This window comes from Halorubrum distributum JCM 13561 (assembly GCF_000337395.1).
Taxonomy (GTDB): Archaea; Halobacteriota; Halobacteria; order Halobacteriales; family Haloferacaceae; genus Halorubrum; species Halorubrum distributum.
The window spans coordinates 56160-97088 of record NZ_AOJF01000055.1 but is presented as its reverse complement, the minus strand read 5'-3'; the positions used below and the strand labels follow the sequence as shown (position 1 = coordinate 97088).

General features: G+C 70.7%; 45 protein-coding genes and 1 tRNA gene (1 of these 46 cut by a window edge). 23 read left to right on the top strand and 23 right to left on the bottom strand.

The window, feature by feature from the left end:
• Together gcvPA and gcvPB are read left to right on the top strand one after the other, a co-directional pair.
• Positions 1–1154 (top strand): aminomethyl-transferring glycine dehydrogenase subunit GcvPA (gene gcvPA, locus C470_RS13195; protein WP_008367829.1); only part of this gene is annotated, 1154 nt, incomplete at its 5' end.
• 1 nt (position 1155) lies between these two features.
• Positions 1156–2586: an aminomethyl-transferring glycine dehydrogenase subunit GcvPB gene (gene gcvPB, locus C470_RS13190; protein ID WP_004595292.1), complete on the top strand. Its 1431-nt coding sequence runs from the start codon at positions 1156–1158 to the stop codon at positions 2584–2586.
• A gap of 32 nt (positions 2587–2618) precedes the next feature.
• Here the strand turns inward: gcvPB and C470_RS13185 are convergent, their stop codons facing one another.
• Positions 2619–3482, bottom strand: coding sequence for a helix-turn-helix domain-containing protein (locus C470_RS13185; protein ID WP_008367828.1), 864 nt, complete (start codon positions 3480–3482; stop codon positions 2619–2621).
• A 165-nt stretch (positions 3483–3647) separates the two neighbouring features.
• Here C470_RS13185 and C470_RS13180 point away from each other — a divergent pair, with 165 nt between their 5' ends.
• The 5 genes from C470_RS13180 to C470_RS13160 all read left to right on the top strand — a co-directional run bounded on the left by C470_RS13180 (position 3648) and on the right by C470_RS13160 (position 8752).
• Entirely contained in the window at positions 3648–4874 is a 1227-nt protein-coding gene (locus C470_RS13180) for a threonine synthase (protein ID WP_008367827.1), read from the top strand.
• Between the two features lie 79 nt (positions 4875–4953).
• Positions 4954–5856: a phosphogluconate dehydrogenase (NAD(+)-dependent, decarboxylating) gene (gnd, locus tag C470_RS13175; protein WP_008367826.1), complete on the top strand. Its 903-nt coding sequence runs from the start codon at positions 4954–4956 to the stop codon at positions 5854–5856.
• 131 nt (positions 5857–5987) lie between these two features.
• Positions 5988–6776 (top strand): MarR family transcriptional regulator, encoded by a 789-nt coding sequence (locus C470_RS13170; protein WP_008367825.1) that lies wholly within the window; start codon positions 5988–5990, stop codon positions 6774–6776.
• Positions 6777–6858: 82 nt separating this feature from the next.
• Positions 6859–7203, top strand: a complete 345-nt coding sequence (locus tag C470_RS13165; RefSeq protein ID WP_008367824.1) for a DUF5802 family protein — start codon at positions 6859–6861, stop codon at positions 7201–7203.
• Between the two features lie 640 nt (positions 7204–7843).
• Positions 7844–8752 carry a Vms1/Ankzf1 family peptidyl-tRNA hydrolase gene (locus C470_RS13160; protein ID WP_008367823.1) on the top strand — a complete coding sequence of 303 codons (909 nt, stop codon included), beginning with the start codon at positions 7844–7846 and terminating at the stop codon, positions 8750–8752.
• A gap of 25 nt (positions 8753–8777) precedes the next feature.
• Here the strand turns inward: C470_RS13160 and C470_RS13155 are convergent, their stop codons facing one another.
• From C470_RS13155 to C470_RS13135, 5 genes are all read right to left on the bottom strand, one after another.
• Positions 8778–9191: a rhodanese-like domain-containing protein gene (locus C470_RS13155; protein WP_007345089.1), complete on the bottom strand. Its 414-nt coding sequence runs from the start codon at positions 9189–9191 to the stop codon at positions 8778–8780.
• Positions 9191–9517 carry a cupin domain-containing protein gene (locus C470_RS13150; protein WP_004595303.1) on the bottom strand — a complete coding sequence of 109 codons (327 nt, stop codon included), beginning with the start codon at positions 9515–9517 and terminating at the stop codon, positions 9191–9193. The genes C470_RS13155 and C470_RS13150 overlap by 1 nt, the downstream gene beginning before the upstream one ends.
• 77 nt (positions 9518–9594) lie before the next feature.
• Positions 9595–10128, bottom strand: coding sequence for a cob(I)yrinic acid a,c-diamide adenosyltransferase (locus C470_RS13145; protein WP_004595304.1), 534 nt, complete (start codon positions 10126–10128; stop codon positions 9595–9597).
• Positions 10125–10364, bottom strand: coding sequence for a glutaredoxin family protein (locus C470_RS13140; RefSeq protein WP_008367822.1), 240 nt, complete (start codon positions 10362–10364; stop codon positions 10125–10127). Before C470_RS13140 ends, C470_RS13145 begins: the two co-directional genes overlap by 4 nt.
• Before the next feature lie 87 nt (positions 10365–10451).
• Positions 10452–10850: an acyl-CoA thioesterase gene (locus C470_RS13135; protein WP_007345090.1), complete on the bottom strand. Its 399-nt coding sequence runs from the start codon at positions 10848–10850 to the stop codon at positions 10452–10454.
• 117 nt (positions 10851–10967) lie between these two features.
• On the opposite strand from C470_RS13135, the gene C470_RS13130 reads away from it, so the two are divergent.
• Entirely contained in the window at positions 10968–11447 is a 480-nt protein-coding gene (locus C470_RS13130) for an Lrp/AsnC family transcriptional regulator (RefSeq protein ID WP_007345091.1), read from the top strand.
• A gap of 27 nt (positions 11448–11474) precedes the next feature.
• On the opposite strand, the gene C470_RS13125 is transcribed toward C470_RS13130, so the two are convergent.
• Positions 11475–12491 carry an amidohydrolase family protein gene (locus C470_RS13125; RefSeq protein ID WP_008367821.1) on the bottom strand — a complete coding sequence of 339 codons (1017 nt, stop codon included), beginning with the start codon at positions 12489–12491 and terminating at the stop codon, positions 11475–11477.
• A gap of 265 nt (positions 12492–12756) precedes the next feature.
• On the opposite strand from C470_RS13125, the gene C470_RS13120 reads away from it, so the two are divergent.
• From C470_RS13120 to C470_RS13110, 3 genes are all read left to right on the top strand, one after another.
• Positions 12757–14244, top strand: a complete 1488-nt coding sequence (locus C470_RS13120; protein WP_008367820.1) for a proton-conducting transporter transmembrane domain-containing protein — start codon at positions 12757–12759, stop codon at positions 14242–14244.
• Positions 14234–16741, top strand: a complete 2508-nt coding sequence (locus C470_RS13115) for a DUF2309 domain-containing protein (RefSeq protein ID WP_008367819.1) — start codon at positions 14234–14236, stop codon at positions 16739–16741. The genes C470_RS13120 and C470_RS13115 overlap by 11 nt, the downstream gene beginning before the upstream one ends.
• A 285-nt stretch (positions 16742–17026) precedes the next feature.
• A complete protein-coding gene (locus tag C470_RS13110) occupies positions 17027–17800 on the top strand; it encodes a zinc transporter (RefSeq protein WP_008367818.1) in 774 nt (257 codons plus the stop codon).
• Positions 17801–17837: 37 nt separating this feature from the next.
• On the opposite strand, the gene C470_RS13105 is transcribed toward C470_RS13110, so the two are convergent.
• Together C470_RS13105 and phoU are read right to left on the bottom strand one after the other, a co-directional pair.
• Positions 17838–18182 carry a hypothetical protein gene (locus C470_RS13105; protein WP_008367817.1) on the bottom strand — a complete coding sequence of 115 codons (345 nt, stop codon included), beginning with the start codon at positions 18180–18182 and terminating at the stop codon, positions 17838–17840.
• Positions 18183–18302: 120 nt separating this feature from the next.
• Positions 18303–18977, bottom strand: a complete 675-nt coding sequence (gene phoU / locus C470_RS13100; RefSeq protein ID WP_008367816.1) for a phosphate signaling complex protein PhoU — start codon at positions 18975–18977, stop codon at positions 18303–18305.
• Positions 18978–19117: 140 nt separating this feature from the next.
• Between phoU and C470_RS13095 the strand changes: the two genes are divergently transcribed.
• The 4 genes from C470_RS13095 (at position 19118) to C470_RS13085 (ending at position 23220) form a co-directional block, all read left to right on the top strand.
• Positions 19118–20788 (top strand): ABC transporter substrate-binding protein, encoded by a 1671-nt coding sequence (locus C470_RS13095; RefSeq protein ID WP_008367815.1) that lies wholly within the window; start codon positions 19118–19120, stop codon positions 20786–20788.
• A gap of 69 nt (positions 20789–20857) precedes the next feature.
• Complete coding sequence (locus C470_RS16405; protein ID WP_004595316.1) at positions 20858–20992, top strand: hypothetical protein; 135 nt, start codon at positions 20858–20860, stop codon at positions 20990–20992.
• Positions 20993–21108: 116 nt separating this feature from the next.
• Positions 21109–21852 (top strand): carbonic anhydrase, encoded by a 744-nt coding sequence (locus C470_RS13090; RefSeq protein ID WP_004595317.1) that lies wholly within the window; start codon positions 21109–21111, stop codon positions 21850–21852.
• Positions 21853–21939: 87 nt separating this feature from the next.
• Positions 21940–23220 (top strand): outer membrane protein assembly factor BamB family protein, encoded by a 1281-nt coding sequence (locus C470_RS13085; RefSeq protein ID WP_008367814.1) that lies wholly within the window; start codon positions 21940–21942, stop codon positions 23218–23220.
• A 167-nt stretch (positions 23221–23387) separates the two neighbouring features.
• On the opposite strand, the gene ndk is transcribed toward C470_RS13085, so the two are convergent.
• From ndk to rpl7ae, 4 genes are read right to left on the bottom strand one after another with little or no spacing between them, the layout of a single operon-like run.
• A complete protein-coding gene (ndk, locus tag C470_RS13080; RefSeq protein WP_004595319.1) occupies positions 23388–23867 on the bottom strand; it encodes a nucleoside-diphosphate kinase in 480 nt (159 codons plus the stop codon).
• Entirely contained in the window at positions 23864–24058 is a 195-nt protein-coding gene (locus tag C470_RS13075; protein WP_004595320.1) for a 50S ribosomal protein L24e, read from the bottom strand. Before C470_RS13075 ends, ndk begins: the two co-directional genes overlap by 4 nt.
• A gap of 3 nt (positions 24059–24061) precedes the next feature.
• Positions 24062–24286 (bottom strand): 30S ribosomal protein S28e, encoded by a 225-nt coding sequence (locus C470_RS13070; RefSeq protein ID WP_004595321.1) that lies wholly within the window; start codon positions 24284–24286, stop codon positions 24062–24064.
• A gap of 6 nt (positions 24287–24292) precedes the next feature.
• A complete protein-coding gene (gene rpl7ae, locus C470_RS13065) occupies positions 24293–24655 on the bottom strand; it encodes a 50S ribosomal protein L7Ae (RefSeq protein WP_004595322.1) in 363 nt (120 codons plus the stop codon).
• A gap of 240 nt (positions 24656–24895) precedes the next feature.
• Here rpl7ae and C470_RS13060 point away from each other — a divergent pair, with 240 nt between their 5' ends.
• Complete coding sequence (locus C470_RS13060; protein WP_008367813.1) at positions 24896–26344, top strand: bifunctional metallophosphatase/5'-nucleotidase; 1449 nt, start codon at positions 24896–24898, stop codon at positions 26342–26344.
• A 526-nt stretch (positions 26345–26870) separates the two neighbouring features.
• On the opposite strand, the gene C470_RS13055 is transcribed toward C470_RS13060, so the two are convergent.
• The 5 genes from C470_RS13055 to C470_RS16170 all read right to left on the bottom strand — a co-directional run bounded on the left by C470_RS13055 (position 26871) and on the right by C470_RS16170 (position 30700).
• Positions 26871–27764 carry a bifunctional methylenetetrahydrofolate dehydrogenase/methenyltetrahydrofolate cyclohydrolase gene (locus C470_RS13055; RefSeq protein WP_008367812.1) on the bottom strand — a complete coding sequence of 298 codons (894 nt, stop codon included), beginning with the start codon at positions 27762–27764 and terminating at the stop codon, positions 26871–26873.
• A gap of 93 nt (positions 27765–27857) precedes the next feature.
• The gene (locus tag C470_RS13050) at positions 27858–28652 is read right to left on the bottom strand and encodes an aldo/keto reductase (RefSeq protein WP_008367811.1); all 795 of its coding nucleotides are present in this window, start codon (positions 28650–28652) and stop codon (positions 27858–27860) included.
• 295 nt (positions 28653–28947) lie between these two features.
• Entirely contained in the window at positions 28948–29706 is a 759-nt protein-coding gene (locus C470_RS13045) for a hypothetical protein (RefSeq protein ID WP_008367810.1), read from the bottom strand.
• Positions 29707–29776: 70 nt separating this feature from the next.
• Positions 29777–30460, bottom strand: coding sequence for an HAD family hydrolase (locus C470_RS13040; protein WP_007996904.1), 684 nt, complete (start codon positions 30458–30460; stop codon positions 29777–29779).
• Positions 30461–30559: 99 nt separating this feature from the next.
• On the bottom strand, positions 30560–30700 hold the full coding sequence (locus tag C470_RS16170) for a hypothetical protein (RefSeq protein WP_159368571.1): 141 nt from the start codon (positions 30698–30700) through the stop codon (positions 30560–30562).
• A gap of 126 nt (positions 30701–30826) precedes the next feature.
• Here C470_RS16170 and C470_RS13035 point away from each other — a divergent pair, with 126 nt between their 5' ends.
• Positions 30827–31966: a CBS domain-containing protein gene (locus tag C470_RS13035; RefSeq protein WP_007345104.1), complete on the top strand. Its 1140-nt coding sequence runs from the start codon at positions 30827–30829 to the stop codon at positions 31964–31966.
• Between the two features lie 149 nt (positions 31967–32115).
• On the opposite strand, the gene radB is transcribed toward C470_RS13035, so the two are convergent.
• On the bottom strand, positions 32116–32823 hold the full coding sequence (gene radB, locus C470_RS13030) for a DNA repair and recombination protein RadB (RefSeq protein WP_004595329.1): 708 nt from the start codon (positions 32821–32823) through the stop codon (positions 32116–32118).
• Between the two features lie 177 nt (positions 32824–33000).
• Entirely contained in the window at positions 33001–33207 is a 207-nt protein-coding gene (locus tag C470_RS13025; protein ID WP_004595330.1) for a cold-shock protein, read from the bottom strand.
• A gap of 209 nt (positions 33208–33416) precedes the next feature.
• Here C470_RS13025 and C470_RS13020 point away from each other — a divergent pair, with 209 nt between their 5' ends.
• The 4 genes from C470_RS13020 to C470_RS13005 all read left to right on the top strand — a co-directional run bounded on the left by C470_RS13020 (position 33417) and on the right by C470_RS13005 (position 36130).
• Positions 33417–34112: an SCO family protein gene (locus C470_RS13020; protein ID WP_008367809.1), complete on the top strand. Its 696-nt coding sequence runs from the start codon at positions 33417–33419 to the stop codon at positions 34110–34112.
• Positions 34109–34663, top strand: a complete 555-nt coding sequence (locus C470_RS13015) for a TlpA family protein disulfide reductase (RefSeq protein WP_008367808.1) — start codon at positions 34109–34111, stop codon at positions 34661–34663. Before C470_RS13020 ends, C470_RS13015 begins: the two co-directional genes overlap by 4 nt.
• Positions 34664–34706: 43 nt before the next feature.
• Positions 34707–35372 carry a cytochrome c biogenesis protein CcdA gene (locus C470_RS13010; RefSeq protein ID WP_008367807.1) on the top strand — a complete coding sequence of 222 codons (666 nt, stop codon included), beginning with the start codon at positions 34707–34709 and terminating at the stop codon, positions 35370–35372.
• Positions 35373–35473: 101 nt separating this feature from the next.
• A complete protein-coding gene (locus C470_RS13005) occupies positions 35474–36130 on the top strand; it encodes an AIM24 family protein (protein WP_007345108.1) in 657 nt (218 codons plus the stop codon).
• Between the two features lie 34 nt (positions 36131–36164).
• Here C470_RS13005 and C470_RS13000 read toward each other — a convergent pair whose 3' ends face one another.
• Positions 36165–37520, bottom strand: coding sequence for a sodium-dependent transporter (locus tag C470_RS13000; protein ID WP_049908300.1), 1356 nt, complete (start codon positions 37518–37520; stop codon positions 36165–36167).
• 216 nt (positions 37521–37736) lie between these two features.
• Here C470_RS13000 and C470_RS12995 point away from each other — a divergent pair, with 216 nt between their 5' ends.
• Positions 37737–39125 (top strand): NAD(P)/FAD-dependent oxidoreductase, encoded by a 1389-nt coding sequence (locus C470_RS12995; protein ID WP_008367804.1) that lies wholly within the window; start codon positions 37737–37739, stop codon positions 39123–39125.
• 48 nt (positions 39126–39173) lie between these two features.
• On the opposite strand, the gene C470_RS12990 is transcribed toward C470_RS12995, so the two are convergent.
• A complete protein-coding gene (locus tag C470_RS12990) occupies positions 39174–40328 on the bottom strand; it encodes a M24 family metallopeptidase (RefSeq protein WP_008367803.1) in 1155 nt (384 codons plus the stop codon).
• 173 nt (positions 40329–40501) lie between these two features.
• Between C470_RS12990 and C470_RS12985 the strand changes: the two genes are divergently transcribed.
• Positions 40502–40576, top strand: a tRNA-Val gene (locus tag C470_RS12985).
• Positions 40577–40848: 272 nt separating this feature from the next.
• Here C470_RS12985 and C470_RS12980 read toward each other — a convergent pair.
• Positions 40849–40929, bottom strand: the 3' portion of a protein-coding gene (locus tag C470_RS12980; RefSeq protein ID WP_239638587.1) for a hypothetical protein. It continues 621 nt past the right edge of the window; 81 of the gene's 702 nt are visible here — the last part of the coding sequence; its start codon lies beyond the right edge, outside the window — the gene reads right to left on this strand; its stop codon occupies positions 40849–40851.

Here is a 40929-nt window from a genome sequence, read left to right as displayed (position 1 = left end):
GCGCCCGGGTCTTCGCGCGCAACGACGACCTCACGGAGTTCCTCGGCCGGGGCCACTACGGCCACTACGTGCCGAGCGTCGTCGACCACCTCGCGGACCGCGCGGAGTTCCTCACGAGCTACACCCAGTACCAGCCGGAGGTCTCGCAGGGGTTCCTCCAAGCGCTGTTCGAGTACCAGTCGATGCTGGTCGAGCTCACCGGGCTCGACGTCGCGAACTGCTCGATGTACGACGCCGCGACCGCGCTGGGCGAGGCCGCGACGCTCGCGGACCGCGTCCGGTCGACCTCGGGCGACACCGTCCTCGTCCCGGAACAGCTCCGTGAGGGGAAGCGCGCCGTCCTTGAGAACTACTGCGACGGCGCCGACCTGACCGTCGAGGCGTACCCGATGGCCGACGGGACCGCCGACGTCGACGCCCTCGCCGAGCGCGCGGGCGACGACGTCGTCATGCTGTACGCCGAGAGCCCGACCGTCCGCGGCTGTATCGAGGAGCGGCTCGCGGCGATCGGCGACCTCGCCGACGAGACGGACGCGCTGTTCGCGCTCGGCTCGGACGTCGTCGCGCTGTCGGTGCTCGAATCGCCCGCGGACGCCGGCGCCGACGTCGTCGTCGGCGAGGCCGGCTCGCTCGGCCTGCCGACCGCCTACGGGATGGGACTCGGGCTCTTCGCCTGTAGCGACGAGTTCCTGCGGCAGGTCCCCGGTCGCCTCGTCGGCGCGAGCGAGGACGCGAACGGCGACCGCGCGTACACGCTGACGCTCCAGACGCGCGAGCAGCACATCCGCAAGGAGCGCGCCACCTCGAACATCTGTACGAACCAGGCGTGGGTCGCGCTCCGCGCGGCGATCCACGCCGCGACGCTCGGCCCCGACGGCCTCGTCGACCTCGCGAACGACTCCGTCCGGGAGGCCGAGGCGCTGGCGGCGCGGATCAACGAGCTGTCCGGCGCGGCCGCCCCGGTCCACGACCGCCACCACTTCCGCGAGTTCGCGGTGCGGGTCGACCAGCCCGCGCCGGCCGTCGCCGAGGACTTGGAGGCCGAAGGATTCGCGGTCCACGCGATCGGCGAGCACCTGCTTCAGGTGTGCGTCACCGACCTCAACGCGGGAGAGACGGACGGGCTCGTCGCCGCCTTCGAGGAGGTGCTCTGAGATGATCCACGACCAGGCCAACTACGAGCGAGAGGGAGAGGACGTCCGCGAGCCGCTGCTCTCGGAGAAGGGGCAGGAGACCGTCGACGTTCGCGAGGACTCCCCGCTGCCCGACGACCTGACCCGCGAGGAGCTGACGCTGCCGAACCCCTCGGAGCCGGAGACGGCGCGCCACTACACCCGGCTCTCGCAGATGAACTGGGCGATCGACTCGGGGCCGTACCCGCTGGGGAGCTGCACGATGAAGTACAACCCCAAGTTCACCGAGGACGTGGCGGCGGACCCGAACGCGGCGATCCACCCCGACCGCTCCGCGCGCTCGGCGCAGGGGAACCTCGAGCTCCAGTACCGGCTCCAAGAGGTCCTCGCGGACATCGGCGGGATGGACGCGGTCACGCTCCAGCCGCCCGCGGGCGCCGCCGGCGAACTGACGGGGATCCTCGTCGCGAAGGCGTACCACGAACACCACGGCAACGACCGCTCGGAGGTCGTGATCCCGGCGTCGGCCCACGGGACGAACTTCGCGACCGCCGCGACCGCCGGCTACGACGTCGTCGAGCTCCCTTCGGGCGAGGACGGCCGCGTCGACCTCGAGGCGTTGGAGGCGGCCGTCGGCGACGACACCGCCGCCCTCATGCTCACGAACCCGAACACGGTCGGGCTCTTCGAGCGCGACATCACGGAGATCGCCGACATCGTCCACGACGCCGGCGGCCTGCTCTACTACGACGGCGCGAACCTCAACGCGCTGCTCGGCCGCGGGCGCCCCGGCGACATGGGGTTCGACGTGATGCACTACAACGTCCACAAGACGTTCGCGACGCCTCACGGCGGCGGCGGTCCCGGCGCCGGCCCGGTCGGCGTCGTCGACGAGCTGGCGCCGTTCCTCCCGACGCCCCGCGTCCGCGAGGCGGCGGAGGGGTCGGGGTACGAGCGGTTCGAGCCGGCCCACACGATCGGAAAGGTCCACGGGTTCGCCGGCAACTGGCACGTGTCGATCAAGGCGTACGCCTACATCGCCCGCCTCGGCGACGAGGGGCTGTCGGACGCGGCCGCGAAGGCCGTCCTCAACGCGAACTACCTCGCCGAGCGGATCGACCTGGACGTGCCCTTCGGCCCGTTCCACCACGAGTTCGCCGCGACCGCGGGCGACCGCGACGCGGCCGACGTCGCCAAGCGCATGCTCGACTTCGGCGTCCACCCGCCGACGACGAAGTGGCCGGAGATGGTGCCGGAGGCGATGCTGACCGAGCCGACCGAGATCGAGGGGCAGTCCTCGCTCGACGACCTCGCGGAGGCGTTTAACCTCGCGTACGCCGACACCGACGAGGCGCTCGACGCGGCCCCGAACCGGACGGCCGCGGGCCGGATCGACCAGGTCGGCGCCGCGCGGAACCCGCGGCTCTCGTGGCAGGCGCTCGACGAGGCGTAGCCGCTCGGGCGCGGGAAGGGAGATCGACCGCGTCAGGGCTCGGTCGCCGCCGACCGCACCGGCTCCTCGCGGTCGCGGGCTTCGAGCTCGTCCGCGTCGCGGTCGTCGCTGAACTCTTTGTCCTCGCTGTCGTCCGCGTCGCGGTCGTCACCGTCGAACTCCTCGCCGTCGAACGCCGCCGTCCGGGGGGACTCGGCCTCGCCGGCCGCGGCCCCCTCGGCGTTCGACTCCGAAGCGAACGGGCCCTCACCGTCGACGAACCGGCGCATCACCCGTCCCTCGGCGCGGTGGAGCGTCTCGCTACACGTCGACTTCGCGATCCCGTTCGCCTCGGCCAACTCCGTGAGCGTACACCGGCGGGGGGTGTCGTAGTACCCCGCCCTGACCGCCTCGAAGACGAGGTCGCGCTGGGCCTCGGTGAGCGTCCGGTCCGGGTCGTCACCACCCGTAGCGGCGACGCCGACCGTCATCCCGTCGCCCGCGAGCCGGCGGCCGAACGCCTCGATCCGGCCCCGGTCGCCGACGACGGTCACCGCCGCGCGGCCGTCGACGACCTCGACCGTCGACTCGATCGGGAGGCCCACCGCGCGCGCCGCGGGGAGGTACGCGGGGGCCCGTCCGACCACTCGGAGCGTGCGGACGTCCCCGCGGCGCTCGACCGCAGTCGCGCGCGAGACGTGCTCGTGGTCGCGGAGCGCCGCCTCGACGCGGTCCCTGTCGGTGCCGCCGACGCGGACGGTCGCGGCCACCGCCGGGTCCCCGTCGGTCGGCTGCCGGTCGTCGCCGTCGACCGCGATCGTCTCCGCGACCCGGAGCGTCGCCGCGGGGACGCGCCGGGAGACGTCCCCGAGCCACGATCCGGTCGGGAGGTCCAACCGCAGGTCGGTTCGGCTCATCGGTCCCACCTCGGTTCCCCCGGCGGATCGGGCGCGGTCGCTGATGTGGGCATCTCGTATGCGGATACGACGGCGGGCTCCCTCGGCGTACCCCTTCATACGTTTCGACCCTAAGTACCCGCCGCGACCACAGCACCGAAGTTTCCGGCACGCGAGCGCGGACCCATGGAGACCACAGAGGCGTTCATCGGCCTGACCTGCGTCGACTGCGGGGAGACGTTCGACGCCGAGGCGGCGACCCACCGCTGTCCCGACTGCGACGGGATCCTCGACCCCGACTACGACTACGACCGGATCGACCTGACGCCGGAGACGCTCGACGCGCGCCCGGACGGGTCGATGTGGCGGTACGCCGAACTCCTCCCGTTCCCGGCCGAGACGGCGGTGTCACTCGGCGAGGGCGCCACGCCGCTCGTCGAGTGCCCGTCGCTGGCGGACGCGATGGGCGTCGGCCGCGTCCTCCTGAAAGACGAGGGGGCGAACCCCACGGGGACGTTCAAGGACCGCGGGCAGTCGGCCGCGATGACGGCCGCGCGCGAGCACGGCGCGAGCGAGGTCGCGCTGAACAGCGCCGGCAACGCGGGGCAGGCGGCCGCGGCGTACGCGGCCCGCGCGGACCTCGACGCGCACGTGTTCCTCCCCTCGCGGGCCGGATTCACCCAGAAGGCGATGACGGAGGTCCACGGCGCGGACCTCACCGTCACCGACCCGATCGACGGGAACTCCCAGATCGGCGACGCGGGGAAGGCGTACGCCGAGGCGATAGAGGAGCATCCGGAGTGGTACTCGACGAAGACGTTCGTCACGCCGTACCGCCACGAGGGGAAGAAGACGATGGCGCTGGAGCTGTTGGCCCAGCTCGACTGGGAGGCGCCCGACGGCGTCGTCTACCCGACCGGCGGGGGCGTCGGGCTGGTGGGGATGCACAAGGCGGCCCGGGAGGCCCGTGACCTGGGGTGGACCGACGAGCTGGTCCCGATGTACGCCGCGCAGGCCGCGGGCTGCGCCCCGGTCGTCGACGCCTACGAGTCGGGCGCCGACCGGCACGAGCCGCTCGACGACGACGAGGTCGACACGGCCTGTAACGGGATCGCGATCCCGGACCCGGGGGCGAGCCACCTCATCCTGAATGCGGTCCGCGAGTCCGGCGGCGGGGCGGTGGCGACGACCGACCGGGAGATCCTCGACGCCGCGATCGATGTCGCGCGGCGCGAGGGGCTGGAGGTCGGTGCCACCTGCGCGGCCGCCGTCTCGGGGGCGTTCGCGCTCGCGGAGTCGGGAGAGTTCGGCCCCGACGACACGGTCGTCCTGTTGAACACCGGCGCGGGCAACAAGGACGTCGACGCGCTGCGCGCGCACCTCGGCGAGCGGGAGGCAGAGGCGGGCGAGTAAGGGAGAGGCAGACGTCCCTCTCCACGGGCCGAGGCGTCGAACCGGAACCACTACGGCGGGGGGTCGCCACCCCTCGCGCATGGAACTCGGCGTCATCGGACTCGGGCGGATGGGGCAGATCGTCGCGAACCGGTCGCTGGAGGCGGGCCACGACGTGGTCGCGTTCGACCTCTCGGCGGAGGCGACCGCGGAAGCGGCGGCGGCGGGCGCGGAGCCGGCCGATTCGGTGGCCGACCTGTGTGACCGGTTGGGAAGCGACAAGCGCATCTGGCTGATGGTGCCCGCGGGCGACGCGGTCGACGCCACGCTCGCGGACCTGGAGCCGCACCTCGACGGCGAGGACGTCGTCGTCGACGGCGGTAACTCCCACTTCGAGGAGTCGGTGCGCCGCGCCGAGGGGACGGACGCCGCGTACCTCGACTGCGGCACCTCCGGCGGGCCCGCGAGCGCGGAGGCGGGCTTCTCGCTGATGATCGGCGGCCCGGCGTGGGCCTACGAGGAGTTCGTGCCGGTGTTCGACGCGGTGGCGACCGGCCCGGACGGCCACGACCGCATGGGCGAGTCGGGCTCGGGCCACTACGTGAAGATGGTCCACAACGGCGTTGAGTACGCGCTGATGCAGGCGTACGGCGAGGGGTTCGAGCTGCTCGCCGACGGGCGCTACGACCTCGACATGGAGTCGGTGGCGCGCACTTGGAACAACGGCGCCGTGATCCGGTCGTGGCTGCTGGAGCTCTGCGAGGAGGCGTTCCGCGAGGAGGGGTCGGACCTCGGCGACGTGGCGGACCACGTCGCGGGCGGCTCGACGGGCACGTGGACGGTTCAGGAGGCGCTCGAACAGGAGGTTCCCGTCCCCATCATTTATCAGGCGCTCGCGGAGCGGTTCGACTCGCGCAACGAGGGGCGCTTCTCGCGCCGGCTCGCGAACCGGCTCCGGTACGGGTTCGGGCGCCACGAGGTCGCGCGGCGCGACGACGCGTAGCCGTCCCGGCGCGCGCGGCATCGGCGTGTAGCCGTCCCGACGCGCGCGGCATCGGCGCGACGGTCCCCGCACGCGGCGTGACGTCCTCTTCAAGCGACACGTATTACTGAAGGCTGTCCGACAGTTCACACGTGCTCGACCTCGCCTTCAGTCGTCGGCAGTACCTCGTCCACCTCGCAGACGGTCCCGCGCGGATCCGGGACCTCGTCGACGCGTTCGAGCACTCCAGGTCGACGGTCAACCGAGCGGTCCGGGCCCTCGAAGCGGACGGGCTCGTCGAGCGCGGCGCGGACGGCTACGAGGCGACGTACGCCGGCCGGATCCTGTTGGACACCGTCGACGAGGCGGTCGCGGTCGCGGAGGCGGTCGAGACCGCGAACGGCGTCCTCAACGAGCTCCCGTCGTCGCCGCGGAACCACCGGTTCTTCGCGGACGCCGAGGTGGTGACGATAGCCGAGACGCCGCCGGCGACGGTGCTGTCCCGGCTTCAGCGCGTCGCCGAAGCCGCCGACCGGCTCCGGGGCGCGTCGATCGCCGCCAACGACGAGCAGTTCGTTTCGACGCTGTACCGCCGCACCGTCGTCGAGGGGTCGCTGGAGCTGTCGTACGTCCTGACGGAGTCGGTCGCGGACTACCTGGCCGCGGAGAGCCCGGAGCGGGCGCGCTCCATCGTCGAGGCCGAGGTTGAGGTGAGCGTCGTCACCGACCTCCCGTTCGCGTGGTACCTGAGCACCGTCGACGGCCGGACGACGGCGTACCTCGCGATCCACGGCGACAAGGGCAACTTCCTCGGGTACGCCGCGAACGACGACTCGGACGCCGTGGCGTGGCTCGCCGACCTGTTCGAGGCCGAGCGCGAGCGCGGCACGCCGCTGGCGGCGTACTACCGGGCGAACGACGGCGACGCGCTCGCTCCGTAGCGGACGTCCCGGCCGAATCTCAGCGCGCGCGAGCCGCGGGAAACGCTTATATACAGTCATGGCAGAGAGTAACACCCATAGAATGTTCGAGCGATTCTCGAGCGGCTACTACCTGGGGGAACTGTACGTGGAACCCCGCGACGGCGAGCGCGCCGTCATCCAGCGGGCGGACCACGAGCACGTCAACGAGCAGCTGTACGCGGACGGCGAGGGGGTCGAGCGACTCGACGCCCCCCTCGTCATGAAAGTCGACGGGGGCCACATTCCGGTCGCCGGCGACGACGACGTCCCGAGCGGGACGCTCGCGATTCCGCGGGAGCTCGCCGACGAGACGCTCCCGGACCGCCGGAACGTGCTGTTGGCGGACGCGGACCGCGCCGAGAAGCTGCTGCGCTGGGAGGGGTGGGAGCCGTTCGTGAACGCGTGATACGCGGAAAGTGACTCCGTTTTTCGGGGGAACAATAGTGTCTATTTATAAATGCGCAGCTGGACTCCAGCGGCGACCTCCTCCGAATCCTCAGCCGTTTGTTTATAAATAGTTGCTACCACACTGACGGACCACACCGCCAAAGCCCCAACCGCTCGGCGATACACAGCCACTGTTGCGACGAACACCGCCAAAGCCCCAGCCGCTCGGCGATACACAGCCACTGTTGCGACGAACACCNGCCACTGTTGCGACGAACACCGCCAAAGCCCCAGCCGCTCGGCGATACACAGCCACTGTTGCGACGAACACCGCCAAAGCCCCAGCCGCGAGGACTCGCACGACTCGCTGCGCTCCTCGGTCGCTCACTTCGTTCGCTCCCTGCGGTGCTTACGTCGTCGGGCTTCGTCCTCGCGGCTGCCCCTTTGAGTCCCGCCCCGCACCGCACGGCACCGCGCCTCACGCCTCCCCAGCCTCGTCGCGGCCGCTTAAAAGCGGCCGCGACTCCCTCGCGCGTGCGGTTCGCGCCCTCCGGGCGCTCACCGGCACGCGCCACCGCACGGCATTCATTTATAAGTGAGTTCGACCACGTCGCCGCCGCAGACGCACCTTTTAGGTCGCAGGGGGTCGCGGATTCGGTATGATCGACAGGCTGCTCGGGCGCGCCGAGCTGAAGGAACGCATCGAGGAGCTGGAGGAGGAGAAGCGCCACCTCGAACGCCGCGCCGAGGCCGAGGAGGAGCGGCGCTCCGACGCGGTCGCCGACCGCCAGCGCGCCGAGGAGCGCGTCAACGAACTCGAACACCGGATCGAGTCGCTCGAAGAGCGGTTGGAGCGCGCCGAGGGGACCGAGGCGTCCGTCGAGTTCCGGCGCGTGAGCGACCGCAGCGGCTCGCGGCTGGCCGACGTGCTCGACCGCTTTCGGAGCGTCGAGAGCGACGACCCCGAGGGGCTACTTGCGGCGTACGTCCCGGACGCCGACTCGGTTCCGGCGACCGTCTCGGACTGGTTCGGCGACCGCACGGAACTGGTCCGGCGCGCCGCGCCCGCGGTCGTCCTCGCCGACGACACCGGCGCCGTGAGCGCGGCGCTGACCCCGCCGATCGAACCGGAACCGTTCGACCGCTGGGGCGATGAATTTCGGCTCGACGACGCGTGGTTCCGCCCGACCGGCCGATTCGCGTTCGCGCTGGTCCGTTCCGACGTGTTCGCCGTCGGCACCTACGAGGGCGACGAGCGGGTCGCCTTCGAGGGGTTCACCAGCGACGTGAAGGAGGCGCACTCGAAGGGCGGCTTCTCGCAGGGGCGCTTCGAGCGCCGCCGCGAGGGACAGATCGACGACCACCTGAAGAAGGCGAACGAGGCGCTCGCCGATGTCGCCGATGGGGACGACGTCGACCGCGTGATCGCCGTCGGCGAGCGCAGCGTCCTCGGCCGGGTGCGAGACCGCGCCGATGTGACGGACGTCTCCGACGCCACCGGGAAGCCGGAGGCGGCGCTCGACGACGCGTTCCGCGACTTCTGGCGAGTCCGCGTCCGCGCGATCTGAGCCATTTAAAAGGGGCCGCCGCGCGTCAGAAGGGCGATTCGGGACCTTCGTCCGGGTCGGCGTCGGGGTTCTCCGATTCGGTCAGCTCACCGATCTCCCGTTCCCACGCCTCGATGCCGCCGCGGAGGCTCTCGACGCGCGCGTCCTGCGTGCCCTCGTAGCTGCCGATCAGCTGGGCCGCCTGCTGGCTGGCGACGCCGTGCGGACAGACGGTGACGATCCGCTCTGCTCCCTCGAGCTCCGCGATCCGACTCGTCAGCTCCGGGAACGGGATGCACTCGCTGTCGGGGAGGTGGCCGCGGTCGAACGCGCGCTGGTCGCGGATGTCGACGATACGGAGCGGTTCGGATTCGTCGTCGTCGCCGTCGGTGTCGTCCGCGGGGCCGTCGCGCTCGTCGAACAGCGCCGACAGCTCCTCGGGGTCGATTTCGCCGTCCATCAGGGGAGGGGGGCGAGAGTGGCCGTGAGCACGGCCCGGTCGTCGGTGTCGTTGCGGGCGCCGTGGACCGCGCCCCGCTCGTTCGGCACCACCGCGGGCGCCGCGAGCGCCGCTTCCTCGTCGTCGCGGACCACGGTCGGTTCGCCCTCCACCACGTGGAACACGTTCGTGGCGTCGGCGTGTTCGTGGGGGTCGACCGCCGCGTCCGGCCCGAGGACGAACGCCTTCACGAGCACGTCGTCGGTGACGACGAGCTCCGCGGTCTCGACCTCGCCGGGTGCCGGGTCGAGACCGGAGACCGCCGTCGCGTAGCTGTCGAGCGTCATACCCGCACCTCGCGCGGGACGGGGAAAAATCGCGCGCTCGGGACCCGGGCCGCCCCCGCGGTCGAAACGGCGCGGGCTCAGTACGAGGGCGACTCCTCCGGCTCGCCGTCGCGCGCGTTGACGACCCTCCCGAGGGTGAAGAGGAGGTCCGAGAGCCGGTTGAGGTAAGTGACGACGGCCTCGTTTATCGGCTCCGAGCGCGCGAGGTCGACGACGCGGCGCTCCGCCCGTCGCGCCACGGCGCGCGCGTGGTGGAGCGCCGCCCCCGCCTCGCCGCCGCCGGGCAGGATGAACGACGTGAGCGGCTCCAGCTCCTCGTCGAACGCGTCGATGTGCGCCTCTAACGCCTCGGTGTGTTCGCTCTCGACCTGCGGGTCCTCCGGGTCGGGATCGGGGTTCGCGAGGTCCGCCTGGACGATGTGGAGGTGGTTCTGGATCGTCTCCAGCAGGTCGTCCACGTCGTCGTGGCCCGTCGGGCGAATCGTGCCGAGCAGCGCGTTCGCCTCGTCGACGGAGCCGTACGCCTCGATGCGGTGGCTCGACTTCGACACCCGGCTCATGTCCCGGAGGTCGGTCTCGCCCTCGTCGCCGCGGCCGGTGTAGATGCTCATGCGAGGGTCCTCTCGACGTACTCGACGATGTTCGCGCTCTCCGCCATCGTCACGCCGCGCTCCTCGTCGACGAGGACGGGGACGCCGCGCTGGCCGCTGACGCGCTTGACCCCATTCCGGTCGGAGTGAAGCGCCTCCACCCACTCCGTCTCGTACTCGACGCCGGCCTCGTCTAACGCCTCGGCGGCCGTCTCGCAGAACGGACACCCGTCGAGGGCGTACAGTCGAACGCTCATACCGATCGATCCGTCCGCGCCGTCAAGAAGGTGTGCGTCCGCGCCTCCCTCCGCCGCGACCGCGGCGCGGAGCCTCGCCCGAGCGCCTCACAGGTCGTGGTACGACTCCATCGCGGCCCGGTGTTCCTCCGGGATGGGTGCGGGGTCCCCCGTCTCCGGGTCGAGGGAGACGAGCGTCGCCTCGGCCTCCGCGGCCGCCTCGCCGCCGGCCCGGACCTCGTGGACCATCGTCGCGCTCGACCGCCCGAGGTCGGCCACGTCGACGGTGACGGTGACCTCGCCGTCGACGAGCTCGACCGGCCGCCGGAAGTCGATCGAGATCGACGCCAGCACGGTCGACACGCGCGAGAGGTCGGCGTCGAGGACGTCGCTGAAGTACCGCGTCCGCGCCTGCTCGATGTACGTCGCGTAGACGGCGTTGTTGACGTGGCCCATCGCGTCGATGTCGCGGAACCGCACGTCGATGTCCGCGGTGTACGTACCCATATCCGACCCACTGGCGGGGATCGTATGTAGGCGTCGGGATCGGGACGACCGCGGCCGAAAACGCGGACGTGGCGGTCTCGACAACGTATAAAACGGCCGCGCGTCTATCACCGCGGTATGGATAACGGCGCGATAGACGACGTCGACAGGGCGATCCTGTACGCGCTACAGGAGGACGCACGGAACACGTCGTCCGGGGACGTCGCGGAGCGGACCGGCACCTCGGACAGCACCGTCCGCAAGCGGATTCAGCGGCTCGAATCCGAGGGGGTGATCAAGGGGTACAGCGCCAGCGTCGACTACCAGCGGTCGGGGTACCCCCTCCGGATGCTGCTCTACTGCACCGCGTCGATTCCGGAGCGCGGCGAGCTCATCCCGGACATCCTCGACATCGACGGCGTCGTGTCGGTCCAGGAGCTCGTCACCGGCGAGCAGAACCTCCTCGTGACCGTGGTCGGCGAGTCGGACGACGACATCACGCCGGTGGCGCAGGCGCTCCTCGACATGGGCGTCACCGTCGCCGACGAGGTACTCGTGCGGACCCACGAGACGACCCCGTTCGGTGAGTTCGACGTCGAGCGGAACGGCGAGGATTGACCGAGGCGGGGCGAGCCGAGGACGCGATCAGACGAGGACGCGCTCGACGTCCAGCGCGGTCGCCCGCCGAACGACCGCTGCCACCGGGTCTTCGGTGCCGGAGAGGTTGTTCGAGTCGCCGTCGAGGACGAGGAGCGCCGCCCGCCGGCCCGGTTCGACGACCCCGCAGTCCAGGCCGGCGATCTCGGCGCCCGCGGCGGTGGCCATCCGCAGCACCTCCCGGTCGGTGACGTCGAACCGCTTCGCCGCGGTCGCCATCTCCCGGAACATCGACGGTTGGTTCAGCATGACGTTGTCCGTGCCGAGCGCGACCGTCGTGTGATCGAGCAGCTCCCGAATCGGCGGCTTTCCGACGTCGAGGACCGCGTTCGCTCGCGGACAGACCGCGACCGGAACGGACTGGTCCGCGACCCGCTCCAAGTGGTCCGCCTCGGCGTGGACCATGTGAACGAGGAGGTCCGGGTCCAACTCGAGCGCCGGGTGGATGTCGGTCGCGTCCGGCTCGCCCGCGTGGATCGCGAACGGCCGGCCGCGCTCCTCGCAGGCGGCGCGCTCGGCGGCGAAGTCGTCGTCGTTCGCCCCGGAGGCGCCGTACCCGTCGGCGACGTCGAGGACGGACGGGTCGCCGCTCCCGAGGACGAACGGGTCGACGCCCGTGCCTTCGGCCGCGTCGCGGAGCGCCCGCGCCCCGGGAGGCCCCGACTCCCGGAAGTCGAGACAGGAGACCGTGCCGGTCCGCCGCATGAACCGGAGGGTCCGCCGCATCGCCGACACCAGTTCGTCGCGGTCGGCGGCCGCCAGTCGGCGGTGTTTCAGACTGTCCGGCGGCGCCACGGCCTCGTCGAGCGAGAGGCCGACCGCCGCATCCTTCGCGACGGAGTCCCCGAGATGGGTGTGCGCGTTGACGAACGCCGGCAGCACGATGTCCGTCGAGTCGGTGGCCGCCTCCTCGACGGCCTCGATCCGCCCGTCGTCGACGACGACGCGCCCGCTGACGGGGTCGAACGACTCGCCGGCGAGGACGGTCCCCGAGAGTTCCTCCATACCGGCCTTCCGAACTCGGGAACGATATGATTTCCTGAGTGGCGGCGGCGAACGGTTCGTGAACGCGCCCCGTCGCCGGGCCGACGCGCTCGCCGCTCACCAGCCGCTCCGATAAACATAATGTTCTATAATTTTGTTTATTCGAACGTTTTGTGAACACAGACAGTTTTAATAGACATTGTGTTCTCAAACCAGGGTAGACACGACCGATACCGGATCCGGGGGCGCTCCGGACGCCGGCCGCGGTCGCGTGACTGGTCGAACGATGTCAGGACGCACCTCGAAACCGACGGTCGGAGCGCTCCGGGAGACGGCCGAGTCGTCGGCCGTTCCCGTCGCACTAACGCGGCTCGCGTGGACGCTGTTCGCCGCGAGCGTCGCCGCGCTCGTCGCCCACGTCCGACTCGGCGGGCCGTGGGAGATCCCCGGCGCCGTCGCCGTCGACGGGCTGACCGTCCTGCTGTGGGTCGTCGCGACGTTCTTCAGCGGGATCGTCCACAGCTACTCGCGCCGCTACATGGCGGGGAGCGCCCACGAGGCCGACTTCTTCCTCGGGGTCTTCGGGTTCACGCTCGCCGTGATGGCGCTCGTCGCGGCCGACCACGTCGCGCTGTTCTGGTGCTTTTGGCTGGCGATGGGGCTCCTGATGGCCCGGCTCATCGGCACCGTCGACGGCTGGCCGCAGGCCCGGGCCGCCGCGAGCGTCGCCCGCCGGTACTTCCTCGCCAGCAGCGCACTGCTCGGCGTCGCCGTGACGGCGCTGTGGTGGGCGACCGGCGCGACGACGGTCTCCGGTATCGCCGCGGGCGCCGACGCCCTCGGCGGGCCCGCGTGGCTCGTCGCCGGCGCAGCGCTCGTCCTCGCGGCGATGATCCAGTCGGCGCTCGTCCCGTTCCACGGCTGGCTGCTCTCCTCGATGACCGCCCCCACGCCGGCGTCGGCGCTGATGCACGCCGGGTTCGTCAACGCGGGCGGCATCCTGTTGACCCGCTTCGCGCCGGTCGTGACCGTCGAGACCGGGCTCATGCTCGCTATCGTGGTCGTCGGCGCCGCGAGCGCGCTGGCCGGAAAGCTGCTCAAAACCGTTCGGTCGGACGTCAAGGGCGAACTGGGCTGTTCGACGGTCGGCCAGATGGGCTTCATGATCGTCCAAGCCGGGCTCGGCTTCTTCGCCGCCGCCGTCACGCACCTCGTCTTACACGGCTTCTACAAGGCGTACCACTTCCTGAGCGCGGGTGACGAGGTCGAGCACGCGGCCCCGAGCGAGGACGGACACGAGCCCGACGGGACGGGCGTCGCCGGCGCGGTCGTCGTGCTGGCGACCGGAGTCGCGGGCGGCGCGACGTTCGCGCTCCTGACGGGGAAGGGGACGAGCGTCGACAGCGGGCTGCTGCTCGCCGGGTTCGTGACGCTCACGACGCTCCACGCGGCCCGGAGCGCCGTCCGCCGGACCGGCCTCTCGACGGCGGCCCGCTACGGGGCGGTCCCGCTGGTCGCGCTCCCCGCGATCGCCGTGTACGCGCTCGCGTACAGGGCCGTCTCGGGGCTGCTCGCCGGGGTGCCGCTCGTCTCTGCCCCGACAGAGCTGACCGCGCTCCACGCGCTCGTCGCCGTCGCCTTCCTCGCCGCGTACGTCGGGATCGAGACCGGCGTCCACGAGCGGAGCGAGCGCCTCTACGTCGCGCTCACGAACGCGGGGCAACCCGCACCGGACACCCTCCTGACCGCCACGGAGGAGTACGATGAACGCTGAATCCACCACCGGAGACGACGCGGACGCAACGGGACGCGACGGAAACACGGTCGAAGACGAGATCGACGCGGCCGCGAGCGCCGTCGGCTCGGTCTGGCCGGTCCACTCGTTCGTGACCGCGAACCCCCTCGCCGGCTTCGAGGACCGGCCGTTCGACGAGGCGGTGAGCCGGGCGGCGGGCCTCCTCGGCGGCCGCGGCTACCCGCGCGCGAAGACGTTCCGGGCGGCCCTCGACGAGGGACGGATCGCCCCCGAGCTGCTCGACGCGGAACTGACCGACCGGGGCTACGATGCCGACCCCGAGGCCCTGCTGGAGCGGCTGGAGACCGCCGAGGAGACGGACGAGTCGGGCGGGGCCGGCGGGACGGAAGGGGCGGCCCCCGCCGCCGAGCGCGTCGACCGCGTGCTAACGAAGTGGCTGTCGGCGTTCCTCGACGAAGGGCGGGCGGAGTGGGCGATGCCGAACCGCGAGGCGGGGTTCTACGAGGCGTTCCGCTCGGTGGCCGCGTACGACGACGAAATTCCGAATACGGGACTCGCCGCCGACCTGCCGGCGTCGCCGACCGAGGCGATCGAGGCCGCGCTGGCACCGTATCCCCGCGACCGCTGGGAGGCCGTCTTCGAGGCGCAGCTCGCCGCGCTCCCCGGGTGGACCGGTCTGCTCACGCGGCGCGCCGAGGACGGCGGCGCGTGGCAGTCCGCGTACCCGATCACGCCTGCGGGGTACCTCGCGGCGCGGCTGGCGCTGGCGGACGCCTTCGGGGTCGATCTCTCGCCGCCCGAGGAGTCCGACGAGCCGGCGGTCGAACCGAGCGACGAGATCGCCGACGCGTTTCTGAGCGCGTGGGAGGCGACCTACCGCGACGGGCTCGTCGAGCGGGTCGCCGCGGAGGGCGAGGCGCGCGACCGGGGGAGCGAAGCACGTGGGAAGGACGGGGCCCGCGCCGACGGCGGCGCGTCGGGTCGCCCGGACGCCCAGCTGGTCTTCTGTATCGACACCCGCTCGGAGGTGATCCGCCGGCACGTCGAGGCGACCGGCGATTACGAGACGCACGGGTACGCCGGCTTCTTCGGCGTCCCGATGGAGTACACCGGGTACGACACCGACGTGTCCGTCGAGGCGTGTCCACCGATCGTCGACCCGCAACACCGCGTCTCCGAGGTCCCGGGCGACGACGACGCGCGGGCGAGCCGCGACCGCTGGGCCGACCTCCGCGAGGCCGCCGGCGAGGTGGTCGAGACGCTGCGGTCGAACCCCGCCACCGCGTTCAGCTTCGTCGAGGGCGCCGGGAGCGGGTACGGCCTCGCGCTCGCGGCGCGCACGCTCGTTCCCGGCCGGGTGCGCGACCTGCTCGCCGGCGCCGACGACGCGGTGCCCGACGACCACGAGTTCTGCGAGCCCGGCGTCCACGAGCACGACGCCTCCAATGAGGGGCTTCCGACGGGACTGACCCGCGACGAGCGGGTCGAGTACGCCGCGACCGCGTTCGAGCTGATGGGGTGGGAGGCGTTCGGTCGCCTCGTCGTCTTCGCGGGCCACGCGGCCGAGACGGCGAACAATCCCTACGACTCCAGCCTCGACTGCGGCGCCTGCGCCGGCAACCCGGGCGGCCCGAACGCCCGCGCGCTCGCCGCGATCTGTAACGACTCGGAGGTGAGGGCGGGGCTGCGCGAGCGCGGCATCGACGTGCCCGACGACACCGTCTTCCTCGCAGCCGAACACAACACCACGACCGACGAGATCGAACTGTACGACGGCGACGTGCCGGACTCGCACGCCGCGGACCTCGACCGGCTGCGCGCGGACCTTGAGGTCTCGCGCGGGCGCGCAGCACGCGAGCGCACCGGGCAAGAGGCCGAGGAGTCGGCCGTCCGCGAGACCGAGCGCCGCGCCGCCGACTGGGCCGAGACGCGCCCCGAGTGGGGGCTGGCGGGCAACGCCGGCTTCGTCGTCGGTCCCCGCGAGCTGACGAGCGGCCTCGACCTCGACGGGCGCGTCTTTCTCCACTCGTACGACTGGTCGACCGACCCGGACGGCGACGCGCTCGAAGCGATCCTGACCGGCCCGATGGTCGTCACGCAGTGGATCAACGCGCAGTACTACTTCTCGACGGTCGACAACGCGGCGTACGGGAGCGGGTCGAAGGCGACCCACAATCCCGTCGGCAACGTCGGCGTCTACCAGGGCAACGGCGGCGACCTCATGACGGGCCTCCCGCTCCAGTCGGTCAAGGCCGCCGCCGGCGAGCCGTACCACCAGCCGCTCCGGCTCTCGACGGTCGTCCACGCGCCGGTCGACCGCGTCACGGAGGTCTTGGCCGACAACGAGGCGGTGACCGGCCTGCTGGACAACGACTGGCTCTCGCTGACGGTCGTCGACCCGACGCGCGACCACCGCGCCTTCGAGTACGAGGAGGAACTGGCGTGGGCGCCGGTTCCCGAAGCGGCCGAAGCGCACGCGGAGCCGCGCACGGCCCCCGCCGTGGCGGACGACTGAGGTCACAGCCCGCTCGACGAGGGTGCGCCGCCGGTACCCGTCGCGCCGAGTCCGACAGTTTAAACGCGTTCAAAATACCGATACGGTCGGTCTCGTGGTCCGTAGCCCCGGGTCCACGTCCGCTCCGAAGACGCGCCGAAGTTTTATTAATTTCGGCAGTTCAGTTATTACTATACAATAGTGACCGGAGAACGTCTCTCCCGAGCTACGACGGACCGACCGACGGCCGGCCGTGAACGAGCCGTCGGAGCGACCGGACTGATAGCACTGGTACTCCTGTCGCTGGTGGCGATAGCCGACGGGGTTAACTGGAAGCTCGTGGCGGTCTCTTGGACCGCGTTCGCGGCGATGGCCGTCGGCGCACCGCTCGGAGCGCGTGCGGTGCGGAGCAGCCACCCCTTGGAGCCGGTCTGGGGGTACGGGCTGGCCAGCGGCGCGATGGTGACCAGCGCCGCGCTCTTCCTGATCCCGCAGGCGCTCGGCCAGCACGGCCGACTCGGCAGCCTCGGCATAGCGGTCGGCTTCCTGGGCGGGTACGCCGGACACACGGTCGGACACCGGTTCACCCATCTGGAGCTACCCGTCGATCGAACGACGGCCGAGCTGACGGTTCACGCGCTCGCGGCCGGTGCGATCATCGGCGCGATCTACACGGCGATGCCCTCGCTCACCTCCGTCCTCGGGGTCGCGCTCGTCTCGCACAAGGCGCCCGCCGGGTACGCCGCGGCCCGTCGGCTCGCCGAGCGGGGGCAGCCGGTCGTCACCCTGCTGTTGCCCGCGGCGGCGGTCGGCATCGTGGCCCTCCCGGTCGGTATCGTCGGGCTTTCGCCGGAGAGCGGGCTTCGCGGGCTCCTTTTCGGCATCGCCGCCGGCGTGTTCCTTCACGTCGCCGTCGATCTGCTGCCGGAGTGTACCACCGGGAGCGAGACGTGCCCCGTCGACGCCGCGGACCACGACGCCGACGGCCACCGGCTCCGGGACCGGCTCCGCCGACACGCCGTCCTGAGCTCGATCCTCGGCGGCGTCGCGGTCGCCGCGGCGTGGTGGGTCGCGGTCTGACGCGCACCGCGTCGCCGCCGGCGCCGCGACGAGCGGTTCACACGCCGGGGACGCCGAACGCGCTGATTCCGAGGCCGAGAACGCCGTTCAGGACGGCGATGACGACCAGCGCGGCCGCCCACGCGACGAGCCCCATGATCGCGGCGTCCTTCCAGCCGCCGGGGTAGCGCCACTTGATGACCCACACCCACGCGACCAGCGCGACCACCGACCCGATCAGCGGGATCAGCGATCCGATCGCCCACGCGAGGGCGCCGAGCAGCGCCGTGACCACCGCGTGCGAGTAGTCGTCGACGCCCGCGACGACGCGTCCGCTGACGTATATGCCCAGTCCACCGACCAACAGCGCGACGACGAACGAGACGATAGCTCCGAGAACCATGTGTGCGCCGTCTCGGGTCGGAGGGATATAACGCGGGGGCAGCGTCTCGCTCGGTGACAGGTCGCGGACGGGCCGCCGGCGCGGCGAGTCCTCGCCGCTCGGACGGGCCGCAGTTCTCGCTCAGTACAGCAGCTCGTCGTCGTTCTCGATCATGTACAGCGACCGGGCGGCGATGTTGACCGCGTGGTCGCCGACGCGTTCGAGGTCGCGGATCGTGAGCAGGAGCCGCGAGACGTTCCGCATCGTCGCCTCCACGTCCTCCTCTTCGCGGAGCTCGTCGCGCTCGATGAGGTCGCGGACGACGAGTTCGCTCGCGGCCTCGCAGGCGGCGTCGAGGTCGTCGTCCGACTCCGCGACGGCGTAACACCGCTCGGAGTCCGACTCCGCGTACGCGTCCATCGCCTCCTGGAGCATCGCCAGCGTGTCGTCGCCGATGCGCTGGACGTCCACGTCGGGGAACACCTCGCGGTCCGCCCGCTTGGCGTACTCCCCGAGGTTCGTCGCGAGGTCCGCGATCCGTTCGAGGTCGGTGATGATCTTGAACGACGCCGCGATGAATCGCAGGTCGCCCGCGACCGGCTGCTGGAGCGCGATGAGATCAGTGCACTGCCCTTCCAGTTCGAGGTAGAGGTCGTTGATCTCGGCGTCGCCGGCGATCACTTCCTCGCCCAGCTCCGCGTCTTGCCGTTCGAGGGCGTCGAGCCCCATGCGGAGGCGCTCGGCGACCACTTCGCTCATGTAGAGGACGTCGTCGCGGAGTCCCTCCAGCTTCGTCTGGTACTGTTCGCGTGGCATCTTGGCAGATCCGCCTCGCCCGACGCACAAAAACACGTCGGCAACGGCGAAGTGGCGGAGATTGTTTCCGGTTATCCGACGTAGGATCGAACGCTGCCCGTGTGTGCGTTGATTTATATACAGGGGAGAAACGCCGTCCCATGTCACGTGAACTCGACCGGTCGCGGCGGCGCGTGCTCCGCGGCGTCGCGACCGGAGTGACGGCGGGGGCCATCGCCGGGTGCGCCGGCCGCGGCTCCGACGACGGGAACGGAACGGCCGGAGACGGAACCGGCGGAACCGACGGCAACGGGACCGACGACGGGGGCGGGGGCGAGGGGCAGCCCGTCAGCGGCGGCGAGCTGGTGTACTCACAGCAGGTGTCGCCGATCGAGTTCGACCCGATCGTCGTCAACGACATCTACTCGCAACAGGTGTGTTCGCAGGTGTTCGAGCCGCTGTACGCCTACGACGAGCGGACGGACCCGGTTCCGCACCTCGCGAGCGAGGAGCCGACCGTCGAACGCGACGGGACGCGGTACGTCGTGGAGCTGCGCGACGGGCCGCGCTTCCAGAACGGGGACCCGGTCACCGCCGAGGACGTCAGGTACTCGCTGCTCGCGCCGGTCGAGGAGGAGACCGCCAACGCGCCGGACGTCGAGATGATCGACGCGATCGAGGTCGTCGACGACCGGACCGTCCAGATCGACCTCCAGTACGGGTACGGCCCCTTCTACACGCTCGCGCTGACGCGGAACGTGGTCCCCGAGTCGGTCCGCGAGGAGGACAAGGACGCGTTCAACCTCGAGAATCCGGTCGGGTCGGGACCATTCGAGTTCGTCGATTGGAAGGAAGGCAACTACGTCGACTTGGAGAAGTGGGACGACTACTGGGGCGACACGCTGCCGCACCTGAACCGGCTCCGGTTCGAGCCGGTCGCGGAGAGCACGACGCGCGTCGTCTCGCTGGAGACCGGTCAGTCGGACGTCGCGGACGGGATCACGCCCCAGACGTGGGAGACGGTCCAGAGCGCGGACAACATGTCGCTCCAGTCGGAGCCCGGCATCTCCTACTACTACATCGCGTTCAACTGCAACGAGGGGCCAACCGCGGACCCGCAGGTCCGCGAGGCGATCGACTACGCCGTCTCGATGGACCAGGCGGTCTCGAACTTCATCGAGCCGGCCGGCGAGCGCAACTACGCGCCGGTGCCGCTCCCGGTCGCCGACTCGTGGGACTTCCCGACCGACGAGTGGGCGGACATCGGCCACGACCGCGACGTCGACCGCGCCGCGGAGTTGCTCTCGGAGGCGGGCGTGCCCGAGGACTACAACTTCCGTATCATCGTGCCGCCGGACGACCTCCGGGAACAGATCGGGATATCGGTCTCGAACGGCCTGAACGAGGCCGGCTACGACGCGGAGGTGCGCCGGTACGACTGGGGGACGTTCCTCGACACGTACGACACCGGCGACGAGGACGACTACAATATGTACGCGCTGGGGTGGCTCGGCGGCCCGGACCCGGACTCGTACGTGTACAACCTGTTCCACGACGGCCAGATCGGCGCCACCAACGGGACCTACTACGAGAACGACGACCTCATGGCCGACATCATCGAGGCCCGACGCGCCAGCGACATCGACGAGCGGCGCGAACTGTACGAGTCGATCATTCCGACGGTGCTCGAAGACCGGGTCCACCTGCCCAGCTACAGCCTGCGCGTCTCCATCGGCATCCGCGACTACGTCGAGGACTTCGTCGCCCACCCGCGCTCGCAGTACAACCCGCGGGCCCTGAGCGACTACAACAACGTCTGGCTCGACCAGTGACGGACCGGTTCGGCGGGTAGCGCGGCCTCGGTCGAAGCGTTCAAACCCCGCCGCGACGAGGCCTCGGACATGCAGAACATGGAAGACTTCGTCTTCGACGAGAACGAGGAGGCGCTCGCGCCCGCGGTCGTGGTCGCGACGGTCGCGCTCCTCGCGATATTCGTCGTCGGGTTCCTGGTGGCGGCGGTCGGACTCGTCGCCTGACGAGCCCCGTTTCGGCGGCGGCAGCCCGCGATTCCGCCGCCGGCGAGGCGGGCGCTCTCGCGGAGAGCCACCCAGCGGCCACGGCGTTTTTTGTTTCTCCGGCGGGTCGAGACGATATGCACCGCGGGATACTCGTCGACCTCCTCGACCGCAACGACGACCACGTCGCCGCGCTCCCGTCCGGCTCCTTCGACCGGCAGCGCGACGGCCAGCGACCCGGCGTGGTCTCCGTCTGCTGTTCCGACTCGCGCGTCTCCCAGGAGGGGATGTTCGCCGTCGAGGAGCCGGGGTTCCTCTTCACCTCCGGGGCCATCGGCAACAGCGTGAGCGCCCTCGTCGACGGCGAGCGCGTCCTCGACGGGAGCGTGGCGTACCCGCTCGGGCACACCCACACCGAGGTCCTCGCCGTGGTCGGCCACACCGGCTGCGGCGCGGTCGACGCCGCGCTCACGGCGGCTCGCACCGGTGAGTTCCCGGCCGAACCGGGCGTCCGCGCCGACGTCGAGGCGCTGCTCCCGATCGTCGAGGCCGGGCTGACCGACCCGGCCGTGGTCGGTGAGGGGGGCGACGTCGCTGGCGACCGCGCGGGCGACGAGAACGCGGACAACGATGCCGATACCTCGGTCCGCGACCGCCTCGTCGAGTACAACGTCCACGAGCAGGTCGCGTTCGCCCGAGAGAGCGAGGAGGCGGCGGACGCGACCGTCTACGGGTTCGTCTACGACCTCCACGGCGTCTACGGCGACCGCGACGGCGCCGTCTACCTGGTGAACGCCGACGGCGAGCGCGATCCCGCAACGCTTTGCGACCTCGTCGGCGAGGCGCACGCCGACCACGTGGCGACGCTGCTGGAGCGGTAGGACCGCCTCCCGGCGCGGGTCCCGAGCGCCGGGGGCCGGGGTGCGCATCCGACAACCGTTTCACGGCGACGCTCGAAGGGGATTCAAATGGACCGACGCGTCCTGTTCGCGACGCTGATACTGCTGGCCGGCGGCGCGACCGGCGTCGGCGTGGCGCTGTTCGCGTTCGTCGGCGTCGACGACGCCACGACGGAGGCCACGGTCGTGTGGGAGTCCGAGCCGGCCGCGGGCGACGACGGCAGCGGCGCCGTGGTCGCGACCGTCGACGGCGACCCGCTCCTCCTCCGGCCCGCGGTCGAGAACGGGTCGCGGGTCGTCACCGCGACGGTCGCCGGGACGGACGAGACGCCGTGGACAGCACCGGTCTCCGGACCGGACGCGGAGCGCGGCGGCGGGGACGGCACCGGTGGCGATGACGGGGACGCCGGCGGGAACGACACCGACGGGGCCGGCGGCGATCCCCTCGCCGTCAGCGGCCTCACCGCGGGCACCCTCGGCGGCGACCCGGTGGTCGCGCTCACGACGGCGGCGGGCGAGCTCGTCGTCCTCGACGCGGTCGACGGGACGGAGCGGTTCGCGGTCGACCTCGGCGGCCCCGCCGGCCTCCGACCGACCATCGGCGACCTCACCGGCGACGGGAGCCGCGAGGTCGCCGCGGTCACGACGGACGGGGGCGTTCGCGTCCTCGACGGCGAGGGGGACCCGGTCGCCGAGGCCTCGCTGTCGGGCGAGATCAGCCGCCGGCCGCTCGTCGTCGAGCCGGACCCCGAGGCCGACGTGCGGGGCGGGCTCGCGGTGCTGACGACGGCGGGGAGCCCCGCGACGGTCCACATGCTCGACGCGAGCGGCGGCACGCGCTGGACGACCGAGCCGAGCGTGAACCCGCTGAGCTGGAACGCGGCGGACAGCCGCGACGGGCCGGTGCTTGCGCTCGGCGGCGCAAGCGGGACCATCGAAACCGTAGAGGCGAGCGACGGGTCGGACCGGTACGAGGTCAAGCTCCAGGACCGCCCGATCGCCGTCGGGGACGCGGACCCCGGGCGGGTGTACGTCGGCGGCTCCGGGAGCGTGTGGGCCGTCGACCTCCTCGACGGCGAGGTCGTCTGGAAACAGCAGTACGGCGCGTCGACCCGGGTCAACGAGCCGCGCATGGCCGACGTCGACGGGAACGGCGAGCGCGCGCCGGTGGTACTCAACCGGGCCGGCGGGGTGCTCGCGATGACCCAGAGCGGCGAGGTGATCGCCCGGGGCGACGCCGGCGACGTCGTCGCCTACGGCGGCCCCCTGTTCGCCGACGTGACGGGCGACGGCGGCGACGAGGTGATCGTGGTCGCGGACGACGGGACCGCGATCGCGGTCGACACCTGAGACGGCGGGGTCGTTCCCAGTAGATTTATAAACAGATTTCTCACGGAAACCGAGAGACCGCGACGAGTTACCGGGCGTTATTCACCGGAAACGGGGTGTGTCGACTGAGCGAGGGCTCGGCGGGCGTCGGGCGCAGCGAAAAGTGGAAAGTTCCGAGAGCCGCGGCGTCAGTGGTCTTCGTCCTCGTACACCCACGCCGAGGTGTCGAGGTCGTAGTCGACGAGCTCCTCGTCGTCGAAGAACAGGTCGATCTCGCGCTCGTTGGCGCCCTCGTCCTCGTGGTCCGACGCGTGGATCACGTTGTGGCCGAGGTCGAGGCCGAAGTCGCCGCGGATCGTGCCCGGGGCGGACTCGGCGGGGTCGGTCTCGCCGACCATCGCGCGGACCTGTCGGGTCGCGTCCGCGCCCTCCCACACCATCGCGAAGACGGGGCCGGAGGTGATGAAGTCGACGAGGCCGTCGAAGAACGGCTTGCCCTCGTGTTCGCCGTAGTGCTCGTGGGCGAGGTCGTCGTCAATCCGCATGAACTTCCCGGCGACGAGCTTGAGCCCGCGGTCCTCGAAGCGAGAGACGATCTCGCCGATGAGACCGCGCTGGACACCGTCTGGCTTCACCATCACGAAGGTGCGCTCGTCGTGGTGGCTCACTGCTCGTCGCCTCCGGCTCGGTGGCCCTCCTCGGTCCACTCGACGTCGCGCGCCTCGCGGCCGAGGAAGTAGTTCTTCTCAGCCTTCGAGTCGACGAAGTGGAGGACGGTGCCGTCCTTCTTGACGAACATCGTGCCCGTGCCGGGCTCGATCTCCTCACCGCTGTAATCGCAGGTACGTGTCTCGACCATTGGTTATCGGCCTCCGATTGAGTCGGCGTCGCGCTGGGTCTCCCGCAGCTGGAGCACGTCGCCCAGACGGACGGGACCCAGGACGTTCCGGGTGATGATCCGGCCCTGGTTCGATCCCTCCTGGATGCGGCACTTGACCTGCATGGCCTCGCCGTGCATCCCGGTCTTGCCGACGACCTCGATGACCTCCGCGGTCGTCGAGTCGCCGGTGCCCTCTTCTGCGCTCATGGGTGGTTATCGGAGCTCCGCGACCTTCTCGCCGATGTCCTCGACGTCGTCGGCGGCGTCGCCGGCGTCGACGACGGCGGCGGCGGCCGAGCCGACCTCGAGGCCGGCGGCCTGGCCGACCTCGTCCTGCGTGTCGACGAAGGCGACGGGGATCCCCTTCTCCTCGGCGAGTTCGGGGAGGTGCATCACGATCTCCTCGGGGGAGACGTCCTCGGCGACGATGACCAGGTCGGCGTTGCCGCGCTCGACGGCCTTGGTGGTCTCGTTGGTTCCTTTCTTTACTGTACCGGTGTCTCGGGCGACCTCGAGCGCTTCGAGGGATCGCTCCGCGAGGTCCGCCGGGGTGTCGTAGTCTACGTAAACGGGCATATGTTGTTCACCTATCCTCCGTGTAGGCTCGCGTGTCCGTCCCGTGGTCGGTCCCTAACGGAACGGCACATCATCGACCCCACAGAGGCTGTGCCCCGTGGTAGTCCGGACATCCATAAAAGCGCTTTCAATGACCCGCGCGTGTGCGAGCGGGGATCACGGGGCGACGACCGAGGGACCGCAGCGGTGGGCGAACTCCGCGATTTTTAAGCCCGGCTCGCCCCTCCGTTCGCGTATCGAATGGTCCGTCTCGTTCACTACTCCGACATCGAGAACGTCTTCGACGCCCCGGAGCGGGCGGCCCGCCTCGCCGGCCGGATCCGGGCGCTCTCGGGCCCCGACGCCGCGGTCGTCGGCACCGGCGACACGACCGCGCCGGGCGTCCTCTCGCTGGTCGCGACCGGGAGGCAGGTCCTCGACTTCTACGAGGCGACCGACACCGTCCTCGACACGTTCGGAAACCACGAGTTCGACTACGGTCCCGACGCGCTCCGGGGCCTCGTCGCCGACTCGCCCGCGACGTTCGTCTCCGCGAACGTCCGCGACGAGGACGGCGAGCCGTTCGGCCGCGACGAGGGCGTCGTCCCGTGGGCGACCCGCGAGGTCGACGGCGCGACGGTCGGGTTCGTCGGCGTCACCGACCCCGCGACGGACTCGCTGAACCCGATGGCCGCCGACCTCGCGTTCGACGACCCCGTGTCGGCCGTGCGCGACGCGCTCGCGGAGATGCGTACGGCGGTCGCCGAGCGCGGGGAGGGGAGGTCGGGTTCGGGAAGCGAGGAGGACGCGGCCGACGCCGACCCGCTCGATCACGTCGTCGTCCTCTCGCACCTCGGCGCGGGCGACGACGACCTCGCGCGCGAGCTCGACGTCGACGCGATACTCGGCGGCCACGTCCACAGCCGCCGGAACGAGGTCGTCGCGGACACGCTGCTCGTCCGGCCCGGCGTCAACGGGGAGACAGTAGCGGAAATCGACCTCGACGCCGATCCCCCGACGGCGACGCTCCACGAGCCCGACGGCGCCGACCCCGCGCCCGACCTCGCGGACGCGCTCGCGGAGCGGATGGCCGCGGCCGACCTCGACGAGACCGTCGACGTCGTCGAGGAGCCGATCGAGCGGTCGGGCGACGTGGTCCACGGCGGGGAGTGCCGCGTCGGCAACTTCGTCGCGGACGCGTTCCGGTGGATACACGACGCCGACGTGGGGCTGTCGAACGCCGGCGGGCTCCGGCAGGGCGACCCGTGGGCGGGCGACGTGACGAAGGCCGACCTGATCTCCCTGATCCCGTTCGAGGAGCCGGTGGCGCTCGCCTCTGTCACCGGCGCGGAGCTTCACGACGTGTTCCGCGAGATGGCCGCGCCCGACGTGGACTTCGGCGAGGACCACTGGTGGCACGGCCACGTCTCGAACGCGCGCGTCGTCTGGGACGACGACGCCGAACTCATCCTCGAAGCCACCGTCGGCGGCGAGCCGATCGACCCCGACGCCCGCTACACGGTCGCCGTCTCGGAGTACCTGCTCCACTCCGAACACGAGTACCCGACGCTCGCCCAGCGCCACCGGATCGACGAGGCCGACATCCAGTACGAGGTGCTGGCGGCGTACGCCCGCGAACACGGCATCGACCCAGAAATCGAAGACCGGATCGAGATCCGGAACCGCGCCGTCGCGGCAGACGACGACTGAACGGGCGTCGCGGCGGCGACCGCTTACTTATAAACAGACGCGGTGGCGCGTGCCTCCGAGCGCCCGACGGGCGCGAGGAGCACGCGCGAGGGAGTCAGTCGCCGGAGCGAAGCGACGGCGACTGACGAGGTTGGGGAGGCGTGAGGTGCGGTTGCTGTGCGTTCCCGCGAGCGAAGCGAGCGGGAGCACGGAAGCCGCAGCCCGCACAGCGACCGAAGGGAGCGAGCAGGAACGTCTTCCGGTGGGGCGGGAATCAAAGGGGCAGTCGCGAGGACGCCGTAGGCGACGTAAGCACCGAAACGAGGGAGCGGAGGACCGAGTGAGGAGCGCAGCGAGCGTACGGCGTCCTCGCGACTGGGGCTTTGGAGGTCTCTGTCGTTGATCCGTCATCAATTATTTATAAACGAGCGGCTGGGGCTTCGGCGGTGTTCGCCGCCGATCTAGCAGCAACAGTATATAAACGATTGTTCGACCATTTATAAACACCAACCGCGAGCGAACCGTTCGAGTCCGCAGCCTCTCAGTCTCAGTCCAGGTTCACGTCGACGTCGCGCTGGAGGCCGGCAGCCTTCACCGTATTATAAAGGAGCATCGCGCGCGTCATCGGCCCGACGCCGCCGGGAACGGGCGTGATAGCCCCCGCCACCTCGCTCGCCGACTCGTACTCCACGTCGCCGACGAGCTCGTACCCCTTCTCGGTGTCCGCGTCCACCCGATTTATCCCCACATCGATCACGGTCGCGCCCTCCTTGATCATCGAGCCGTCGACAAACTGCGGGATGCCCGCGGCCGCGACGACGATGTCGGCGCCCGCCAGCTTCCCCTCCAGGTCCTCGGTGCGGGAGTGACAGACGGTGGTCGTCGCGTTGCCGACGGGACTCTTCTGGATCAGCAGGTTCGCCATGGGCTTGCCGACGATGTCGGAGCGGCCGACGACGACCGCGTCGGCGCCCTCCGTCTCCACGTCGTAGGCGTCGAGGAGCTTCTGGACGCCGTGTGGGGTACACGGCTTGAACCGGGCGTCGCCCGCGACGAGGCGCCCGACGTTCTCCGGGTGGAAGCCGTCCACGTCCTTCTCGGGGTCGATCCGCCGGAGGACGGTCCGCTGGTCGACGTGGTCCGGGAGGGGAAGCTGGACCAGGATCCCGTGGACGTCGTCGCGATCGTTGAGGTCGTCGATCGTCTCGTACAGCTCCTCGGCCGGTGCGTCGGCGTCGATCTCGACGTGGAAGCTCTCGATGCCGACCTCCTCGCAGTCGCGCTGTTTCATCGAGACGTACGTCTCGCTGGCCGGGTCGTCGCTCATCAGCACGGTGGCGAGCCCCGGCTCGACGCCGGCGTCGGCCAGCCGCGCCACCTCGTCGGCGACCGCGTCCCGCACGTCGGCCGCCACCGCCTCCCCGTCGATGATCTCTGTCATGTGCGACCGTCGTCGTCCCCGCGATAAAAATGACGCGGGATCGTGGTCATCGAACTCTTCTCATCTCGAATTTGATCCACGTATGAGGATCGTTTACTCCGGGAACAGTTCCTCCTCGCGCTCGACGGCGTCGATCGCGGCGACCTCCGAGTCGGTCAGTTCGAGCTCGGCCGCCGAGAGGTTCGCGCGGAGGTGCGCCTCGCTTGACGCCTTCGGGATCGCGGTCACGGGGTCCTTCGCGGTCGCCCACGCGATCGCGACCGCCTCGGGCGTCGTCCCGTGTGCGGCCGCGACCTCCACGACGGTGTCGACCTCCCGGACCCGCCCACCGGCGAGCGGCGAGTACGCGACCACCGGATACCCGTGTTCGCGGGCGTGATCGAGCAGCTCCGGGGTATAACAGAGCGGGTGGAGCTCCGTCTGGTGCGCCGCGGGCGGCCGGCCGAGGACGTCGATCGCCCGGTCGAGGTCCGCGATCTCGAAGTTCGAAACGCCGACGTTCCGTACGAGGCCGTCGTCGACCAGCCGGTCCAGCGCCGACAGGGTCGTCTCCGGATCGTAGTCGCCCCGCGGCCGGTGGACGTACAGCAGGTCGAGCGCGTCGACCCCGAGCCGGTCCGCGCTCTCGCGGGCCGCGGGCGCGACGGCGTCGGCCGCGAGGTCGTCGATCCAGAGCTTGGTCGCGACGGTCACGTCCTCGCGGTCGAGGTCCTCGGCCGCGGCCCCGGCGTCCTCGGCCAGCCCCGCGGCGAGCCCCTCGCCGACGACCGCCTCGTTGTCGTAGATCCGCGCGGTGTCGAGGTGGCGGTAGCCGACGGCGAGCGCGGTCGCGACCGCGTCCGGGTCGTCGATCCCCATCGTTCCGAGGCCGACGGGCGGGAGTTCCATGATCGACCCTGTCTCGCGGTCGGGCAAAAGCCTCCGGCTTCGTCCCGTCCACGGACGCGCCCGGCGAGCGGATTTAAGTCGGTTGCGGCAGTGTGACAGAAATCCCTCCATGGCAGTGAACCCTTCAGCCCGGTGTCCTCCCGCGTCGGGCGATCGCGATCCGGCGGGGTCCAGATGAGCCGACCCGGCACGTGGTCGTTCGCGACGGTCGGCGGGCGGGTCCGCGTCGCCCCCGCCGAGATCCGGATCCGTCGAGGGGTCGTCGACGCGCCCGAGACGGAGCTCGTCGCGTGAGTCACCGCGTCACGGAGACCGTCCGCTCGACGGTCTCGTACCCCTGCGCTGCCAGCGCCTCGGCGTAGTACCGCTCCGCGGCCCACCCCTGCGGGAGCCGACGGAGGCCGAACCGACGCGTCGGCCGCAGCTCGACGTCGACGACGCTCCCGCCGTCCGGCGCCTCGCGCACCGCGACCGCGTAGGACCCCCACGGCTCCCCGCCGGCGGTCCCCTCGATGTCGACGGTCGCGACCGGTGGCCGGTCTGACGCGCTCTCGGACTCGTCGGTCCCGCTGTCACCGGCGAGCGGGTCCCCCTCGGCGACGTCCACGGCGAGGTCGAGTTCGACCGTTTTGAGTCCGAAGAGGTACGAGAACTCGTAGGTCGCGCCCGCCCCGGACGCGTCCTCGCCGACGGAATCGGTCGGGTCGGCCGCGCCGTCGCGCCGAACCTCGTCGGCGACGACCCACTGGAACGCGAGGATCGGCGGCGTCGCCGTCGCGAACTCGCGGACGACGGCCTCGGGCGTCGCGTCCGTCCGGAGGCGGGTCGAGCCGCGCCGTCGGAACAGGGGCACCCGGAGCGCGACGAGGAGGACGGCGCCGACGGCCGCGCCGGGCCAGAACGACAGCGCCGCGACCGCCGCGAGGAACGCGCCGACGGCGATCAGCGCGAGAGTCCAGCTGGCGGCGCGCTCGGCGCGGCGGTAGCGGCCGACGACGGACCGCACGTTCGGCGCGTCTGGGTCGGTGGCCGGGGTCGCGGAGGGCGAGGGCATGGTCGCGTTTCGGCGACGGGCCACATGCCCGTTTTGGTCGGGGCGGGTGGCGCGGATTCGGCCGCCGACCTCAGACCTCTCCGTCCGCATCGGTCGGCGCCCGCCCGCAGATGCTCACGAGGTCGTGGAGGTCGTCGATCTCGTAGGTCGGGTGACAGGAGAGCTCCGTCGACCGTCGGTGGGGGCGCCGGAGGAACGCGGAGTCGATGCCGGCGTTGTCGGCGGCGCGAACGTCCGACTCGTTGTCGCCGACGAACAGCGCCGTCTCGGCGCCGAGGTCCTCGAGGGCGCGCTCGATGTAGTACGGCGAAGGCTTCTTGCGCGAGAGACTCGCCACCGAGGGCTCGCGGCCGTACGCGACCTCGAAGCGGCCCGCCAGCCCGAAGTGGTCGAGGAGGGCGTCGACGGTCGCCTGCTGGTTCGAGGAGACGACGCCGAGTGAGGCGTCCAGCGCCCGGAGCGCGTCGATGTCGTCGTACGGCGTCTTCCGCCCCTTCCGGGCGGCGTCGATCTGCGCCGCGGCCGCCGTCTCGTCTCTGACCCGCCAGAACTCCGCCGGGTCGACCCCGTAGCGCTCGCAGATGTCGGTCAGTGTCGCTGGGTCGACGCCGACGGCGACGTCGTCGACGTGCGCGAGGTCCGGGTCCTCGACGCCGAGGCTCACGAACGCGTCCCAGGCGGCCTCGCGGAGCGTGTCGAACGGCGTCCGCCCGACCAACACCCCGTCGTTGTCGAGGACGACGGCGTCGTACACGCATCGCTGTGGGTGGGTAACGGGCAAAAAGGTTTCACACGTCGGGAGCGCGGCGCCTCACGCCCCGGGAGGGCTGCGATCCGGGGGCGAGCGGCGGCCTCACACGCCGAACAGCCGGAGGAAGAGCCCGGCGAGCAGCGCGAGCGTGCCGACGATCACGCCGACGAAGGGGATCGGCACCGGCAGCGGGATCACGATCAGCGCGACGCCGACGGCGGCCAGCGCGGTCGAGAGTTTCACGTCCCGAATTCGTCCGCGGCGCCCAAATACCTTCAGGGGGATTTCGACGGTCGGACGACGGCCGCCGGCGGGCGCGACGACTCCCGCACTTTCAATACCCGGCCCGTCGAACCCTCAGATTGGACTATGAACATCTCTGATATCGCGGTCCCGGAATACGTCGAGGTCGACGTCGACGAGCGGCTCGCCAAGGTCCGTTCTATCTTCGAGCGAGAGAACCCGAAGGGGATCGTCGTCGTCGAGGACGGCGAGTACGCCGGCGTCGTCGGCGAGAAGCAGCTCATGCGCTCGCGCATGGAGGACGACACGAAGGTGTCGGCGGTGATGAAGCCGGCGCCCTCGGTCGACCGCCACGAGGACGTCCGCGAGACCGCCCGGCTCCTCGTCGAAGGTGACGTGAAGATCGCGCCCGTCTACGAGGGCGAGAAGCTCTTCGGCATCGTCACGGTCGACCAGATCCTCGAGGCCGTCCTCGACAGCCTCGACGCGATCACCGTCGGCCAGATCGCGACCGAGGACGTGATCGGTATCGGCGAGACGGAGAGCGTCGGCCGCGCGATCAACCGCCTCCGCGAGAACGGCGTCTCCCGGCTCCCGGTCTTGGACGACGAGGGCGGCCTCGTCGGCGTCGTCACCACGAACGACATCGTGGAGTTCGTCGTCCGCGACCAGGAGCGTCAGGGCAGCGGCGACCGCGCCGGCGACATCGACCGCATGCTCGACATCCCCGTCTACGACATCATGTCGAGCCCGGTCGTCACGGCGGCGCACGACGAGACGGCCCAGGCGGTCGTCCAGCGCATGTTCGACAACGACGTCTCCGGGCTGGTCGTCACGCCCGAGGGCGCGGACACCGTCGCCGGGATGGTGACGAAGACCGACGTGCTGCGCGCGCTCACGTTCACCGAGCAGGACTCGATGGACGTCCAGATCACCAACGTCGACCTGTTGGAGGGGACCTCCCGCGAACACATCGTCGAGTCCATCGAGCAGGTCGCGGACAAGTACGCGGACATGCACGTCATCCACGCGCACGTCCGGCTCCACGCCCACAAGGAGAAGCTCCGCGGCACGCCCCTGATCCAGTGTCAGATCCGCCTCCGCACCAACGAGGGCCAGGTCGGCGGCTCCGGCGAGGGGTACGGCGCCGAACACGCCTTCCACGTCGCGCTCGACAAGCTCGAGCGGAACGTCCTTGAGATCAAGGGCGTCAACGCCGACGAGGAGTACCGCGGCCAGCTCCTCCGCAAGCTCGGCGAGCTCTGAGGCGGTAAGCGCCCGGACCGGCGAGCGGGCCCCTCACGCCGCCGACCTGCTCGCCGATACCGTCGACGGACCTCGATCGGTCGCTGCGAGGATTTCGGTCGCCGTCTCCGTCTTCTCCGCCGTACGCTTCGACTCGTCGCCAGCGACGCTCAGGCGTCGGTCCCCTCGGCGAGCCCGTCACCGACGATCCGGAACGTCGCGGTGTCGCCGGCGGGCTTCGACCGGTGCTTTTCGAGGGTCGCTCGGCGGTTCCCGCCGCGGAACCGGTCGACGCGGAGGATCGCGCCCGTCCAGTGGTTCAGCGTGTTCCCGCCGAGCGCGCGGTCGCGGTCGCCCTCGGGGTCCGTGAACACCTGGTTCGTGATCACCACGGCGACGTCGTGGCGCCGCGCCAGGGAGAGGAGGTGCGTCACCTGCTTGGCGACCTTGCGGAGCGACTCGCCGCCCTCGGTGTCGCCGGCGCGCTCCAGCCGGTAGAAGCCCGTCGCGGAGTCCAACACGATCAGCTCGACCTCCTCGGCGAGCTCCTCCGCGTCGCGGACCGCCTCGCGCTGGTCGTCGAAGTCGTACGCCTCCGAGATGACGAGCCGCGAGGCGAGCTCCTCGAGGGAGTCGTCGCCGTCGCCCCGTTCGAGCCGCCCCTCGGCCATCTGTTCGAAGCGGTCGATGGAGAGCCCCTCGGTGTCGATGTAGAGGGCGCGGTCGCCGCCGCCCGCGACCTCGACCGCGGCGGCGAGCGCGAGGTTCGTCTTCCCCGCCGCCGGCGGCCCGTACACCTGCGTGACGACGCCGCGCTCGAAGCCGCCGCCCAACAGCTCGTCGACCGGGCGACAGCCGGTCGGGATCGGATCGCTCACTACCGAGCGATTCGCTCGCGCTCGTATTTAAACGGTCGATCGCGGTACCCGTCCGGGCGAGCGCCGTCGCTCGTCGGGGTGTAATAAGTGTGAGAGAAACGGAGATAGGCGTCGATCGCGTCGAGCGACAGCCGAAATCCGGTAGTGCGTGCGGACGCGTCGTCCGCTACGTGGGGGTTAGTTGCGGACGAGGTTCGTCGCGCGGGGTCCCTTGGGGGACGATTCGATGTCGAATTCCACTTCCTGACCCTCCTCGAGGTCCGGGCCGCCGACGTCTTCCATGTGGAAGAACACGTCTTCGTCGTCGTCGAGGTCGCCGTCGTCAGTCGAGATGAAACCGTAGCCGCCAGTGTCGTTGAAGAAATCAACCTTACCGTTTGCCATTGCGAATAAACGTACAGCCCGTTCGGGGATAACCCTTGCGAGGGGCACGGTACCACGGGGGTACCGGACGTTCGTCTATCCGAGAAATGCCGAATACCGACTCGTTTCGGGGCGCTTCGGCCGACGTTCCGACGCTCCCGGTCGTGTTCAGCGCGCGCAACCAGCCGCGGGGTTCATTTACGAGCGACCACGTAAGTCGACCAACGACAATGGACCGCCGCCACTTCCTCCGCTCGCTCGCCGCCACCGGCGCCGCCGCCGGCGCGACCGCTACGGCAGGCTGCGCCGGCGTCCTCGGCGAGTCCGGTCCCGAGGGAACGATCCTGGGTCCGCCCGAGCAGACCCGGGGAGACCCGGTTCACCCGATCCAAGGCGACGAGATGCCCGATTTCACCGTCCCCGACCCGATCTCGGGCGAGGAGATATCGACGGCGCAGTTCGAGGGCGAGCGCGCGTTCCTGTGGACGATGTTCTACACCAACTGCCCCGACGGCGTCTGTCCGGCCCTCATCCTCCGTCTGCGGCGCGCGCAGGAGGTCGCCGCCGAGGAGGGGTTCGAGGACGAGGCGGCCTTCCTCCCCACCACGTTCGACCCCGAGCGCGACACGGCCGAGGCCCTCCGGGAGTACGCTGACCAGCGGGGCGTCGACCTCGACGCCGGCAACTGGCACTTCCTCCGTCCGGAGACGTACGAGCGCGGCAAAGAGCTGTTCGACGAGGAGTTCGGGCTCAAGATCCAGAAGGCGTTCGACAACGACTACGAGAGCCTGGAGTACACGTTCCCGCACTACGGGCTCATCCTCCTCGTCAACAAGCGGGGGATCGTCGAGCGCGCGTACCCGCGCGGGCCGGCCACCGACGTGGAACGGATCGTCGACGACTTCCGACGGGTGGTCACCGCGTGAGGCGACGGCACCTGCTGGCCGGGCTCGCGAGCGTCGGCGTCCTCGGCGGCGCGGGCGCCGTCGCGACCGGCGGAGTGCCGGACGCGCTCGGCGGCCGCGAGACCGACGGCGACGCTCCAGAGCCGATCGAGCCGGTGACGCTCGACACCATCGAGGCACCAGGCAGTCGCGACGGCGAGGTGACGCTTCCGGCGCCCGACCGGCCGACGTTCGTCGACTTCTTCGGGACGTGGTGTCCCCCCTGCGCCGAACAGATGCCCGACCTCGCGGCGGCACACGACCGGATCGGCGACGAGGTGCTGTTCGTCTCCGTGACGACGGAGCCCGTCGGCGAGAGGATCAGCGAGGACAAGGTGGTGGATTGGTGGCGTGAACACGACGGAGACTGGCTCGTCGCGGCCGACGTCTCGGCCGAGCTCGCGGCGCGGCTCAACGTCGGTAGCTACCCGAGCGCCCGCGCCGTCGACGCCTCCAGGCGCGTCCGCTGGGCGACCTCCGGCACCCACACGACCGAGGAGTTCGTCGACGGGATCGAGCGGGCGCTGGACTGATGCGGCGAGAAGTCGACCGACCGATGAAACGGCGCGTCGATCGATGACCGATATCTCCCTCGCGACGAACGTCCCGTTCGCGGTCACCGCCGGCGTGGCGACGTTCTTCTCGCCGTGCGCGTACCCGCTTCTCCCGGGGTACGTCGGCTTCTACGTAAACTCCGTCGACGCCGACTCAGCGTCGGTCCTCGGGGCGGGAGCCCGCGGCGTCGCGGCCGCGGTCGGCGTGCTGGCGACGTTCGCGCTGCTCGCGGGCGCCACCGTCCGGATCGGCTACTCGACGCTGTCGAACATCACGGTGTTCGAGACGCTCGTCGGCGGGCTGTTGATCGCCTTCGGGCTGCTCGTGGTCTCGGGCCGGATGCCGTCGATATCGGTCCCCCTCCCCGAGCGCCGCTCGAGCGTGCTCGGCTTCGGGGTCTTCGGCGCGGGGTACGCGCTGGCCGGAGCGGGCTGCGTCGCGCCGGTGTTCCTCGGCGTCGTCGCCCGCGCGATCGCGCTCCCGTCCGAGGCGGCGTTCCTCGTCGTCGCCGTCTACGCCGGCACCGTCGCGGTCCTGATGGCCGCGACCACCGTCGCGACGGGCGTCGGCCTCGTCAGCAACGCGAACCGGGCGATGAACCACGCCGGACTGCTGAAGCGGATCGCGGGCGCCGTGATGATCGTCGCGGGGATCGGACAGCTGTACCTCTCGCTGGTCGTGTACTGACCGTGAGCGACGGTGTCGAACGTTCCGATCTCTCCCGTAGATTCTTAAGCGATTGGGGGGTATCTCCGCACAGCCGAACCGAACGGTTCGGTCCCCGCACCATGAATCTCGATCAGTTCACCGCCGAGAACGCACCGACCGACAGCGCGGAACCGTTCCAGCGCGAGAACAGCTACACCCTCGACGTCGAGGTCGCCGGCACCGTGATGGCGAAGGCGGGCTCGATGGTCGCGTACACGGGCGACGTCTCGTTCACGGGCAAGGCCTCCGCGGAGGGCGGAATCACCGGCTTCCTCAAGGAGGCCGCCACCGGCGAGGGGACGCCGATCATGGCCGTCGAGGGCGACGGGCACGTCTACTTCGCGGACGACGGCAAGAAGGTCCAGGTGATCGAGCTCGGCGCCGGCGAGTCGATCACGGTCAACGGCGAGGACGTGCTGGCGTTCGAGGAGTCGCTCTCCTACGAGATCAACACGATCGACAGCCTCGCCGGCGCGCTCGCCGGCGGCTTCAGCAACGTCTACCTCGAAGGGCCGGGCTACGTCGCCCTCACCACCCACGGCGACCCGATCGTCCTCGAACCGCCGGTGGCGACCGACCCGAGCGCGACGGTCGCGTGGGGCGGCACCTCGCCCGACGTGGAGGTCAACCGCAGCCTCTCGGACATGATCGGCCAGGAGTCCGGCGAGCGCTACCAGATGCGCTTCGACGGCGCCGACGGCTTCGTCGTGGTCCAGCCGCGCGAGGAACACGTCTGAGCCGGAAACGGAAAATCAGTACGGCGGCCAGGGGCTATCGCGCGGCCAGCCAACTGGCGAAGTCGCCGGTGAGGAAGCCGACGTAGTCGGCGATGCCGAGGCCGAGCGAGACGATCACGACAATCAGTATCGGCAGCCGGACCGCCCAGATCCACGCGGCGTCGAGGCCGCCGACGTCCCCGATCCCCTTCCTGAGTTCCTCGCGGCCGACGTCCGGCACGACCCAGCCGACGAACAGGGCGAGCAGCAGCGAGCCGAGCACGAGCAGGATGCCGTCGGCGAGGCCGTCGTACAGGCCGAGGAAGATCGAGTCGATCGTGACCGGGACGCCGAGCAGGAAGACGGCAGCTCCGAGCGCAGCGGACGCCGGCACCCGGGCGACGCCGACCTCGTCGATCAGGTAGGAGACGAGCACTTCGAGGATGCTGATCGCCGAGGAGAGCGCGGCGATCCCGACCATGCCGAAGAAGACGATCCCGAGGACGCGACCGCCGGGGATCCCCGCGAACGCGGCGGTGAGGCTCACGAAGATCGCCCCGGGACCGCCGGCTCCGGGCTCGATCCCGACCGAGAAGAGAACCGGGAAGACGACGAAGCCGACGAGGACGGCGACGAGCGTGTCGAGCGTCGCGATGATCCCGGCGTCCGCCGCGAGGTTCCGGTCCTCGCCGAGGTAGGAGGCGTAGGTGATCATCACGCCCATTCCGAGCGAGAGCGTGAAGAACGCCTGTCCGGCCGCAGCGGGGAGGATCTCCGTCCAGTTCGCGGCGATCGTCCCGAAGTCCGGCGAGAGGTAGTAGGCGTACGCCGCGCTCGCGCCGTCGAGCGTGAAGCCGTACGCGGCCAAGCCGAGGAGCATCACGAGGATGGCGGGGACCATCACCTTCACGCTCAGTTCGATCCCGCGCCGGACGCCGGCGGCGATGATGCCGACGACGAGCAGCATGAACAGGGCGTGGAAGACGAGCGTATCGAGACCGGTCGAGACGGCCCTGTACAGCGCGTCCGCCTCGGCCGGGTCGGTCAGCGTGTACCCTTCCGTGATCCCGATGAGCGTGTAGCGGAGGAACCAGCCCGCGACGACGCTGTAGTACGAGAGGATGATGAAGCCGGTGACGACGAACAGCCACCCGGCGCGCGACCAGACGCCGCTCCCCAGTTCCCGCAGCGCGCCGACGGGGTTCCGGTCGGTCCGCCGGCCGATGACGAACTCGACGAGGATCGCCGGGAACCCGATCAGCGCGACGAACGCCAGGTAGGTGATCAGAAACGACGATCCGCCGTACTGGCCGGTGATGAACGGGAACCGCCAGACGTTCCCGAGGCCGACCGCGCTGCCGACCGCGGCGAGGATGAACCCCATCCGCGTCGCCCATGTCTCGCGTGCCATTGGTGTCGAAGAGAGATCCCCAACCGTGTAAAAGCGTGTCTCTCCGCCGCTCGCTCCAGTAATCATCGAACGTGATCAATCGGGCACCGCCGTGGCGAGGCCGCCTTGGCGCCGAGGACCGCGTCGAAATTGTCGAGGGTCCCCCCGGAGCGACGGCCGAGACCGATCCCTATCGGGGACCGTGAATTTAATAGCCGGACGGCAACCTCACGGGGTATGGAACGCGTAGACGTCGCGATCGTGGGCGGCGGGCCGGCCGGATCGTCCGCGGCGCACGCGGCCGCGACCGGCGGCGCCGACGCCCTGGTCATCGAGAAGGGGGTCCCCCGAGCCGACCGCGGCCGCCTCGGTCCGGACTCGACCGACGCGGCCGGCATCCTCGACTACTGGGTGGACATCATGGGGATCCACCCCGACGAGTTCGACGACGGGGTCGTCCAGCGGGAGCTGAACCGCGCCGAGTTCCGCGGGCCCGACGAGTCCGCCACGCTCACCGCCACCGGCATCGACTCCTCGTACGACAAGTTCGGGTACACCTTCCAGCGCGCGCGCTTCGACGACTGGCTCCGCGACCGCGCCGAGGACGCGGGCGCCGAGTACCGGGTCGGGACCTCCGTCCGCGGCGTCGACACCGATCTCTCGGTGACTCCGGACGACGCCGACCCGCGGCATACGCTCGAACTCGCCGACGGGGGGACCGTCGGCGCCGACTTCGTCGTCCTCGCCGACGGCCCGCAGCGCACCGTGACAAACCGCGTCCTCGACGAGTACCTGCCCGCGGACGCGCAGGCCTCCGAGCGGCTGGCCTCCCGCACCGCGAACCACATCGCCTACCAGGAGTACCGGCGCGTCCCCGAGGAAGTGTTCGAAGAAGTCGACGACGCCATCGTCTTCTGGTGGGGCGTGATGCCCGGCGAGACCGCGTACCCGTGGATCTTCCCGAACGCGGACCGCGTCTGCCGGGTCGGACTGACGATGCCGATCGGCCTCGACATCGACGAGGTCGACGCCTCGGAGTACGCGCTGCTCGACGCGGACGACGAGTCGATCCCGCAGGGCGGCGAGTACATCCGTCGCCTCCTGGAGTGGCAGTACGGCGACGAGTACGACATCGAAGAGGACTTCCCGCTCGTCGAGGACGCCGGGAAGCGGAACGGGACCGAGACGTATCCGATCTCGTCGACCCGGCCGATCGACTCGCCGGTGGACGCCGGGGTCGCGGTCGCGGGCGGCGCGATGGGGACGACCTCGGCGTTCCACGAGGGCGGCGACCACGTCGCGGTCCGCACCGGCGCGATCGCCGGCGAACTCGCCGCCGAGGGAGACCTGGCTTCCTACAACCGTCGCTGGAAGGAGGCGATCGGCGACGAGGTCGTCCGCAACGTGACGATGGCCGACATGGTCGCCGAGTACGGGCCGGACGACTGGAACCGGGTTATCGGCGCGGCCGACGCGATGCTCGCCGCCGAGACCGGCGACAGCCTGCTCTCGCAGCCGTACCGCTCCGGCTGGGAGTCGCTGAAGCTACTGCTCGGCTACAAGTGGAACAAGCGCCGGGTGAAGAAGGACTACGTCGGCATCGACGAGAGCGAGTACGTGTACTGACGCCGCGTTCGCGCGGGAGTCCGCGCGGCGCCGGCGGTATCGCCCCCGTTACCGGACCACCGGCGCCGCCAACTCGACGGGCTCCGTGTCGATCCCCGCGACGTCGACCGGCTCGACCTCGTGAGTCGGCCACCGACCGGTCTTCGTGAGCCGCTCGGTCAGGTCGGACGCCACGAGGTGCGTGTCCTCGCTTTTCGTCCCTTGAACCGTTGGATTCCACGCGTAGCCCATCGGCCGCCGGACCGGTTCGTCGCCGTTCGGGGTCGCGAACCACTCCCGGCCGGCAAATCCGGCGGCGCCGCCCTGGTGGTGGTTCTCCCACTCGTCGGCGAAGCCGACGGCGTCGTACGCCGCTCGAATGGCTTCGAAGACGTCGCCGGCGGTGTCGGGGGCGGCGTCGCCGGGATCGGCGGCGTCATCGGCACCGCCGTCTCGTGAGAGGGTTCCGGCCGCGGCCGCCTCGGTGGCGCGGACCGCGGTCGCCTCGACGCGCGCCGCGGCGCGGTGGCGCTCCTCGAACCAGTCGGGGGCGTCGAACGCGACGGTGCGCGTCATCGAGGCGTACAGCCCCGCGCGCTCGCCCGTGACCGACACGAGCGCGTAGTCGCCGAGGGAGGCGTCGCTCGGCGTGTAGTGCCGGAACGCCCGCGCCCGGTCAGCTCCCCCGACGAGGACGACCGGCGTGTCCACGTCGCGAGAGGCGAGCGAGATGTCGATGCCGGCGGCGACCTCGTACTCGGGGTCTTCGGGTTCGAGGTTCCGGCAGACGGTCTCCACGGCGGCCGCGACCTCGCGGCCGAGATCGCGGTACCGCTCGACGTCGTCGTCGGTGAGCGGCTGTCTGAGCCGGCTGCCGTCGACGGCCGCGAAGCCGGGGACGTCGAAGTCGGCGGCGGCGGGGGCGGGCGAGCGCTCGGCGACGGCCTCGGCGAGCGAGCCGGCGTACCACGGGAACGACTCGACCGCGAACGCGTCCGGGAGCTCCTCGTCGGCGAGCCGGTCCGCCTCGACGTTGTCGGTTATCACGCGGAGTTCGCCGTCGTAGCCGGCGGCGGCGACGCCCGTCGGCGCGTCTCCGTCGACGACGTTGTCGCCGCCGGTGAGCCACGCGAACCCGTTCGGCCGCGCGAACCAGACGGCTTCGAGCCCGCGCTCGTCGAGGTACGCGTCGAGCCTCTCCGTTCGGGCGGCAAGGTCGACCATACTGACGGACTGTCGGCGAGCGGGTAAAAACGGTCGAAAACCGCTCGTGCCGGCGGCTCCGGGGACCCGCCGTCGCCCGATCGGCGGGTGGTGACTCGCCCCGTCCGGATCCCCGAAACGAAAGGTTCAATTACGTCCCCCGGATACGACGAGATGCGTCAGTAAGCCCCTGCGGGTTGGTAGTCTAGTCCGGTTATGACACCTCCTTGACATGGAGGAGGCCGGCAGTTCAAATCTGCCCCAACCCACTTTTCTCGACACCGCAGCCGCGACCGGTAGCGTCCGGTTTCTTTCGACAGCACGGTGCCACGGACTCGAAGCGGGGAACGGAGCGAGCGAGGCGACCGCAGTCCGAATCGGCCCCAGCGGTCGGGACGGCGGTCGTCCTCGATCGACTGCCGATCGCCGATCACCGCCGCGAAGTCATTCGCGTGGCTCGGACGCTCGATCGAAAGAAGTTCCCCGGGGACCGGATGGGGCGTTCATCCGGCGCATGCGTCTGAGCGGACCCGGGCGATCGTTACCGCGAGAGGTCACCGATCGTGTAGTTGACCCGCACCTTGCCGGGATTGCCCTGATCCGAGCTGATCGTCACCTCTTG

Coding starts and splice junctions, on each gene's coding strand:
- gcvPB (WP_004595292.1), top strand. CDS start 1,156: ATGATCCACGACCAGGCCAACTACGAGCGAGAGGGAGAGGACGTCCGC.
- C470_RS13185 (WP_008367828.1), bottom strand. CDS start 3,482: ATGAGCCGAACCGACCTGCGGTTGGACCTCCCGACCGGATCGTGGCTC.
- C470_RS13180 (WP_008367827.1), top strand. CDS start 3,648: ATGGAGACCACAGAGGCGTTCATCGGCCTGACCTGCGTCGACTGCGGG.
- gnd (WP_008367826.1), top strand. CDS start 4,954: ATGGAACTCGGCGTCATCGGACTCGGGCGGATGGGGCAGATCGTCGCG.
- C470_RS13165 (WP_008367824.1), top strand. CDS start 6,859: ATGTTCGAGCGATTCTCGAGCGGCTACTACCTGGGGGAACTGTACGTG.
- C470_RS13160 (WP_008367823.1), top strand. CDS start 7,844: ATGATCGACAGGCTGCTCGGGCGCGCCGAGCTGAAGGAACGCATCGAG.
- C470_RS13155 (WP_007345089.1), bottom strand. CDS start 9,191: ATGGACGGCGAAATCGACCCCGAGGAGCTGTCGGCGCTGTTCGACGAG.
- C470_RS13150 (WP_004595303.1), bottom strand. CDS start 9,517: ATGACGCTCGACAGCTACGCGACGGCGGTCTCCGGTCTCGACCCGGCA.
- C470_RS13145 (WP_004595304.1), bottom strand. CDS start 10,128: ATGAGCATCTACACCGGCCGCGGCGACGAGGGCGAGACCGACCTCCGG.
- C470_RS13140 (WP_008367822.1), bottom strand. CDS start 10,364: ATGAGCGTTCGACTGTACGCCCTCGACGGGTGTCCGTTCTGCGAGACG.
- C470_RS13135 (WP_007345090.1), bottom strand. CDS start 10,850: ATGGGTACGTACACCGCGGACATCGACGTGCGGTTCCGCGACATCGAC.
- C470_RS13130 (WP_007345091.1), top strand. CDS start 10,968: ATGGATAACGGCGCGATAGACGACGTCGACAGGGCGATCCTGTACGCG.
- C470_RS13125 (WP_008367821.1), bottom strand. CDS start 12,491: ATGGAGGAACTCTCGGGGACCGTCCTCGCCGGCGAGTCGTTCGACCCC.
- C470_RS13120 (WP_008367820.1), top strand. CDS start 12,757: ATGTCAGGACGCACCTCGAAACCGACGGTCGGAGCGCTCCGGGAGACG.
- C470_RS13115 (WP_008367819.1), top strand. CDS start 14,234: ATGAACGCTGAATCCACCACCGGAGACGACGCGGACGCAACGGGACGC.
- C470_RS13105 (WP_008367817.1), bottom strand. CDS start 18,182: ATGGTTCTCGGAGCTATCGTCTCGTTCGTCGTCGCGCTGTTGGTCGGT.
- phoU (WP_008367816.1), bottom strand. CDS start 18,977: ATGCCACGCGAACAGTACCAGACGAAGCTGGAGGGACTCCGCGACGAC.
- C470_RS13095 (WP_008367815.1), top strand. CDS start 19,118: ATGTCACGTGAACTCGACCGGTCGCGGCGGCGCGTGCTCCGCGGCGTC.
- C470_RS16405 (WP_004595316.1), top strand. CDS start 20,858: ATGCAGAACATGGAAGACTTCGTCTTCGACGAGAACGAGGAGGCGCTC.
- C470_RS13090 (WP_004595317.1), top strand. CDS start 21,109: ATGCACCGCGGGATACTCGTCGACCTCCTCGACCGCAACGACGACCAC.
- C470_RS13085 (WP_008367814.1), top strand. CDS start 21,940: ATGGACCGACGCGTCCTGTTCGCGACGCTGATACTGCTGGCCGGCGGC.
- C470_RS13075 (WP_004595320.1), bottom strand. CDS start 24,058: ATGGTCGAGACACGTACCTGCGATTACAGCGGTGAGGAGATCGAGCCC.
- C470_RS13070 (WP_004595321.1), bottom strand. CDS start 24,286: ATGAGCGCAGAAGAGGGCACCGGCGACTCGACGACCGCGGAGGTCATC.
- rpl7ae (WP_004595322.1), bottom strand. CDS start 24,655: ATGCCCGTTTACGTAGACTACGACACCCCGGCGGACCTCGCGGAGCGA.
- C470_RS13060 (WP_008367813.1), top strand. CDS start 24,896: ATGGTCCGTCTCGTTCACTACTCCGACATCGAGAACGTCTTCGACGCC.
- C470_RS13055 (WP_008367812.1), bottom strand. CDS start 27,764: ATGACAGAGATCATCGACGGGGAGGCGGTGGCGGCCGACGTGCGGGAC.
- C470_RS13050 (WP_008367811.1), bottom strand. CDS start 28,652: ATGGAACTCCCGCCCGTCGGCCTCGGAACGATGGGGATCGACGACCCG.
- C470_RS13045 (WP_008367810.1), bottom strand. CDS start 29,706: ATGCCCTCGCCCTCCGCGACCCCGGCCACCGACCCAGACGCGCCGAAC.
- C470_RS13035 (WP_007345104.1), top strand. CDS start 30,827: ATGAACATCTCTGATATCGCGGTCCCGGAATACGTCGAGGTCGACGTC.
- C470_RS13025 (WP_004595330.1), bottom strand. CDS start 33,207: ATGGCAAACGGTAAGGTTGATTTCTTCAACGACACTGGCGGCTACGGT.
- C470_RS13020 (WP_008367809.1), top strand. CDS start 33,417: ATGGACCGCCGCCACTTCCTCCGCTCGCTCGCCGCCACCGGCGCCGCC.
- C470_RS13010 (WP_008367807.1), top strand. CDS start 34,707: ATGACCGATATCTCCCTCGCGACGAACGTCCCGTTCGCGGTCACCGCC.
- C470_RS13005 (WP_007345108.1), top strand. CDS start 35,474: ATGAATCTCGATCAGTTCACCGCCGAGAACGCACCGACCGACAGCGCG.
- C470_RS13000 (WP_049908300.1), bottom strand. CDS start 37,520: ATGGCACGCGAGACATGGGCGACGCGGATGGGGTTCATCCTCGCCGCG.
- C470_RS12995 (WP_008367804.1), top strand. CDS start 37,737: ATGGAACGCGTAGACGTCGCGATCGTGGGCGGCGGGCCGGCCGGATCG.
- C470_RS12990 (WP_008367803.1), bottom strand. CDS start 40,328: ATGGTCGACCTTGCCGCCCGAACGGAGAGGCTCGACGCGTACCTCGAC.